The sequence below is a fragment of the Paraburkholderia sp. RL17-381-BIF-C genome (genome assembly GCF_046026435.1).
Taxonomy (GTDB): domain Bacteria; phylum Pseudomonadota; class Gammaproteobacteria; order Burkholderiales; family Burkholderiaceae; genus Paraburkholderia.
The window spans coordinates 1-56,922 of record NZ_JARESX010000044.1; the positions used below are offsets into that span (position 1 = coordinate 1).

The 56,922-nt window shown below is 61.5% G+C and carries 53 protein-coding genes (1 of these 53 only partly in view); 34 read left to right on the forward strand and 19 right to left on the reverse strand.

Annotated elements, in window-relative coordinates; genetic code table 11:
* Positions 1–9 precede the first annotated feature (9 nt).
* The 5 genes from hpnK to rpoD all read left to right on the forward strand — a co-directional run bounded on the left by hpnK (position 10) and on the right by rpoD (position 6,276).
* On the forward strand, positions 10–861 hold the full coding sequence (hpnK, locus tag P0D70_RS24140; RefSeq protein WP_408186352.1) for a hopanoid biosynthesis-associated protein HpnK: 852 nt from the start codon (positions 10–12) through the stop codon (positions 859–861).
* On the forward strand, positions 858–1,823 hold the full coding sequence (locus P0D70_RS24145) for a lysylphosphatidylglycerol synthase domain-containing protein (protein ID WP_408186308.1): 966 nt from the start codon (positions 858–860) through the stop codon (positions 1,821–1,823). Before hpnK ends, P0D70_RS24145 begins: the two co-directional genes overlap by 4 nt.
* Before the next feature lie 553 nt (positions 1,824–2,376).
* Positions 2,377–2,679 (forward strand): DUF4148 domain-containing protein, encoded by a 303-nt coding sequence (locus P0D70_RS24150; RefSeq protein WP_408186309.1) that lies wholly within the window; start codon positions 2,377–2,379, stop codon positions 2,677–2,679.
* A gap of 279 nt (positions 2,680–2,958) precedes the next feature.
* Entirely contained in the window at positions 2,959–4,119 is a 1,161-nt protein-coding gene (locus tag P0D70_RS24155) for a porin (protein ID WP_408186310.1), read from the forward strand.
* 291 nt (positions 4,120–4,410) lie between these two features.
* Positions 4,411–6,276, forward strand: coding sequence for an RNA polymerase sigma factor RpoD (rpoD, locus tag P0D70_RS24160; protein WP_408186311.1), 1,866 nt, complete (start codon positions 4,411–4,413; stop codon positions 6,274–6,276).
* Positions 6,277–6,460: 184 nt separating this feature from the next.
* Here the strand turns inward: rpoD and P0D70_RS24165 are convergent, their stop codons facing one another.
* On the reverse strand, positions 6,461–6,790 hold the full coding sequence (locus tag P0D70_RS24165; protein WP_408186312.1) for a DUF4148 domain-containing protein: 330 nt from the start codon (positions 6,788–6,790) through the stop codon (positions 6,461–6,463).
* Positions 6,791–7,105: 315 nt separating this feature from the next.
* Here P0D70_RS24165 and P0D70_RS24170 point away from each other — a divergent pair, with 315 nt between their 5' ends.
* Together P0D70_RS24170 and P0D70_RS24175 are read left to right on the forward strand one after the other, a co-directional pair.
* Positions 7,106–9,289 (forward strand): FUSC family protein, encoded by a 2,184-nt coding sequence (locus tag P0D70_RS24170; RefSeq protein WP_408186313.1) that lies wholly within the window; start codon positions 7,106–7,108, stop codon positions 9,287–9,289.
* A gap of 305 nt (positions 9,290–9,594) precedes the next feature.
* On the forward strand, positions 9,595–10,731 hold the full coding sequence (locus tag P0D70_RS24175) for a porin (RefSeq protein ID WP_408186314.1): 1,137 nt from the start codon (positions 9,595–9,597) through the stop codon (positions 10,729–10,731).
* A 49-nt stretch (positions 10,732–10,780) separates the two neighbouring features.
* Here the strand turns inward: P0D70_RS24175 and P0D70_RS24180 are convergent, their stop codons facing one another.
* Entirely contained in the window at positions 10,781–11,440 is a 660-nt protein-coding gene (locus tag P0D70_RS24180) for a LemA family protein (RefSeq protein ID WP_408186315.1), read from the reverse strand.
* A gap of 317 nt (positions 11,441–11,757) precedes the next feature.
* On the opposite strand from P0D70_RS24180, the gene P0D70_RS24185 reads away from it, so the two are divergent.
* Both P0D70_RS24185 and P0D70_RS24190 read left to right on the forward strand, forming a co-directional pair.
* Positions 11,758–13,929, forward strand: coding sequence for an EAL domain-containing protein (locus tag P0D70_RS24185; protein ID WP_408186316.1), 2,172 nt, complete (start codon positions 11,758–11,760; stop codon positions 13,927–13,929).
* 469 nt (positions 13,930–14,398) lie between these two features.
* Positions 14,399–14,842: a hypothetical protein gene (locus P0D70_RS24190; RefSeq protein ID WP_408186317.1), complete on the forward strand. Its 444-nt coding sequence runs from the start codon at positions 14,399–14,401 to the stop codon at positions 14,840–14,842.
* A gap of 71 nt (positions 14,843–14,913) precedes the next feature.
* On the opposite strand, the gene P0D70_RS24195 is transcribed toward P0D70_RS24190, so the two are convergent.
* Positions 14,914–16,014, reverse strand: a complete 1,101-nt coding sequence (locus P0D70_RS24195) for a polyamine ABC transporter substrate-binding protein (protein ID WP_408186353.1) — start codon at positions 16,012–16,014, stop codon at positions 14,914–14,916.
* A 56-nt stretch (positions 16,015–16,070) separates the two neighbouring features.
* A complete protein-coding gene (locus P0D70_RS24200; RefSeq protein WP_408186318.1) occupies positions 16,071–17,198 on the reverse strand; it encodes a DmpA family aminopeptidase in 1,128 nt (375 codons plus the stop codon).
* A 152-nt stretch (positions 17,199–17,350) separates the two neighbouring features.
* Here P0D70_RS24200 and P0D70_RS24205 point away from each other — a divergent pair, with 152 nt between their 5' ends.
* From P0D70_RS24205 to P0D70_RS24215, 3 genes are all read left to right on the forward strand, one after another.
* Complete coding sequence (locus tag P0D70_RS24205) at positions 17,351–18,154, forward strand: helix-turn-helix transcriptional regulator (protein WP_408186319.1); 804 nt, start codon at positions 17,351–17,353, stop codon at positions 18,152–18,154.
* 220 nt (positions 18,155–18,374) lie between these two features.
* The gene (locus tag P0D70_RS24210) at positions 18,375–18,809 is read left to right on the forward strand and encodes a DUF1801 domain-containing protein (protein WP_408186320.1); all 435 of its coding nucleotides are present in this window, start codon (positions 18,375–18,377) and stop codon (positions 18,807–18,809) included.
* A 183-nt stretch (positions 18,810–18,992) separates the two neighbouring features.
* Positions 18,993–19,304, forward strand: a complete 312-nt coding sequence (locus P0D70_RS24215; protein ID WP_091806046.1) for a hypothetical protein — start codon at positions 18,993–18,995, stop codon at positions 19,302–19,304.
* 51 nt (positions 19,305–19,355) lie between these two features.
* Here P0D70_RS24215 and trpS read toward each other — a convergent pair whose 3' ends face one another.
* Both trpS and P0D70_RS24225 read right to left on the reverse strand, forming a co-directional pair.
* Positions 19,356–20,384: a tryptophan--tRNA ligase gene (trpS, locus tag P0D70_RS24220; RefSeq protein ID WP_091806050.1), complete on the reverse strand. Its 1,029-nt coding sequence runs from the start codon at positions 20,382–20,384 to the stop codon at positions 19,356–19,358.
* Positions 20,385–20,691: 307 nt separating this feature from the next.
* A complete protein-coding gene (locus P0D70_RS24225) occupies positions 20,692–21,030 on the reverse strand; it encodes a hypothetical protein (RefSeq protein WP_091806055.1) in 339 nt (112 codons plus the stop codon).
* Positions 21,031–21,366: 336 nt separating this feature from the next.
* Between P0D70_RS24225 and P0D70_RS24230 the strand changes: the two genes are divergently transcribed.
* The 6 genes from P0D70_RS24230 to P0D70_RS24255 all read left to right on the forward strand — a co-directional run bounded on the left by P0D70_RS24230 (position 21,367) and on the right by P0D70_RS24255 (position 27,522).
* Positions 21,367–23,298, forward strand: coding sequence for a putative bifunctional diguanylate cyclase/phosphodiesterase (locus P0D70_RS24230; protein ID WP_408186321.1), 1,932 nt, complete (start codon positions 21,367–21,369; stop codon positions 23,296–23,298).
* A 30-nt stretch (positions 23,299–23,328) separates the two neighbouring features.
* Positions 23,329–23,748: a hypothetical protein gene (locus P0D70_RS24235; protein WP_408186322.1), complete on the forward strand. Its 420-nt coding sequence runs from the start codon at positions 23,329–23,331 to the stop codon at positions 23,746–23,748.
* A gap of 131 nt (positions 23,749–23,879) precedes the next feature.
* Complete coding sequence (locus P0D70_RS24240) at positions 23,880–24,104, forward strand: hypothetical protein (RefSeq protein ID WP_408186323.1); 225 nt, start codon at positions 23,880–23,882, stop codon at positions 24,102–24,104.
* Between the two features lie 333 nt (positions 24,105–24,437).
* Positions 24,438–26,129, forward strand: a complete 1,692-nt coding sequence (locus tag P0D70_RS24245; RefSeq protein WP_408186324.1) for a purple acid phosphatase family protein — start codon at positions 24,438–24,440, stop codon at positions 26,127–26,129.
* A gap of 176 nt (positions 26,130–26,305) precedes the next feature.
* Positions 26,306–26,746, forward strand: coding sequence for a hypothetical protein (locus P0D70_RS24250; protein WP_091806073.1), 441 nt, complete (start codon positions 26,306–26,308; stop codon positions 26,744–26,746).
* 191 nt (positions 26,747–26,937) lie between these two features.
* On the forward strand, positions 26,938–27,522 hold the full coding sequence (locus P0D70_RS24255; RefSeq protein WP_408186325.1) for a nucleoside 2-deoxyribosyltransferase: 585 nt from the start codon (positions 26,938–26,940) through the stop codon (positions 27,520–27,522).
* Between the two features lie 220 nt (positions 27,523–27,742).
* Here P0D70_RS24255 and P0D70_RS24260 read toward each other — a convergent pair whose 3' ends face one another.
* On the reverse strand, positions 27,743–27,916 hold the full coding sequence (locus P0D70_RS24260) for a hypothetical protein (RefSeq protein WP_408186326.1): 174 nt from the start codon (positions 27,914–27,916) through the stop codon (positions 27,743–27,745).
* A 19-nt stretch (positions 27,917–27,935) separates the two neighbouring features.
* Between P0D70_RS24260 and P0D70_RS24265 the strand changes: the two genes are divergently transcribed.
* Positions 27,936–29,096: a porin gene (locus tag P0D70_RS24265; RefSeq protein ID WP_408186327.1), complete on the forward strand. Its 1,161-nt coding sequence runs from the start codon at positions 27,936–27,938 to the stop codon at positions 29,094–29,096.
* 170 nt (positions 29,097–29,266) lie between these two features.
* Here P0D70_RS24265 and P0D70_RS24270 read toward each other — a convergent pair whose 3' ends face one another.
* The gene (locus P0D70_RS24270; RefSeq protein ID WP_408186328.1) at positions 29,267–29,938 is read right to left on the reverse strand and encodes a DsbA family oxidoreductase; all 672 of its coding nucleotides are present in this window, start codon (positions 29,936–29,938) and stop codon (positions 29,267–29,269) included.
* 246 nt (positions 29,939–30,184) lie between these two features.
* On the opposite strand from P0D70_RS24270, the gene P0D70_RS24275 reads away from it, so the two are divergent.
* Complete coding sequence (locus P0D70_RS24275) at positions 30,185–30,478, forward strand: DUF1330 domain-containing protein (protein WP_408186329.1); 294 nt, start codon at positions 30,185–30,187, stop codon at positions 30,476–30,478.
* 106 nt (positions 30,479–30,584) lie between these two features.
* Here P0D70_RS24275 and P0D70_RS24280 read toward each other — a convergent pair whose 3' ends face one another.
* The 3 genes from P0D70_RS24280 to P0D70_RS24290 all read right to left on the reverse strand — a co-directional run bounded on the left by P0D70_RS24280 (position 30,585) and on the right by P0D70_RS24290 (position 33,724).
* Positions 30,585–31,436 (reverse strand): carbohydrate ABC transporter permease, encoded by an 852-nt coding sequence (locus tag P0D70_RS24280; RefSeq protein ID WP_408186330.1) that lies wholly within the window; start codon positions 31,434–31,436, stop codon positions 30,585–30,587.
* Positions 31,433–32,323, reverse strand: coding sequence for a carbohydrate ABC transporter permease (locus tag P0D70_RS24285; protein ID WP_091806086.1), 891 nt, complete (start codon positions 32,321–32,323; stop codon positions 31,433–31,435). Before P0D70_RS24285 ends, P0D70_RS24280 begins: the two co-directional genes overlap by 4 nt.
* A 168-nt stretch (positions 32,324–32,491) precedes the next feature.
* A complete protein-coding gene (locus tag P0D70_RS24290; RefSeq protein ID WP_091806088.1) occupies positions 32,492–33,724 on the reverse strand; it encodes an ABC transporter substrate-binding protein in 1,233 nt (410 codons plus the stop codon).
* 334 nt (positions 33,725–34,058) lie between these two features.
* Between P0D70_RS24290 and P0D70_RS24295 the strand changes: the two genes are divergently transcribed.
* The 3 genes from P0D70_RS24295 to P0D70_RS24305 all read left to right on the forward strand — a co-directional run bounded on the left by P0D70_RS24295 (position 34,059) and on the right by P0D70_RS24305 (position 36,928).
* On the forward strand, positions 34,059–34,832 hold the full coding sequence (locus P0D70_RS24295; protein ID WP_408186331.1) for an SDR family oxidoreductase: 774 nt from the start codon (positions 34,059–34,061) through the stop codon (positions 34,830–34,832).
* 75 nt (positions 34,833–34,907) lie between these two features.
* Positions 34,908–35,990, forward strand: coding sequence for an ABC transporter ATP-binding protein (locus tag P0D70_RS24300; protein ID WP_408186332.1), 1,083 nt, complete (start codon positions 34,908–34,910; stop codon positions 35,988–35,990).
* A gap of 74 nt (positions 35,991–36,064) precedes the next feature.
* Complete coding sequence (locus P0D70_RS24305) at positions 36,065–36,928, forward strand: MurR/RpiR family transcriptional regulator (RefSeq protein WP_091806094.1); 864 nt, start codon at positions 36,065–36,067, stop codon at positions 36,926–36,928.
* 119 nt (positions 36,929–37,047) lie between these two features.
* On the opposite strand, the gene P0D70_RS24310 is transcribed toward P0D70_RS24305, so the two are convergent.
* Together P0D70_RS24310 and P0D70_RS24315 are read right to left on the reverse strand one after the other, a co-directional pair.
* Positions 37,048–37,944 (reverse strand): IclR family transcriptional regulator, encoded by an 897-nt coding sequence (locus P0D70_RS24310; protein WP_408186333.1) that lies wholly within the window; start codon positions 37,942–37,944, stop codon positions 37,048–37,050.
* The gene (locus P0D70_RS24315; RefSeq protein WP_408186334.1) at positions 37,941–38,828 is read right to left on the reverse strand and encodes an IclR family transcriptional regulator; all 888 of its coding nucleotides are present in this window, start codon (positions 38,826–38,828) and stop codon (positions 37,941–37,943) included. Before P0D70_RS24315 ends, P0D70_RS24310 begins: the two co-directional genes overlap by 4 nt.
* 240 nt (positions 38,829–39,068) lie before the next feature.
* Here P0D70_RS24315 and P0D70_RS24320 point away from each other — a divergent pair, with 240 nt between their 5' ends.
* The 5 genes from P0D70_RS24320 (at position 39,069) to P0D70_RS24340 (ending at position 44,402) form a co-directional block, all read left to right on the forward strand.
* The gene (locus P0D70_RS24320; RefSeq protein WP_091806102.1) at positions 39,069–40,028 is read left to right on the forward strand and encodes an MBL fold metallo-hydrolase; all 960 of its coding nucleotides are present in this window, start codon (positions 39,069–39,071) and stop codon (positions 40,026–40,028) included.
* Positions 40,029–40,082: 54 nt separating this feature from the next.
* Positions 40,083–41,792, forward strand: coding sequence for an FAD-dependent oxidoreductase (locus tag P0D70_RS24325; RefSeq protein ID WP_408186335.1), 1,710 nt, complete (start codon positions 40,083–40,085; stop codon positions 41,790–41,792).
* A gap of 63 nt (positions 41,793–41,855) precedes the next feature.
* Positions 41,856–42,095 (forward strand): DUF2783 domain-containing protein, encoded by a 240-nt coding sequence (locus P0D70_RS24330; protein WP_408186336.1) that lies wholly within the window; start codon positions 41,856–41,858, stop codon positions 42,093–42,095.
* Positions 42,096–42,289: 194 nt separating this feature from the next.
* On the forward strand, positions 42,290–43,618 hold the full coding sequence (locus P0D70_RS24335) for an MFS transporter (protein ID WP_408186337.1): 1,329 nt from the start codon (positions 42,290–42,292) through the stop codon (positions 43,616–43,618).
* An 85-nt stretch (positions 43,619–43,703) separates the two neighbouring features.
* A complete protein-coding gene (locus P0D70_RS24340; protein WP_408186338.1) occupies positions 43,704–44,402 on the forward strand; it encodes a 4'-phosphopantetheinyl transferase family protein in 699 nt (232 codons plus the stop codon).
* A 27-nt stretch (positions 44,403–44,429) separates the two neighbouring features.
* Here P0D70_RS24340 and P0D70_RS24345 read toward each other — a convergent pair whose 3' ends face one another.
* Together P0D70_RS24345 and P0D70_RS24350 are read right to left on the reverse strand one after the other, a co-directional pair.
* A complete protein-coding gene (locus tag P0D70_RS24345; protein WP_408186339.1) occupies positions 44,430–45,017 on the reverse strand; it encodes a 4'-phosphopantetheinyl transferase family protein in 588 nt (195 codons plus the stop codon).
* 312 nt (positions 45,018–45,329) lie between these two features.
* On the reverse strand, positions 45,330–45,809 hold the full coding sequence (locus P0D70_RS24350; RefSeq protein ID WP_408186340.1) for a hypothetical protein: 480 nt from the start codon (positions 45,807–45,809) through the stop codon (positions 45,330–45,332).
* A gap of 409 nt (positions 45,810–46,218) precedes the next feature.
* Between P0D70_RS24350 and P0D70_RS24355 the strand changes: the two genes are divergently transcribed.
* Positions 46,219–47,448, forward strand: coding sequence for a YbfB/YjiJ family MFS transporter (locus P0D70_RS24355; protein WP_091806123.1), 1,230 nt, complete (start codon positions 46,219–46,221; stop codon positions 47,446–47,448).
* Positions 47,449–47,506: 58 nt separating this feature from the next.
* Here P0D70_RS24355 and P0D70_RS24360 read toward each other — a convergent pair whose 3' ends face one another.
* The 3 genes from P0D70_RS24360 to P0D70_RS24370 all read right to left on the reverse strand — a co-directional run bounded on the left by P0D70_RS24360 (position 47,507) and on the right by P0D70_RS24370 (position 50,390).
* The gene (locus P0D70_RS24360; RefSeq protein WP_091806127.1) at positions 47,507–47,980 is read right to left on the reverse strand and encodes an Lrp/AsnC family transcriptional regulator; all 474 of its coding nucleotides are present in this window, start codon (positions 47,978–47,980) and stop codon (positions 47,507–47,509) included.
* A 522-nt stretch (positions 47,981–48,502) separates the two neighbouring features.
* Entirely contained in the window at positions 48,503–48,874 is a 372-nt protein-coding gene (locus P0D70_RS24365; RefSeq protein ID WP_408186341.1) for a hypothetical protein, read from the reverse strand.
* A gap of 460 nt (positions 48,875–49,334) precedes the next feature.
* Positions 49,335–50,390, reverse strand: a complete 1,056-nt coding sequence (locus tag P0D70_RS24370) for a LacI family DNA-binding transcriptional regulator (protein ID WP_408186342.1) — start codon at positions 50,388–50,390, stop codon at positions 49,335–49,337.
* A 197-nt stretch (positions 50,391–50,587) separates the two neighbouring features.
* Between P0D70_RS24370 and P0D70_RS24375 the strand changes: the two genes are divergently transcribed.
* The 5 genes from P0D70_RS24375 (at position 50,588) to P0D70_RS24395 (ending at position 56,879) form a co-directional block, all read left to right on the forward strand.
* The gene (locus P0D70_RS24375; RefSeq protein WP_091806136.1) at positions 50,588–51,613 is read left to right on the forward strand and encodes a TRAP transporter substrate-binding protein; all 1,026 of its coding nucleotides are present in this window, start codon (positions 50,588–50,590) and stop codon (positions 51,611–51,613) included.
* A 62-nt stretch (positions 51,614–51,675) separates the two neighbouring features.
* Positions 51,676–53,562, forward strand: a complete 1,887-nt coding sequence (locus tag P0D70_RS24380; protein ID WP_408186343.1) for a TRAP transporter large permease — start codon at positions 51,676–51,678, stop codon at positions 53,560–53,562.
* A 103-nt stretch (positions 53,563–53,665) separates the two neighbouring features.
* Entirely contained in the window at positions 53,666–54,205 is a 540-nt protein-coding gene (locus P0D70_RS24385) for a VOC family protein (protein ID WP_408186344.1), read from the forward strand.
* Positions 54,202–55,500 (forward strand): ribulose-bisphosphate carboxylase large subunit family protein, encoded by a 1,299-nt coding sequence (locus P0D70_RS24390; RefSeq protein WP_408186345.1) that lies wholly within the window; start codon positions 54,202–54,204, stop codon positions 55,498–55,500. The genes P0D70_RS24385 and P0D70_RS24390 overlap by 4 nt, the downstream gene beginning before the upstream one ends.
* 26 nt (positions 55,501–55,526) lie before the next feature.
* On the forward strand, positions 55,527–56,879 hold the full coding sequence (locus tag P0D70_RS24395; RefSeq protein WP_408186346.1) for a four-carbon acid sugar kinase family protein: 1,353 nt from the start codon (positions 55,527–55,529) through the stop codon (positions 56,877–56,879).
* Here P0D70_RS24395 and P0D70_RS24400 read toward each other — a convergent pair.
* Positions 56,876–56,922, reverse strand: partial view of an SDR family oxidoreductase gene (locus P0D70_RS24400; protein ID WP_408186347.1) — the end only. The gene runs 97 nt beyond the window's last position; only the last 47 of its 144 coding nucleotides appear in the window; its start codon lies off the right edge, out of view — the gene reads right to left on this strand; the stop codon is at positions 56,876–56,878. The genes P0D70_RS24395 and P0D70_RS24400 overlap by 4 nt on opposite strands.

Consider the following 56,922-nt stretch of genomic DNA (forward strand, 5'->3'; position numbering starts at 1 on the left):
GCACGAGGCATGAACGACACTGATCGCTTGCGTCAACGGATGCTGATTATCACGGCCGACGACTTCGGCTTGCATCCTCGCGTAAACGAAGCGGTTGAACTCGCCCACCGGCACGGCGTCTTGACCGCAGCGAGCCTGATGGTGGGCGCGCCCGCGGCCGAGGACGCAGTTGCGCGCGCTCGCTCGCTTCCCCAGCTGTGCGTCGGCTTGCATCTTGTCCTCGCCGATGGCACGGCTCTACTGCCACGCGAGGTGATTCCCGCACTGGTGAACGCAGAAGGCCGGTTCGGCAGCAACATGGTGCGCGACGGCTTCCGCTTCTATTTTCTGCCACACGTTCGCGCACAGCTTGCTCTCGAAATTCGCGCGCAGTTCGCGGCGTTCGCGAAGACGGGCTTGCCACTCGATCATGTCAACACGCACAAGCATTTTCACCTGCATCCAACTGTGCTCTCGCTGATCATCGAGATCGGGCGCGACTTTGGAATGCGCGCGATGCGACTGCCGATCGAGCGCAATGCACCCCTCTGGTTGCGGCCATGGATGAGCCTGGTGCGCAGCCGGCTCGACCGCGCCGGCATCGCACACAACGACTATGTGGTCGGACTCGCGGACACCGGGCGCATGAGCGAATCGGCCTGGCTTGCCGCGCTCGAAGGGCTGCCGGGCGGTGTCGGCGAAATCTATTGTCACCCTGCCACACCGGGCGACGCTCCATTAACGCCCGGCATGCAGTCGTACCGTCACGCGGATGAACTCGACGCGCTGCTATCCCCGTGCGTGGCACAGGCGATCGGTGCCGCGGGTGCGACGCGGGGCGGTTTTGTCGATTTGCTCGCAAGGCGCGTGCAATCGACATGAAATGGCTGCGTTGGATAGGATTGCCGCTCGGCATTGCGATACTTATCGCGCTCGTATTGCATGAAGGTGCGGGCGATGTCATGCACGTCATCACTAAAGCCGGACTCGGGCTGCTGTGGTTGCTGCCGCTACACGCGTTGCCATTGTTGCTCGACGCCTACGCGTGGTATCTGTTGCTGGGCAAGCGGGCCTCGTTGCCGTTTCTCTGGTGGGTCGCGACCGTGCGCGAGGCGGTCAGCCGATTGCTGCCGGTCGCGAGCATTGGTGGAGAATTCGTCGGAATCGGCCTCGCACGCTGGCGCATCCGGGACGCGAGCGCGGTCAGTGCGTCGGTCGTCGTCGAGGTGCTGGTCACGATGGCCGTGCAATACGCGTTTGCCGCGCTTGGGCTCGTACTGATCGCCATATCCACGCATCAAGTCAGCGCGATAAAGACGATCGGGCTCGCTTTGGCGCTCTCACTGCCGTTGCCGGTCCTGACGGCCGTACTCCTTCGTCGTGGCCGGCTATTTCACAGGATCGAACGCTTCGCAGCGAGACTGTTGGGCCACGCGCACCCCTTGCTGCGCGATATCGACGGAAAGCGGCTCGATGCGGATATCGACGCACTGATGTCGCGCACGGGCCTGCTTCTGGGCGCTTTCCTCTGGCAATTCGCCGGCTACGTTGTGGGCGCGCTCGAAACATATTGGGCGCTGTCCATGCTGGGGCATCGGGTGTCGGTGAGCGGCGCGTTGGCAATCGAAGCTTTGACCCAAGCCGTGCGTCACGCGGCGTTCATGGTGCCGGCCGGTCTTGGTGTGCAGGAAGCAGCGGTCATGCTTCTCGCGCTGGTGGTCGGCGTGGATCGGGAGACAGCGCTATCGCTGGCACTCGTCAAGCGGGCACGCGAGGTAACATTCGGCTGCATTGCGCTTGTTTCATGGCAGGCGGCAGAAATCGTGCGCGGGCGCGTGAGGTGAATCGGAGCCGATGCCTTATCGGCTTCGATGTTTGTTACGGCAAATCAAGCCGCGCCGGCAGCACAGTACACACACAATCAAGGTAGAAAAGCATAGATGACGCAAACGCCAGTTCAGCCCGCTCCTTCACGTGATATGGGCGCACGCTCCGTTCAAGGAAGCGTCCCTGCGGAATGTGTCCTATGCGACTCGCCCGATCTGACGTATGCGCACGAGGGTGACATGTGCGAATCGTTGTGCTTTTCCAGCAATGAGCAAGCGCGAACAGCGCAGATCGAGGCTGCGCTGGCGGCTATTGTCGTGTGCAAAGACTGTGGTTTTGTTTGGGCAGTGCGCTAGGTTCGGCCACCGCCTGGTCGTTGCCATGCCGCCGATACGACTTTGCATGGCACATGCAGCCACTATTGCGAACTTTGTCTGAAACAGCGCGTTTTCGGAAACAATACTTTCCAGGCGCGACGGTTACCGATTCGAGAGGACATGGATAGACTGCGGCAGCCAATAGCAACACTGGCTGTCGCTCAAACCATTACGTCCCACGAGGCCGTTCAACATGAAGTCTACGTTCCAACATGGCGTGCTCAGCGCGTTCGTCGCACTTGCCGCCGCTATTCCCGCACTCGCGTTCGCACAATCGACCACGCCTCTTACGCGTGCTCAGGTAAGAGCAGAACTGGTTGAACTGGAACTGGCAGGGTGGCACCCCGGCGCGGGCAGCGACCCGCATTACCCGGACGACATCCTTGCCGCGGAAGCAGTAGTGGCTGCGCGTCATGCTGCCGGCCGGACGAGCGCACAGGCCGGATATGGTGAAGATGACCAGGGTACGTCGGAGTCCGGAGGACCCCGAAAATAGCTGCTTGTTGCGAGCCAACGCGCAAGAACCGTGTTGTGCGTTCGGCAGCAACGACGCAAGCCGGTGGCTTGTCTCCCGATGATTCACCTCTTCAAACCAGGTTGTTGCGCAGGTTGGAAAGGACTCTTCCGCTTTCGCTGATACGCGAAGAAATTTGGATCACTTAACGTTTGGCATCGATTAATCGAATGGCTTCATGCGGTGGCGCGTGAAGGCGTTGCTGGTCGACAAAAAACGAAGGTATTCAAACCATTCAACGGAAGGGGATTAGCGGTGGTGATGAAACGAATCTGCGTGGCGATGTCCGCAATCACGCTTGCGACAGCCGCACATGCGCAAAGCAGCGTGACGCTTTACGGGAAGATTGAAGATGGTTTCAATTACACGACCAACGCGCGAGGGCATGACGCGTTCCAGATGCAAAGCGGGTATGACTACGGAAGCCGCTGGGGTCTGAAGGGAACCGAAGATCTCGGCGCTGGATATCACGCTGTGTTCCAGCTCGAAAGCGGCTTCGACGTGAACACCGGCAAGATGGGTCAAGGCGGCAGGGAGTTTGGCCGCCAGGCGTTCGTGGGCATTGCGTCGGACCAGTACGGCACGTTCACCGTGGGGCGGCAATACGACCCTAGCGTCGACATGTTTTCGCCGATGACAGCGAACGGTAACTGGACGGGATATCTCTTCGCGCACCCTTACGACAACGACAACACCGACTATTCGTTCCGCGTCAACAACTCGATCAAATACGTCACGCCGACCATTCATGGTTTCACAGCCGAAGGCATGTACGCATTCAGCAATCAGGCGGGCGGGTTTTCGAATAACCGGCTGTATGGTTTCGGTGCGCAGTACCAGAACGGCGGCCTGCAGATCGGAGCCTCGTATCTCAAGCTGAATAATGCGAGTTCCGCCGTGGTTGCGCCAGCCAATTCGTCCGGCGCGGTGACCAGCGACAATACTTTCAACGCCCGGTCACAGCAGAACATCGGCATTGGCGTCAACTACACGATCGGAAAGGCGCTCGTCGGTCTCGCGTATTCGCATGTCGATGTTTATGATCCGACGGCCAATGCGTACTTCACGGGCACCACGCAACCTCCTGGCGGCACATGGAACGCGTGGAAGTTCGATAACTTCGAAGTGAGCGGTCTGTATCACTTCACCCCCGCGCTTTATCTCGGCGCATGCTACACGTACACACAGGCGCGGCTTTCGTCGACGGTCGGGCAATTCGATCCCAAGTGGCATCAACTTAGCCTGAAGCTCAATTACGATCTGTCGTCGCGGACATCTGTCTTTGCCGAGGGAGCCTATCAACACGCGATCAGCGCGAACACGGGCACTGACTTCGACTTCGCCAATATTCCAGGTTCGGCCGACGTATCGTCTGGACGTAACCAGATGGTTTATCGCGTTGCCTTGTTGCACATGTTCTAAGCCGCCAGTGTGAATTGGCCGGACCTCAAGTCCCCACCTTCGCCGCCGCCCTGACCGGCGCCGGCGAAGGGTCTTCGTACATTGCGGTGGACCCCGGTACAGAACCATTGTTGTCCAATCTGGAACTGAGGTTCTTTCGATGTCCGATTGATCTACCCGTACAAGACTTCTAGAATTTTTGCCTGAAGCACAAAGGCGCGAGCGCTCATCTGGCGCCGCGCCAGTGCGTCGGCGCCACCCAACGCATGCGGCTACGCGCGTCGACCTTGCTTGTGGAGGCATGCAGCCAGGATGGAGAAAGCGGTGCAAGTGTCGATGGAACAGGATTCAAGGGAAATACAGCTACGCGCGCTGATGAAGCTGGGCAAGGAGCGCGGTTTCCTGACCCACACGGAGATAGTCGACCACCTTCCGGATTGCGTCGCGGAGTCAGACGCCATTGAAGGCATCGTCAAGGCGTTCGGCGACATGGGTATTGCTGTGCGCGATACCGCTCCGGCCAGCGACACGCTTTTGCTGAACGACGCCGCCCAGCAATCGGCGCCCGACGATGTCGCCGAAGACGAAACGGCCACGGCGCTGACCATCGCCATATCCGAACCCGGACCGGCGGCCGACCCGATGCGCGCCTATTTGCGTGAAATGGGCGCAACCCCTCTCTTGACGCGCGAAGGCGAAATTGCCGTCGCGCGCCGTATCGAAGCTTGCTTGCGGGAGATGCTCGAGGTAATCGCCTCGCGTCCCGCCACGATCGAGGCGATCCTCGCGCGCGCGGATCGTGTTGCATCCGGCGAACTCGATATAGACGATCTGGTCGACGGAATCTTCGAGCCATGCGCCAATGAGGCGTTCCAGACAATGGAAGCTGGCGAGTCAGGGCAGGCCGACGACGGCATTGCATCCGATGAACCAGGCGCCACGGCCGAGGCCGACGAAGCCCGCATCAATCAGTTGACGGCGAGTTGCAAGGCGATCTTTTCGCAGGCACGCGAACGGCTTGCCTTGTGGCGGGCAGCGGTAGCCGGAGGAATCAGCCAGCGCGATACGGCACAGGCCATGCTCGCGCTGATCGCATCCACAGTCGGGCAGATTCGCTTCAGTGCGCGCACAATCGGCGAGCTCAGCGCCGAAGTCCGGCAGGCGGTCGAGGAGATTCGCGGCATCGAAAGAAACGTTTTGCGGCTCGCCGTGGATCAAAGCGGCATGCCGCGCGACGTGTTCGTTAGTACGTTCGTCGGAAGCGAAACGGATCCCGGCTGGCTTGCACGCGCGGCCGCCGCGGCACCGCTTTGCAGTGCGGCGTTGATGCGCTGCGCGCCTTCGATTCAAGGCCAGCAGGAAAAGCTGACCCGGATCGAGGCGCGCGAAGGCTTGTCGCTGCAGGAACTCAAGCGGATCAGCAAACGGATGAACGTGGCGGATCGCGCGCTTCAGGAAGCGCGCCGCGCGATGATCGAAGCCAATCTGCGGCTGGTCGTTTCGGTCGCAAAGAAATACGTGCAGAGCGGCATGCCGTTGCTCGATCTGGTTCAGGAAGGCAACATCGGCTTGATGAAGGCAGTGGACCGCTTTGAGTACCGGCGTGGCTTCAAGTTCTCGACGTATGCCACCTGGTGGATTCGTCAGTCAGTTTCGCGAGCGATTGCGGACTATGGCCGCACGATACGAGTGCCGGTCCATATGGCGGACGCCATGCACCGCGTCAAGCGGGTGGCGGGCGAAATGCGTCAGGAAACGGGGCGGCAAGCCCGTTCCAGCGAACTCGCGGCGCGCCTGGGCATGAGCGAGGACAAGGTGCGCAACGTGCAGAAAGTCACGAGACAGCCGGTTTCGCTCGATATACCGATCGGCGAGGAGGCAGACACTACGCTTGGCGAAATGGTCGAAGATCCCTCCGCACTCGCCCCGCTCGACGCCCTGCTGCAAGCCGATCTGCGTGTGGCAATCGACGCGGCGCTGGGTGTGCTGACGCCGCGCGAGGCGAAGGTGATCAAGCTACGCTTCGGCGTCGATGCGGTTTCCGAACACACACTGGAAGAACTCGGCGATCAGTTCGACGTGACCCGTGAAAGGGTGCGCCAGATACAGAACAAGGCATTGCAGAAACTGCGTCACTCCGACGGGATCAACACCTTGAAAGGCTATCTGGAGCATTGAGCCGTTTGGCGGAAGATTGAGCCGCATGGTATGCGGCTCAATCGCGCTCGCTTTGGAGTATTTGTTTGGTTTTGGTGGTACGCAAATGAGCCGTTCGCCGCGAGTCGCAGTCATACGCGACCCGCAACGCTGGCGGCGCAGTGACCCTCGCGGCCCTGCGCCCTCCATTCCGCACGGTCTGTCCTTAATGCTTGGTGTAAAGCGATTGCCTGTCCAGGCTGGCCGCCGGAACCGCGGCGCGGCTCGTGCCTGTTGCCGAGGTGCCGACCGTCGCGCCGCCGTACGAGGCTGCCGAGGCCTTTTGTGCGGCGACCTTGGCTTCCGCGGCCTGGATGTCGGCGGGATACGTTGGATCTTCGCCGCGCGCCGGGTTGTAGCCGGCCTTTTCAAGTTCGACGAGTTCGGCGCGCACCTGGGCGCGCGTTACCGGCTGATCGGATTGTTGTGCAAACGAAATTGCCGGTGCCGCAAGAATGGCGCTGATAGCAACAACCGGGAAAAGCGACCTGAGCATGATTGACCTCATCTGTGTTTGATTGATATGACTCATTTTATAAAGGATGACGTAATAAATTAGCCGCCTCGGGTGCAATGGTCCCTTGGTGGATGAGGATAGATCGAGCGAGCCTGCTGATCTCTCCCGGTCCGTACGCGCGTGAATGACGTGGGCCGCACGGGCGCATTGTTACCCTGGCGACAACGGAGGTTCCCTAAGAGCCCGCTTAATACGCGTATTTGGCGGTCCTAGAATGGACATTCTTCCCTTGGCGACGGACGAAGCCATGACGCGGTTCAATTCCGTAAAGGGCAACCACCGCCGCGTTTTCCTATGGACCTCCGATATTCACGTAGTCCCTCATTGAGCCAAAGAAACGAGGTTTCGCGCTGGCTGAGGCTGGCGAGAAAGGCGTCGTCCCATTGGGCGCTCAATGACGGTCTGATCTGGTTGCACCTGTTCAAGACGGTGGCGGCAGCGCTGCTGGCGCTCGGCATCGGGATGCTGCTCGACCTCCAGCAGCCGCGCACCGCGATGACGACGGTCTTCGTTCTGATGCAGCCCGTCAGCGGAATGGTGCTCGCGAAGAGTTTTTACCGGGTAATTGGCACGGCTGTCGGCACCGTGTTTGCGATTCTGCTCGCGGGCGTCTGCGTGCAGGACCCGGAGTTGTATCTGTTCGGACTGACCTGCTGGATTGGGCTGTGCACAGCGGCGGCGGTTCGAAACCGGCACTTTCGGTGGTATGGCTTCGTGCTCGCCGGTTATACGGCGGCGCTGATCGGCGTTCCTGCGTTGATGCAGCCGAACACGATTTTTCTGGCCGCGCTGACACGCGCTGCTGAGGTATCGATCGGCATTCTGTGTTCGACCGCGGTGAGCGCGCTCGTCTTCCCAATCAAGGCGACGACCACTTTATTCCGCACGTTGAAGCGGCGAACCATCGAGTTCACGGATTTTGCAGCCGGCGTACTGTCGACGGCATCATCGGCGGATATGTTCGAGAAGCGCTTTGCCGCACTCGTCGACGAGATCGTCGGATTCGAAGCGACCCGCACCTTCGCCTCGTACGAAGACCCCGACATGCGTGCCCGGGCGGCACGGCTCGCACGACTGAATAGCGACTTCATGAATGCGTGCGCCCGCCTGCATGCGCTGCACCAACTTCTCAAACGATTGCACAGCAGCGGCGCGGCAGAAACGATCGCCGCCATTTCCCCGTTTCTCGACGAACTCTCCGTGCTGCTCGTGGATGTCGGCAAAAAGCTGCAAAAGGGGGAGGCCGACATGTCGGCGCTACTGGAGCGAATCAAGGGTTTCCAGAGCGGTCTCGCGCGGCGTGCGCGCGAAACGCAGCGGGAGATCGAACGGGTCGCGCCACGCTCCATGCTGGATTACGTCACCGCAATGGAGTTGGTTCACCGGTTCGCCGGCGAATTTCTGTCGTATTTCGACATTTACCTCTCGTTGGCCAATTCGCGCAAACATGCGCTTGACCGGTCGCGCGTACGGTACGAACCACAAACCAGTCCGTATGTTGTTGGACTCGCATTCGTTCGCACGGTATTGGCGGTCGGCGCCGCGAGCTGGTTCTGGATCGCTTCCGGCTGGCCCGGCGGCAGCTTTCTGGTGACGGGCGCGGCTATCACCTGCGCACTGAGTTCGACCTCGCCCGTGCCGCCAAAATTCACCTTGCAGATTGCAGCTGGAGCCGCGCTCTCGATTCTGTTCGGCTGCGTGTTCCTGTCTCACGTCTATCCGAACATCGATGGGTTTCCGCTCTTGTGCGCGGCGCTTCTGTTGCCGCTCGGCCTCGGTGCGTTCCTCACGGCGCGGCGGTCCACGGCGGCATACGGTGTCGGCTTCGCAGTGTTTTTCTGCTTGCTAGCCGGGCCCGACAATGTAATCGACTACGCTCCCGACGTTCTGATGAACAACGGCCTGGCAATTCTCACGTCGATGCTGCTATGCGCGATCGCGTTCGCGGTCATCTTTCCGCCTCAAATGCCCTGGCTCGTCGAGAAGATCAAGCGTCACTTGAGGGGGCAAGTCACAATGGCATGCACCGCGCCACTGCCCGGACTCGACGGGCGCTTTCAGTCGAGCACTCACGACCTGATGTCGCAACTGCGCACGCTGCTCATCACGCAATCGCATCGACATCGCGACGCGTTGCAATGGATGCTCGCCACTCTCGAAGTGGGGCACGCGGCCATCGACCTGCGTGGCGAATTGCAACAGGCGAACGAAATGAGTGGCCGGACGACGAAGCCTCGCTGGCTTGCTTCGATCGATCTTGCGGTGCGCGCGTTGCCGGTGCTGTTCGATCAACCCAATGCGAAGCATCTGAGAAGTGCGCTCGCAACCGTCAACGTGGCGATCAGTACGGCGCAGATCCGGCTGGAGGAGTTGACACCCCATACGGCGGAGCGCTATCGGATGCTGAGGATAATCGGTTGCCTGCATTTCGTTCGGACCGCACTACTGGATCGCGACGCGCCGTTTCCGCGCGACTGAGGGTGGGGACGCGTTGCGTATCGCCATTAGCGCTGTGTGGTGGAAGAGTGCTTTACACATTGGCACCTGTATGGGCGCGATAGTGCGGTGGTAAAAAGTCGAGCGCCATATTCGCTCAACAATCGAATGCCATTGAAATCAGGTCATGGAGACCACTGACCGGCATCGATACCAACCCTACGCGTCATTCAATGAACAATTACAGGCAATCGGCCAGAAGCCGAGCCATTGCGCTTTCCGCGCACTTCGGGGACAAACGCGGACACCGCCGCGGTGCGAGTCGTCACGCGCGGTTGCGAGTTGCTGTGGTTCTGGCTTTCACGTCGCCATTCGTGCATGCGCAAGCTTCGTTGCGGCTGACAGGATCGATGGACGCCGGGATTGCATACGTTAGCGATGCAGGCAACGCGTCGGGACATCGGTCGGCCTGGCAAGCGAAGAACGGCGACGTCAACATCAGCCGCTGGGCGCTGACGGGCGAAGAACCCATTACCAGCGACCTGAATGCGCTCTTTACGCTGACCAACGGCTTTTCCGTCATGACGGGTACAGCCGCGCAGCAGGGCCGGCTGTTCGGGTTCCAGTCGTTCGTCGGGCTGGCCTCGAAGCGTTCAGGGACGGTTACGTTAGGCCGTCAGTTCGACGCGGTGGTTCAATACGTCGAGCCTTTCGCACTCGGTGGGACCGCTTACGGCGGAACAGCCTTCGCGCATCCGTACGACAACGATAATCTGGATAACTATACGCGTACGAACAACTCGGTCAAATACTCGAGCCCGGAGTTTCACGGTTTGACTTTCGGTGGAACGTACGGCTTTTCAAACAAGGCCGGGGCTTTTGACGACAGCCGTGAGTACAGCCTGGGCGCCAGCTACCACTATGGCGGAATGCGCGTGGGCGCAGGTTACTTCCAGTTCAACCACGCTTCGAATCTCGCCACCGCCAACACGAATGGTGCTGAGCCGGCGGGTGCGCCTTTTAACGCCGACCGTCAACGAACGTATGCGGTGGGAGGAAACTACCGGTACGACAACGCACTCGTCGGACTCGTGCTGAGCGAGACGCGGCTCGACAACGCGACGTCGATCAACAACGTCGCCGACACGGCCATTTCGTTGCCGCACGACGACATCCGTTTCGAGAACGCCGAAATCAACTTGCGCTACTTCATTACGCCTAAGTGGCATGTCTCGGCAAATTACGTGTTTACATACGGTCGCTTCGACACGCCTACTGGCGTGCGCTATCCGAAATGGCACCAGCTTGGGCTGTTGAACACGTACTTCCTGTCACCGCGAACGGATGTGTACGCCGAAGCGTTATACCAGCGAGCGAACCAGTTGGAGGGAACGGGTATTCAGGGTGCCCAGATTTCTAATTTTTCTCGCGCCTCAGGGGCGAATCAATTCGTCGCTGCTGTCGGTTTGCGTCATCGCTTCTAACGCAACGCCGCTTGCTCATCGCCGGTGACATGTGGGGTGCCTTTGGCGGCTAGACGCGTAGAGCACCGCGCAGTTCCCGGAAATCGATGTGCGGCAGGCTCCCCGATGGTCGACGGTCTGCCACACTGAATACAGGTTTGTCGTGTTCGGCGCACAATTTTGCCGCGATGTTATGCGGGAACGTGTGCAATGCCGCATTGTAGATCTGGGCCGCTTCGTCGTAACGCGTGCGAGCGGCACCGATGCGTGTCGCCCAAAGGGCGAGGTTGCCCTGAAGCGCGCGGAACGTGGCGTCCGAATTGAGGCGCGGCTCGGATTCGGCTTCGACCATCAGCGCGGACACCGCTTCGGTAAGCTGCCTTTGCGCAACGTCGAAACGTTCGAATGCTATGGGACTATTTGCCAGCGCAGGCGTGGCCTCCACGGCGACGATCTGGGCGCGGACACTCGCCACCTCCGCGAGTACGGACGTCCCGTGTTTCAGCCTGGCCTGTGCGATTACTGTCACCTGGTCGACGAGCCGGAGCCGCTGCGAATAGAGATCCAGCACCTCGCTTAATGATGCCTTGAGTTCGGCGTCGTTCGGCGGCGCAATATAGGTGCCGCAGCCACCTGTTGCCAGAAGCGCGAAGGCAGCAGCCATGAAGCAAACCGTTTTCGTAAACGATCGGGTTGCCACATTGAACGCTGCGATCAGCGCCACTGTCATCGCGATTCCTTTCTGGTGACCAGAGGTTAAAGGAGTAGTCGCCGTGCGGCTTTGTCCCCATAACCCGCGACTTCGACCAGGTTAGACGAAGCGGCGCGGTTGAGTTTGACTACGATCAAGCGCGACGCGCTGCATCGTTGAATATGGCTGAATATGGCGTTTGTCATGAGGGAATACGCCGATGCCCTATGATAGGGTTCACGTACATCCATTCATGCGATGCTGGGAATGCGGCCGTCTCATCGAAACCGCCTTGTTGGCGCCGGTGCTCGTCGCCGGATATGCGTCGCACTACCGACAGAAGAGACTGCAAGCTTATGGCGAATCCTGCGCAAAGCAGCGGCGCAATCAATCATTTGATGGATGACGAAGCGGATCTTTACGATCCAGCGCGCCGGCTCATTTTCAGCGATCTGTTGAGCGCGATGACCGATCACGCCGCGCACATAGTGGACGCCTTTTATCTGAAACTGGCCGCACTGCCGAGGTCGAAAGCCATTCTCGAAGCGCTGTCGCCAGACGAACTGGAACACCTGAAAGCGAAGCAGCAGGACACGCTGTTGAAGATGGCGTCCCCCGATCTGACTGCACGGGAACATCGTGAAATGGCGTTGAGGGTGGGTCGCGTGCACGCGATTGTCGGCCTCGATCGCGAAGAACTGGTGCGCAGCAGGATCATCCTCTCGACTGAGATTCGTCGTTTGGTCGATACGGCGCAGCATAACGAGGCATTATCGCTGCTGGCGCGCCGGTTGACGCGCGATCTCGCCTTTCAGACCGAGGCCTATCAACAGGTCCAGGCGTCGCGGCAGCAGGTTCTCATGTCGCTCACACGTGTGGCGTGGGAGGCCGAAACTTATACCGAACTGATCGGCCTCACGGTGAATCTCCTTAGCCGGCACGAAGAAGTCGCGGGATGTTCTGTTGGCCGCCCTGACTCACAAGGCGTGTTTCGGTTCGAGTCCGCGTCGGGCGGGGCGATCCGCACGTATGTTTCGCATGTCGAGGCCGGCAGCGAGCAGCAGATCACGACAGACCCGATGCAGCCGCAAGGGCAGGGGCCGGCAGGGCGCGCATGGCGCAGCGGCGAGGTGCACCGGGTTGTCGATATTGCAACGGATCCGAGCATGGAGCCCTGGCGGGAGCGCGCCGAAACAGCGGGTTTTCGCTCCAGCATTGCCATTCCGTTGCGGCAGCCCGGCAAGACGGCGAATGCCATTCTTTCGCTCTATAGCCCCTACCCGGGAGGCTATTCGTCTGAAGATCAGAGTGCGTTCCTTGCCATGCTCCAGAGTCTGCTGGGGCTGGCGATCGACAGGATCGAGAACTTCGAAGGTCGCACGCGCACCGTTCCCTATACGCAGCGGCAGCGCTGGACCGAGCTTCTCCACTCTGACGCGTTAATGATGTATTACCAGCCTTTGCTCGACATCAGGACGGGGGAGGTCACGAAGATCGAGGCACTCGCCCGCCTGCGTGACGGCGCACATGTTCTAAGTCCGGCCGCATTTTTTCCAGTCATGTCGTCGAACGACTTTTTCGACCTCTATGTCAGCGGCCTGAACCAGGCGCTCGCGCAAAGAAATGTGTGGTTGGAGGACGGCATCGACCTTGCCGTCTCGATCAATCTGCCGCCCGCCGCACTTAGCGATGTCCGCTATTTCGCGGCGACGCAGCACGCGCTCACGCAGCACGGCTGCACACCGCATGTTCTCACGCTGGAGGTGCTGGAAACCGACGATCTGCCCGCGAGCAACGACGTTCTGCAGGCACTGAACCGCTTCAAGGCGCTGGGCGTGATTCTCGCGGAGGACGACCTGGGTTCCGGTCATAGCAGCCTGAATCGTCTGCGGCAGTTGCCGTTCGACTGGATCAAGATTGATCGCAATATCACGAACCTCGCGGACCAGGATGCCAATAGCGTATTGCGCTTTATCTATCAGTTGACGAGACTCGGCCACTCGCTCGGGAAGTCGGTGGTGGTCGAAGGTATCGAACACGTCGATCTGCTCGACGCGATCGGCATTCTAGGCGCGGATGCCGTGCAAGGCTACGCGATCGCTGAGCCGATGCCCGCCGACCAGCTGGCAAACTGGCTGGCGACGCGCCCAAGTACACCACGCACGCCACATGGCCTCGATCGCAACAGCGCATTCGTGAAGCTGGCGCAGTTGCTGATCTGGGAGGAGCGGCTGCATCTCGTGTCCGAGGACCGGCACGCATTGAGTCGGCTGGCAGACATCAGCAATACGGCGTCTGCGTCGAACGCCGGCGGCACGCTTCCGGAAGCGCCGCTCGCGTCCGCCTGTCAGATCTGCCCGTTCTCGACTTTCTTCTCCGATATGGATTCGATCTTCCCGGCCGGATTCGCCGATCAATCCGCCAAGCGCGCATTTATCGATACCGCAATCAACCATGGACCGCGCAGTGAAGCTTACCTGCTCGCTAGGGACGCGGTCGTCGAAGCGATTCTTGCGACAGCGGCGTGAGCGGCCGGTTTTCCCCGACCGCGATCAGACAGTCAGCCGCTACCGTGCTGTCCACTGCTCCCACGCAAGCAGCGCATCAGCACACTGCTTCGGCGCCAGCAGAGAAAACTCCGTGCGTTCCCGATTCATCAAGGCCGATAGACGGCTAGCGCGATGGCATGCCTTGTGCTCTTTGTCTTGACGAGAAGAGCCGGATCGCTCTGCGTTTTCGAGTCGGCGTCAGGCACTTTGCGATCAAACCCGCTATTGACAGTTTGCGGCAAGCGTCTCGCCGTTGGCGGGGCAGCGTGCAATCTCAAACGCCGGGACGGATTTCCTTTCGGTCGGGCAGCACGGGTAAGGGCCGCGCCGCCCCTTAAAAGCCCACGCCACAGTAAGAGAGAGTACCTTTCGATAATGGATTCCGCCCGGTTGCCCTCCCGCGAGCAGTCGGCTACCTTGAACCCAGTCCGTTATCGGAGGATCTGCCGTGAATACCAAGCAAAGCAAAAAGGAACACCTCGACGCTGCTGCATCGCATCATGAGCAAGCAGCGCGATTTCACCGGGAGGCGTCGCAGTATTACGAGGCGGGCAAGGATTACGATCACGCCGCCCACCAGGCGGTATTGGCGCAAGGCCATGCACTATTTGCCATCGCAGAGTCCAATCTCGCCGCCAAACATACCGGCGCGCCATTGCCGCCAGGGTCCATTGAAAGCGGTTTGACTGCCGCAAAACATCATGCCGCCGCGTCGGAACTTCACACGCAGGCCGCGCAGCACATGCGCCGCGCTGCAAAAGTTTTTGACGACGATCGCAGCGCGGTTGCCCATGAAACGCAGTTGGGGTTTTCTCTTGCCTCGCGCGCGGTCGCGCACGGCAACGAGGCAGCCAGGCAATATGTCGCGTCGCTACGGGAAAAAAGCGCGTGATTTTTATCTGTCGGCGATGCGCGTGAGCACTTCACGAACAGAGCGGCAATGCCATAGTCTTCGGGGCGGGCTCAGCGTCCTGCTTTGAGCTGTGTCCACAACCTGTTTTCCAGGCGAAGAATCTCGGTCGGCAGCGGTAACGACAGCACCAGCGATTTCATTCGCTCACCGCTCGGATAGACCGCTTCATTCGAGAGGATCTCCGCATTGACAAAAGTACGGGCCGCAGCGTTAGCGTTCGGATAAAAGACGTGATTGGTGATCGCCGCACTGACTTTAGGCTGAAGGATGTAATTGATCCATTGCATCGCGGCTTCTGGATGAGGCGCGTCTTTCGGCACACCCATCAGATCGAACCACAGCACGGCCGTGCCTTTCGGAATCACGTAGCGAACTTCGTAGGCGCGATGCGCCTCCTGCGCTCGCCGCTTGGCGATCCCGACGTCGCCCGACCATGCGAGCGCGAGGCAGACGTCGTTATTGGCCAGGTCGTTGATATAGCCGGAGGAATTGAACTGGGTGATATAAGGACGAATCGTCTTAAACAACTGATAGACGGCCTGGTAGTCAGCAGCGTTTGTGCTGTTCGGATCCTTATGCAGGTAGATCAGCCCAACCGAGAATGCGTCCTCGGGCGAGTCGAGTACAGAAACGCCGCAGGATTTGAGTTTGGATAAATACTGCGGGTTAAACAGCAAGTCCCAACTGTCATACGGCGCGTCCTTGCCGAGTAGTTGCGTCACTTTCGTTACGTTGTAGCCAAGGCCGTCCGTGCCCCACGACCACGGCACCGTGTACTGATTGCCCGGATCGGCTGACGCAAGCATTTTCATGAGCCCTTGATCCAGATTGGCCAGATTGGGAATCTTGCTCTTGTCGAGTTTCCGATAGACGCCCGCTTCGATCTGCCTGGCAGCGTATGCGGACGATGGCACCACCACGTCGTAGCCGGATGAACCGCTAAGCAGTTTCGCCTGCAAAGTGTCGTCGCCATCGTAGACGTCATAGCGCGTGTGAATGCCCGTTTCCTTTTCGAAACCGGAAACTGTGTCATCCGCGATATTGTCCGACCAGTTGTAGACGTTCAGTTCGTCTGCTTTCGCATGATGTGCGCTCATGGCCATCAAGCCTGCCGCGGTGAGAATGCTTGTGATGAGATAGCGGGGAGACATAGTGCCCTTCCGGTAGTAGTCAGGTGTTTTGCTTAACGGGGATATGGCGAAGCAGGTCAGCCCGCGAACTGATGCATGACAGGATGCGAGTCGTGGCGCCAACCGGCCTGCTTCAGCGCTTCCAGAAGCCGCGCCGCGCCGAGCGCGTGCACATGAACGCCTTGTCCATGCATATCGTCGGCCGCGAATAGCGCGTTGAGAATCGCCTCTTCAACGGCGTCCGCAGCGGCGACGAAGAGCGGTGAAATGAAATCACCGTTGACGCCCAGCACGCTCATAAGACGCTCGCCCCCCATGCCGTAATCCGCAGGCGGGATAGCATGGTTACCCACTGAAAAAGCGACGAAGATGTCACCGCTCGCATATTCAGTACCGCCGCCCACGCGAGCGAGCCCAATGCTCGCGCGTCGCGCGAGTTGGTTGCATTGATGCGGAAGCAGCGGGGCGTCGGTGGCCAGCGTCACCACGATCGATCCCATCCCCGGCACGCCTCTTTGGCGCGCGCCGAATGGCGAGGGCACTTCCCGTAACGCGTCGCCAACGGGATATCCGGCTACGCGAAGTGCCTCGCGGCGGCCGTAGTTCGCCTGGACCAACGCGCCGACCGTCCAGCCCCCTTCATGCGCTTCCAGTCTGCGAGAACTCGTTCCGATACCGCCTTTGAATTCATGACAGATCATGCCGGTACCACCGCCGACCGAGCCCTCGGCGACCGGCCCGCTCGCTGCTTGCGCCTGCGCTTCGTGAACGTGTGCCGCGGTGACATGCTGCCCCCAGATGTCGTTCAACACGCCGTCAAAAGTTTCCAGCACGACGGGCATGCACCAGTACTGGCTTTCGCCGACCGATGAGCGCTCGGCGGCGACTAGCGCATCGCGAACTACACCGACGCTGTGCGTGTTGGTGTAAGCGATCGGCGTGGACAGCAGACCTGACTCGCGAATCCATTCCAAACCGGTCGCGTCGCCGTTTCCGTTGAGTATGTGACAGCCGGCAAAGCATGGCTCGAGCCGCGCCATGCCAGGGCGTGGTTCGATGACCGTGACACCGGTTCGAATCGAGATGTCTTTCCGGTTTTCGACCAGGGTACGATGACCGACTCTGACGCCTTGCACGTCGGTGATGGCGTTGAACGGGCCAGGCGTGCCGTGACCGATCCGAACGCCGATGTTTCTGACACCCATAGGTTTGCTCCTGTATCGCTGCGAACTGCCCGTCCACGCGTATGCGTCGGGGTACTGCGATACTAGGGCGCGAGGCTGCGGGTGAACATCAGGCCGAAGGGCTAGAACGACAGTGCGATCTACCCTCATAGGGGTAGTTGGAGGAGATAGACATGCAGCTTGACGTGTCGGACGTGGCATTTCATCAACGGCTTGGACGTCTGGTTCAAAAACTCGACGACAAGCAGTTCTGGACTGCGCTCACGGATTTATTGCGTGGAGTGACCCACTTCGACAATTGGGTGGCGGTGATCTTCTGGACCGGCGACAAACCGAGATTGATAGCCGAGGCTCAGACGCGCGTGCCACACGACGAGCTATTCCACGGATATTTGAACGGCGTTTATTTGCTTGACCCGTTCTACCAGTTCAGTCTGGGTGCAATCAGCCCGGGTGTGTATTGTCTCGACGAAGTTGCGCCGGATCACTTCCGCGAGACTGAGTACTTTCGCCGCTATTTTTCGATCAACGTACTCGAAGATGAAGTTCAGTTTCTCGCGCCGCTGCCGGGCGGGGGGACATTGTCGCTATCGTTAGGCAGCAAGCGGCGCTTCAATTCCTCCGAAATCGGCACGCTCTGTCTTTACAGCGCGTGGATCATTCCATTGATGTGCCATGCCGTGACGGCGCAGGCCGGTGCGCTCGCGCCGACTGCAGGCACGACGGCGGAAAGCGACCGAAGCCTTCATTTCGAACAGGCCTTGCGCAAGCGCTCCACCGAATCGCTGACCAATCGTGAGATTGAAATCGCACTGATGATCCTTGCGGGCCATTCGACCAAGAATATGGCGCGGTTGCTTGGGGTGTCGCCTGCGACCGCGAAGGTTCACCGGCGAAACCTCTATAGGAAACTGGATATATCGTCGCAGGCAACGCTATTCCTGCTCATCCTTGACGAAGAGCCGGAAGCGCTCTGATATCAGGATGTTCTTATGCGGCGAGTGCCTCTCCGACTCTCCATTCGACAGCACAAGGGAAATCGTCGAGAATCGGTTGTAGTCACCACGCCGAACCGCCTTGCGTATAAGGTCGGCGTGTAGGACGGCGCGTCATATCCAGGCCGATACGGCGTGCCGACTCGTCTGACAATGCCGCCGCTCCAAGCATTGCGGCTCTACGAAACGGGACCAGAATTCGATGAATAAAGATCCAGCGAATCCATCGGAACGCATCGATCAGCTGATCGCAGAACTAACGGGTTGGCGCGGAAAAACATTCGCCAGTATCCGCAAGATCATTCTTGAGACCGACGCGGAGATTGTCGAGGAATGGAAGTGGATGGGCAGTCCCGTGTGGTACCGCGACGGAATGATCGCGGTCGCAAACGCCCACAAAGGCAAGGTGAAGCTCACGTTTGCAAACGGAGCGAGCCTGGCGGATCCCGACAAGCTTTTCAACGCAGGCCTCGAAGGCAACGCACGACGAGCAATCGACTTCTTCGAGGGTGACAAGGTCGACGCGCGTGCTCTGAAAAAACTCATCCGTGCCGCGATTGATTACAACCAGAGCAAATTGAAGAAGAAAGCGCCTGCGACTAAGCGGGTGAAAGCCGACAACAGCGACGAGGCCTGAAGCAATGGCTATGCTTACGTAGTATTACGCCGGCGCGATCAAGCCTCGTCGCCTCTCGCGAATACCGAACCGCATAACCCAATCCGTCACACTAGACGCCCACAATTAGACCCGTTAGTCTGAGAGCGTTGCGCGACGTAGTTTGGCTATGCTGTTCCTAACCGACAACGTGGGAGCCGAATCATGGAAGTGAGCACGGAAGCGCTTGTTGACATGCTGAGAGAGGTTGAAGCCGACGACCCGATCGACTACGCCGATCTTCCTTTCGGAGAGCAGGAGCTCAGGCGTCTTGTCATGACTTCTCTCGTCGAGCGCCACCACCAGGTGGAAGCGGGCAACCTGTCGGTGTCCGACATTCATGCGCTGTATCTTCTCAGCACCGCCAAGCTTGTGCTCGAAAACACCGTGCTTCACGCCAGGCTGCTTCTGCTTCAAGGGCAGCAGATCGATGTGCAGTCGCTGCTGGCTCCGTTCACCCTGAAAGGCAAACCCTAGGCCGGCAAGGCGAGGCGCCCGGCTACCGGGCGGCTCGCCGCCACGTGCCGCTTAGTTCTCGAAATAGTTCAGGCCGAGCGCGCCCTTCACCTCCGACACCGTCGCGCCTGCCACTTCCCGTGCGCGCAGCGTGCCGCGGCGCAGGACGTTGAGGACCTCCGCACGGTCGGTTTCGAACTCGCGGCGGCGCTCGCGAATGGGGGCGAGCATCGATTGCAGACGTTCGTTCAGCACGCGCTTGACCACGCTGTCGCCAAGGCCGCCGCGACGGTAGTGCGCCTTCAGTTCGTCGACCATTGGTACGTCGGGCTCGAACGCGTCGAGGAACGCGAACACCACGTTGCCTTCCACCTGGCCCGGGTCGCTCACGCGCAAATGGTTGGGGTCCGTGTACATGTTGTTCACGGCCTTCGTGATTTCGTCGGGAGTTGCGCCCAGCGTAATGGCGTTACCCAGCGATTTGCTCATCTTCGCTTTGCCGTCGATGCCAGGCAGCCGCGCAACGTGCGAGAGCACCGCTTCGCATTCAACCAGCACCTGTTTGTCGACCGTGTTGTTGAAACGGCGCACCAGTTCGTTGGTTTGTTCGATCATCGGCAACTGGTCGTCGCCCACGGGTACGCGCGTCGCCTTGAACGCCGTGATGTCCGCGGCCTGGCTTACCGGATACGTCAGAAAGCCGGCGGGGATGTCCCGCTCGAAACCGCGCAGCACGATTTCCGCCTTGATGGTGGGATTGCGTTCGAGGCGCGCGACCGTCACGAGATTGAGCAGATACTGGGTCAATTCCGCCAGCTCCGGCACCTGCGACTGGATGAAGATGGTCGACTTGGCCGGGTCGATGCCGACCGCGAGATAGTCGAGCGCCACCTCGATCACGTTTTCCGTGACTTTCTGGTGACGGCCCACGTTGTCGGTCATGGCCTGTGCATCGGCAAGCAGCAGGAATTGCTGCGCTTCGTGCTGAAGCTGCACGCGCGAGCGCAGCGAGCCGATGTAGTGGCCAAGGTGAAGCGGACCGGTCGTGCGGTCGCCGGTGAGAATAATGGGCGGGTTCGTCGTCTGGTTTGCGTCTGTCATGGTCTGGGTTCTGCGTTTTGTCGATACCACCAGCCGTCAGCGCGCAGAAACGAAAATGCCGCCAGGACTGGCGGCATCACGTTTCGATGGACGAGTGGAAACGGGCCGCCTAAGTCAGGCGCGCCACCAACAGCTCAGCGTGATCGGCTTCGTATCCATGAACGGAGTATAACGCGGCGGATCGCCATGCCGCCAACCACGCACCGGACGATGTCGCAGCCCGGCGCCGCGGCCGTTCTCTCAACACCCCCGCCCGGGGCATGCAGACGGCTTCCCCGCGCGAAGCCGCCGACCCGCGCGTTACCGCCTAAGCCGCGGAGAAAACGACCGCCGCGGCGTTCTCGACCTGCGTGAAAGTGCGGACAAAACGATAGGCCTGGCCGCCGATTTCCATCTCGTTGATGCCCGAGCGGGTCAGCTCCAGCATGTCATTGGCGAGCGGGATGGAGATCGTGCCGACCTTCTTCATTTCCTCGAGCAGGCCGGCCGGATCGCCGAGGTAGATGGTGCAAGCGTCGTTCGTATGGCGCGTCATGACCACGCTCGCCGCCTTGTCGAGGGAAAGCTCGAGATATTCGACCAGGGTCTGCAGCGACTCCGGCACGGGTTCGTGAGAGACGTGCATCGATGTATTTGCGACTGTCATTGTGTGGTCCCCCATCGCGCCAATGTCCGGGCAGTCCGCTGGAGATCAGCGGTGCATCCACTATACGGCATCGTACATCGATACTCGATCCGTCCAGAAGGACTTGGACGATACCGTGAATGCCGGGCTTCATCGCTCTTGCGCAGTGTCGGGTTAAAGCGCATGCCGCGAGCGCGCGCTGAATTGCCGTCAAGAAACCGCGCCATTGCGTCATTTTTTCTTCTTCCCGGCGACCGGGGCCATTTCCTCAGTCGAATAAACCTGCTACTTTATGGTTACGTAATAATTGCAATGCAAGCGGTTTTCGGCCCTTCCACCAACAAAAATGCGTAGGTCATGGCTTTCAGCGAACCAAGGTCTCCATTTTTCAAGTGGCTCGTCTCTTCCGCTCAGAACCTGAGCGCAGACAATCGGCAGATATTGCTTGCGAATCTGTTCACGCGAACCTCGTCGATTGTGTTTGCGTCCGTTTGTGAAATCAGCGTCTGCGCGACCGCATACTTCCTTCATCCCAGACCCCTCTACGCAGGCTGGGGCGCCGCTGTTGTCGCATTGCTGATCGCACGGCTCGCGTTGATCTGGTTGTGCTCCTCGCGTAGCGCCAAGGGGCGGCCAACACCGACATCCGCGTTTCTGTTCGCGAGCCTGCTCTGGAGCATGCTGTTCGGTTTCGGCGCGTTGCTTTGCAATATCAGCGGAGATCAAACACTTTTCCTGCTCGGCAACGTTTGCGCGGTGGGCGTGATTGGCGGATTGGCCGGACGCAATGCCGGTACGCCCCGGCTCGTCATGCTGCAGATTACGTGCATTCTGGCGCCCCTTGCTCTTGGCGCGGCGCTGTCTCCTGGTTCCGGCAAACTGGTGTTGCTGTTTCAGGCGCCCTTTTGCGCCGCGGGCTTCTTTACGGTCGCGCTGCGCAGCAATCGCGATACGGTCGCGTTACTCCTCGCACGGGAAAGCAGCCATCGGCTCGCCCATCACGACAGCCTGACGGGCTTACCCAATCGCACGCGTATCAGTGAGCTGCTGCTTGAGCGCACGGAGAGAGGAGCGTTGGGCAAAGGCCAATCGTTCGCTGTTCTACTGATCGATCTCGACGGATTCAAGGCGATCAACGACAGTCTTGGCCATGCCGCCGGCGACCAGATCCTTCAGGAAGCGGCGATTCGCTTGCGCGAAGTGTTGCCCGGCGGCGAGCTCGTTGGACGGCTAGCCGGCGACGAGTTCGTGGCGTTTTCCGATGGTGGCGGGCACGCCCGCGACGTCCGGATTCTGGCGGACCGCATCGTCAAGACCCTGGCGCGCCCATTCGCGCTGCGCGAGGCGCTGGTGCATATCGGCGCGAGCGTGGGGATCTCGCTCTATCCCGAGCACGCGAGAACCGGCCCGCAATTGCTGATTTGCGCCGATCGCGCCTTGTATGCCGTGAAACGCAGCGGCAAGAGTGCGTACGCCATTTTCGATGCGGGCAAGCACGCGTCGGATGAAAGCCTGAGCCTTCTGCGCAGCGACCTGGAAGGCGCGCTGCATTCGTTCAGCGGCTTGCGCATGGAGTATCAGCCCATCGTCGATCTCAGCAGCGGTGCGGTGTCAGGACGCGAGGCGCTGATGCGCTGGACCCACCCGACTCGCGGCGAACTCCCGCCGTCCTCATTCATTCCCACTGCCGAACGTACGGGGCTTATTCTGGCGTTGGGACAGTGGGCTTTGCTGCAATCGTGCAAGGAAGCGGTGACCTGGCGCGACAAGGTCACCGTCGCCGTGAACGTTTCACCGGTGCAATTGAGGGAGGAGTCGTTTGCGTCGACCGTCGCGGGGATTCTGCGCAAGACCAGACTGCCGCCGCAGCGCCTGAATATCGAGGTCACGGAAACGGTACTCTTGAACGACGATGTCGTGACCCGGCGTAATATCGCGAGGCTGCAGGCATTAGGCATTGGTCTTGCGCTGGACGATTTCGGCACCGGCTTTTCGACCATGTCGACTCTTGTGCGTTTTTCGTTCGACAAGCTCAAGATCGACAGCTCTTTCGTCAAGGAGTCCGTGCATCGCCGCGAATCGGCTGCGGTGGTGCGTGGGATCGTGGCATTGGCGCGGGAGATCGGCATGCCGACCACGGCCGAGGGCATCGAGACGCAAGAACAGCTGGATTTCGTGCGCGTGTGCGGATGCACGCATGCTCAGGGTTTTCTGCTTGGCCGGCCCGTGCAGGGGCACGAGATCGCGCGGATCGAAGAAAAGGCCGCCGCGCATTCCGCGAAGCAATGAGCGCTCATCAATTCCGGCACGGAGGCCGATATGGAGCCCACCTTGCAATACCAACTGCGGCTTACCGTTTCGCCAGAACTGGCCGACGCATTACGTGCTGACCCGGCGTGTGCATCGCATAGCGCGCTTCGTGACGTGCTGCTCAGGCATGACGCGACGTTGAAATGCCAGTTCGACGCCTTCGCCGACTACGTGCGCGAAGCGCAACAGCAGGGTACGGAAAATTATCCGCTCTATCAGTGGACTCTCGAGACGATCGAGAATCCGGAGAAGCAAGCCAGGTACTTGCGCTCGTTTACCGTCTATGTGAACGGCGGCGAGGTTTACGGCAAAGATGTCACGGATATCATGGAGAACGAACTATTGGGATTGGTCAGCGAAGATGGAGTTCAGCGCGTCTCAAGGTTCGATACCAATCCTGCTAATAATCCGCAACCGCCAAGGCGCTAGCGCTTGCCGAACCTGAAGTCCGCCGCGCCTCCGCGCAGCGTCAGCTAATCGTCATTTTCGATTTTACATTTGACGACAGCACGTTGAGTTCGTGAGACGATGCATGCTCACTTTTTCTTAAGGAGAGCGACATGGGACTCTTGGACGAAGTAGGAAAGATTGCGGGGGCGATCGCCGCCGTTGAAGCGGCGGAAAAAGTGGATCCGGAAGCGGGTTTGCTTACGAAAGGCATTGCCGCTGTTGCCGGTTTCGAAGGTGCCGGTAAGCTGGAATCAATGTTGGAAAAGAAAGACGACGACCAGCAGGACGTTGCCGACAACGCCCAACCCACAGACGACACGAATCCGCAGACGTGAGCGGAAGTCTGCTGCCGGCTGCATGATCCGCGACGGAATGCATGCGCCGGGGAATTCTCTGCGCGCTTCGCCGAGCGCCGCTAAATACCCCATTACGTTGTGCACGTTGCCACCCGCTGGTAGTCGAGCGTTCTACCGTTAGCAGCTTTAAAATCAATCAAAGATCTTTATCGATCGACCAAGCTGTCAATTGTCTGAATGGCAATGCGGAGTGGACGCATGGAGCTGTCCGCTTTGGGCGGTTTCATCCGGGTGTCATCGCCCCGCGCCTAGGATGGCTGTCGCCAGGCTCATGCGCCGGCATCCTTCCACCTCCGCACAAAAACACCAGACATGTCGAACAGAAAAATCGTAAAGACTTCGCCGACCGATCAGGGTGCTTCCATCGTCTCGCGCCGCGGGTTCCTGAAGTTCGCCGGTGCGTCCAGTCTCGCTACGGCGGCGGGCACGCTTTCATCGGCGGCGCGCGCGGCGAACAGCGCGCCTGACGGCACACCGGAGCAGGTCCACCTGACCTGGGGTAACGATCCGGCCAGTGAGGTCACGGTCTCCTGGGCGTCGCTTGCACCCGCGGTGAACCCGCAAGTCCGTGTCGGTGTCGCGGGTGCGGCGAAACATACGGTGCATGGCGTCCAGACCACTTATACGGATGGCCTGAACGGCGAGGTCGTGTTCACGTATCACGCGCATCTGCGCGATCTGAAGCCCGCTACGAGCTATGAATACCAGGTGAGCGCGGAGAACGACAGCCATGCGGCTCAGCCTTTCACGGCGAGCTTTCGCACTGCGCCGCGCGGCCGCGCGCCGTTCCGCTGGACCAGCTATGGCGATCTCGCGACGCCGAACACCGGCTGGGTGTTGTCGTCGCCGCAAAGCCGTTTCGCGGTGCAGGCAGTCGAGCGCTTTGAGCCTCTGTTCCACCTGCTCAACGGCGACCTGTGTTACGCCAATCTGAATCCGGCGCACCAGCCGGAGGTATGGCGCGACTTCGGCAACAACTGCCAGACTTCGGCGTCGAACCGGCCGTGGATGCCGTGTCCAGGCAACCACGAACTCGAATTCAATAACGGTGAGCAGGGCCTCGCCTCGTATCTCGCACGCTATAAGCTGCCGGACAATCACACGCGCTTTCAGGGCCGCTGGTACAGCTTTCGCGTGAGTTCCGTGCTCTTCATTTCGCTCGATGCGGACGACGTCGTGTATCAGGACGCAGCGGCCTTCGTCGCCGGCCCGGATCCTCTCGTGCCCGTTGCGAGCACCGGCAATCCGCCGATCCAACCCGGCACGTCGCTCTATGTGCGTGGGTATAGCGCGGGCGAGCAGACGCGTTGGCTCGAAAGGACGTTGCGCCGTGCGGCTGAAGACGACGAAGTCGACTGGATCGTCGTCCAGATGCATCAGGACGCGCTGAGTTCATCGAAGACCGGCAACGGTTCCGATAAAGGCATCCGCGAAGCCTGGTTGCCGCTGTTCGACCGCTATGGCGTCGACCTGGTGCTGTGCGGGCACGATCACGATTACGAACGCAGTTACCCCGTGCGTGGCTGCAATCACCACAAAGGCACCGACATCGCGACGGGCCAGCCGGTCGATACGCTGCAGCCGAAACCGGTGATGTCGGCAGTGTCCGCGGGCGCGTCGACGTTCGATACGAGTCACGGCACGATTCACCTGATTCTCGGCGGTGGCGGCACGAGCGCGCCGCTGGATGTCTACGGCGTGGATGCCGGCACGGGGCTGCCTCAGGCGCGTATCTTCACGCGGCCCAACCGCCCGGTTGCCGGCACCACGTCCGGGACGTTCGTGCGTGCGGGCGCGGACGCAGTGGAAGACGCGATCTGGTCGGCGCAACGCGATACTGGCACCGGTTATGGCATTGCGGTGTTCGATCATGATCCCGGGCATCCCGGCGGCGAGACCACGATTACGATGAACTACTATCACGCGCCTGGCGCAGATCAGACTCCGACGCAGAACTACGAGTTGTTCGAGACGATCGAGTTGAAGAAGACGCGACGCAGATAAGGTTCGAACACGCGGGGCTCGCCGGCATGACCTCGCGCGCGCCGCACGATACACGCCTCCTCGACCTTTCCGGATGATTTTGTTACACGTCTTACGGATGTGAAGCGACGTAGTTACAAAAGCCTTTCAAAAGCGCAGTTATACTCGGCGCCGTCCAAACATTGAAAAGGCTTTTTATGTCGAAGAGAATCCTCCGGATGGTTGCCGTCGCAGCGCTCACCGCTTCGGCATCGTTGTCGGCGCTCGCCGGCGATATGAATAACGCACTTGGCGGCGCGCTCGGCGGCGTGGCCGGCGCAGCAGTGGGCGGTGCGTTAGGCGGCAGCACGGGCGCCGTGCTTGGCGGAGCAGTCGGCGGCGGCGCGGGCGGCGCGGTGACGTCGAACCGCAGGGAGCGTACGGGCGCGATCATCGGCGGCGCGCTGGGCGGCGGTGCCGGCACCGCGGCGGGCAATGCAATGGGCGGTCGCAGCGGCGGTCTCGTCGGCGCAGCGCTGGGCGGCGGCGCCGGGTCGGCGCTCGGCGGCAACATGTCGCGCTCCAACTCGTACGCGGACGACTATTCCCGCGGCTACCGGTCGCGCAAGCATCATCACAAGCATCGGCACGACGACTGAATGGCGCGCGAACGGGCGAGTGGCAGGCAAACTGCCTGCCCGCTCGCTGAATGCTTCGCGCAACACGTGACACACTCTGCATTGACATTGGTTCGTGCGCCGTTATCGTAAAGGCTCTTCGCAGTCGACTGCCGGCACGCTCGCTGCGGGAACACTTCACGATTTCCCCATCCTCACGGAACATAAAAACGATGCTACGAGTGTATTGCGCAGGGCCGCTGTTCAACGCAGCCGAGCGATCCGAAATGGATTCGATTGCCGCCACGCTGGAGGCTGCGGGATTGTCGACGTTTCTGCCGCATCGCGACGGGCTGGAGTTCGCGAAGCTCAAGCCGGAACTCGAGAAACTCGGCGCCTCGGTCGAAGAAGCCGCGCACATGCTCGACCGCGCGATCTTCAATCTGGATACGTATCAATTGCTTACGCGTTGCGATGCGGTCGTGGCCAATCTCAACGGCCGGGTCGCCGACGAGGGCACGGTTGTCGAAGCGTCGCTTGCGTGGCACGCGGACAAGCCGCTTGTTTTATTCAAAGCTGACGCACGGACCATGCTCAGCGGGTCCGATAACCCGATGCTCACCGGGTTGGGTGATTTCAAGGTGGTCGATCAACTGGCTGCGCTGCCGCAGGCCATTCTGGAAGCTGTTGCGCGCGATCGGACCCACAGGGCCGAGCAGACGTTGGAGAGCGGCGCGCAGATCGCGGCGCTTCGCGAGGGCGGCGGCGAGTTGAGTGCGCTCGCAAAGACGCTATACAGCGCTTTCAAAAAGCCATAAGGCCGATGCCTGCGTCAGCAGGCGCACCGCAAAAATCCCGCTCCGCCGACTCCCGGATCGCGCCGGAAAACGTTAAGCTTCGCCCCCTCGTTGTTCCTTTCACGCCACGCCGTTTATTTTTTTGACGCGCCGTTTATTTTCATCGCCCTATGATTGGACTGCTCGTTTTTCCGCCGCAGTGGCTGGTACGCATTCACTGAGCGATTCGAAAACCCGGTAATCAATCAGCGCGCACGATGGCAAAACCATTTGAATTTCGTTGCGCGCAATAAAAATCAAACAACACCTCATGCTTCTCGCAGTTTGCGCAATAACGGTTGTAGAAACGTACTGCATGCACGGTCATGGCGCTGGCGGAAAGAGCAATTGATACCCTCAATGACTGCTTGATCACGATCACGGAGCCAACAAGTATGAAAAAGTCTTTACTCGCGGTCGCGCTCTTTGGCGCATTTACAATGTCGGCGCATGCGCAAAGCAGCGTGACCCTCTACGGCCTTATCGATGCTGGATTGGTTTACACGAACAATCAGCTCGGACACAGTAATTGGCAGGAAGTGAGCAGTTCAACTCAGAACACGGTCTTCGGCCTCAAGGGCTCGGAGGATCTGGGTGGCGGCTTGCACGCGATCTTCAAACTCGAGCAAGGCTTCCTGCTGAACAACGGCGCCCAGGCATTCTCCGGTGATGGCTTCGGCTCCCAGGCATGGGTCGGCCTGCAAAGCGATCCTTACGGCACGTTGACGTTCGGCCGCCAGTTCGACGTGATGAACGACCTCGTCGGACCGCTCACGGCGGAGTTCAATACGTGGGGCGGTAACATGGCTGCGCATCCGTTCGAAAACGACAACCTCGCTGCGAATTCCGTCGTGATCAACAACTCGGTGAAGTACGCGAGCCCGACCTACCGCGGCATTACGTTCGAAACGATGTATTCGTTCAGCAACAAGGCGGGCGACTTCGGCAATAACCGTTCATATGGATTCGGCGTTTCCTATGCGCAAGGTCCGATCAATCTCGCTGCGGGCTACCTGCAACTGAACAACGCGGGCAACGGCAGTGGCGCGGTCACGTCGGGCGATACGAGCGCGAACTTCCTCGCGGAACGCCAGCGTATCTGGTCGCTAGGTGGCAATTACACATTCGGGCCGGCTACCGTCGGGCTGGTGTGGAGCCATTCTCAGATCGACAACGCAGCGGGCGTGTTCTCGTTCGGCACGGGCAGCTACCTCGGTGCGGGCGACACGTCTGTCGGATCGCTGAACGGTTCACTGCGCCTCGACAACTACGAAGTGAACGCAAAGTACGCGCTCACGCCCGCGGTGACCGTATCGGGCGCCTATACGTACACGCATGGCGCATATAACGGTTCGTCGCCGGGATGGAACACGGCCATGCTGCAAACGGACTACGCGATCAGCAAGCGCACGGACTTCTATCTGGAGGGCGTCTATCAGAACGTGCACGGCGCGCCGGCGGACTCCGTCCTGTCGCATGCGATGATCAACACGTTGTCGCCGTCGGCGACCAACACGCAGGTGGCGGTCACTGTCGGTATGCGTCACGCGTTCTAAGCAGCTTCGGATCGAGTGATTGATGAATGCGTATGCCTGGCATCCGCCGGGCATACGTCATCCTTCAAGCGCGATGCTCAAGGCCTTCGGTCGATCAGAGCGGTCCGGGTCAGCCGCGCAATCGTCCCATCTCCCATCTCCCACGCAGCGTTGCACCGCATGGACAAGGTTCAGCGCGACGCGTCCTGTGAATCCTCGTTCTTCGCTTCGGCCAGAATCTGCTGGATGGCCTGCTCGAAAGTTTCCACGGGTTGTCCGCCGCTCACCAGATAGCGGCGATTGAAGATAATGGCCGGCACCGACTGGATGCCCATCGCCTCGTTGTTCCGCTCCTCCGCTCGAACTTCGGCTGTGTACGTTCCGTTTTGCAATACGTCACGGGCCTCCGTGGCGTCGAGTCCTACGGATTGCGCCGCTTCGATCAGCACTTCGTGGTCGCTCGTGTCCTTGCCTTCGGAGTGGTAAGCCCGCAGCAGCGCCAGTTTGAGCGGCAACTGCTCGCCCTTGACGCCGGCCCAATGCAGCAGACGGTGCGCGTCGAAGGTGTTGTAGACGTGTTTGCGCGGGCCGAATTCGAAACCCACGCTCGCACCGCGCTCGCGGATCGCCGCCTGCGTTTCCTCGATCTGCTCCGGCGTGCGCCCATACTTCTTGCCGAGGTAGTCGACAATATTCTCGCCGTCCGGCCCCATGTGCGGATTCAACTCGAACGGATGCACGACGATGCGAGCGTCGACCGCGTCGCCAAGGCGCGAAATCGCACGCTGGAGCGAGGAGAGGCCGATCGCGCACCACGGGCATGCGATATCGGAGACAAAATCGATGGTGAGCGCTTGTGTCATTGCGGTGTTCCTGATGGAGATGATCTAGTGCGTGGCCGGCCTGATGCGAGGGCGACAGCCGCGAACAGCGTAACCCGAATCGCGGGTATTTGCAGGAGCGCGCTCGTGACGGGGTGCGAGCCGGGGATTTACAATTCACCACCGCGGCAAGACCGATTGACCACGCGAGCAACAGGGATGCCGATAAACGTCATAATCCGTCGTCTACGGCAACAACTGCTTTTCCAACGTTGAAAGGAGTTTCAAATGAGCAAGGGATATTGGGTGTCGTCATATCGCGCGACGAAAGATGCGGCCAGGCTGGCCGCGTATGCACAACTCGCTGCGCCCGCCGTGGCGGCTGCCGGCGGCAAGTTCATCGTGCGCGGCGTGGCGGACGAGGCACGTGAGCAGGGTTTGAAGGAGCGTACGGTCGTGATCGAATTTCCGACCTACGAAGCGGCTGTCGCCGCCTATGACAGCGAGCCCTACAAGAAAGCGCTGGAGGCGTTGGGCGACGGCGTGGAGCGCGATCTGCGCATTGTGCGCGGCGCCGAGTAACAACGAGGATGGGGCGCCGCTCATACGGCGCACGCCCCGGCCGGGCGGCAACGCGGCATGATGAATGCGCGGGCAGGCCGCCACCTGCCGCGCTTACCCGCAAACTCTACTTCACCGCCCCCAACGCAAGTCCCTTCACCAGATACCGTTGTAGCCACGCGAACACAACCGAAACCGGCAGTGTCGCGCAGAGCGTGGCGGCCATCACGAGATGCCACTGTACGACGTATTTCCCCGCGACCATGTCGGTCACCTGCACGGTCAGCGTCTTGTTCTCGGGTGAGCGGATCAACGTATAAACGACCGCAAATTCGTTCCATGCATTGATGAACGTGAAGATCGCGGTGACGACGATCGCAGGCACGGCCAGCGGCAAGAACACCTTGAAGACCGCCTTGGTCCGTCCGCACCCTTCGAGCCATGCCGACTCTTCCAGATCACGCGGCACCGTCTGGAAATACGAAGACAGCATCCACACGGCAAACGCGATATTGAAGGCTGCGTAAGAAACGATCACGCCGGTCTTGGAGTCGACCAGGTTTCCATCGCCATAAGGAATCATCGCGGCGAGCCTGAACAGGCCGACCACGAGCAGGATAGGCGACAGCATCTGCGTGACGAGCAGAAACTGGCGATAGAACCCGCGGCCTCGAAACGGAAACCTTGCCAATGCATACGCCGCCGGCAGACTGACAGCCAGCGCAAGCGCGGTCGACAGCAAACTGATCACCGTGCTGTTGCGCAGCGCGACGCCGAAATTGGCTGCCACCCACATGTCGGAGAAATTGCTCCACTGCCAATGCACCGGCAGCCACCGCGCCGGATAGACAAAAATCTCGGAAGCCGGCTTCAACGCGGTGAACAGCATGACGGCAAATGGAAACAGCACGATCACGACCAGTGGCGACAGCGCGAGCCAGCACCACAGCGAACGCTTCATCTTGACGCTCAGACTCATGACGGATCTCCTTCTTTCGCGGGCTGCAGGCGCAGATAGGCGATCGAGAATACGAACAGCATGACGAGCATGATCAGCGACACGGCTGCCGCTTCGCCGGGACGCCCGAGCCGGAAGCCAAGTTCGTAGAGATAGGTGACGAGAATATGCGTGCTGTTGTCGGGGCCGCCCTGCGTCATCACCCAGATGATCGGAAACGAGTTGAACACGTAAATCACATTCAACAGAATCGTCATGTTGATGAACGGCCGCAACAGCGGCATGGTGAGTTTGCGAAACTGCTGCCAGGCGCTCGCGCCGTCCATGCGCGCGGCCTCATAAATATCGCCTGGCACGGACGACAATCCGCCGAGCAGAATCGTCACTGTAAACGGGATCGAGACCAGTATGCCGACCGCGATTTCGACAGGAAACGCGAGTTCCGGTGTAGCCAGCCAATGAATCGGACCGCTGATCAATCCCAGCCTTTGCAGCGTGACGTTGACCATGCCGTAGTCGTCGTTGAAAGCCCAGCGCCAGACCACGGCGGTCATGGTCAGCGAGACGGACCACGGCAGCATCACAATCGTGCGCGCCACGCCGCGTCCATAGAAATCCTGATTCAGCACCAGTGCGACCGGCACCGAGATCAGCACCGTGCCACCGACCACGCATACGGTCCAGACGAGGGTTCGTTTGGCGGCGGCAAGAAACGCGGGGTCGCCGAAGATCGTATAGAAATTCTGCAGACCGGTGAAATCGCGAATGGCGCCGAAGCGCGAGACCTCGTGAAGCGATTGCCACACGATGTTGAAGATCGGATAGCTGATGATGAAAAGCGCCAATATCAGACTCGGCGCTATCAGCAACCAGGGCGCTTGCAGGCGCGTAGAAGCGGAACGGCTCATGCGTGCTCGATCGTAAGACGCGTCCGCGGGAATAAGCAGGCGCGACGGGATGGGCCGGATAGTGCGTGATGGCCGGAACGCGCACCGCCTGCTCGGTGGCGGCGCGCGTTCCGGGTTCAGCAGATCAAGACGAGATCAATGCAAGATCAGTACCGGATCGCTACGGAATCAATGGCCGAGCGACTTGTTCGCCTGCGTGGCCGCCGCGTTCAATGCATCAGCCGGCTTCGCCTTGCCCAGGTAAATCGACTGCATTGCGTCGGTCACGGCCTTCGCGGTGTCTTCCCAACCCGTCACCGTGGGTGCGAAGCGGGCCGTCGGCAGCAAGGCGACGAACGCCTTCGTGTCCGGATCGTTGAACGCCGGATCTGTCGATTCAGCCTTGGTGGTCGGCAGGAAGCCCTCGGTCGTCGTGAACTCCACACGCGGTTCCTTCGTGAACAGATAGTCGAGGAACTTCCACGCCGACTTCTTCACCTTCGAGTTCTTGAACATCACGATCGAGTCGGTGACGGCGTACGTAGCGTGCGTCGTGCCCATCGGAATCGGATCGATGCCGTACTTCAGATTCGGGGCTTCCTTCTTGATCTGTTTCGACAGGAACGGCGCCGAAATTACCATCGCAACGCGACCCTGCTTGAAGAGGTTCTGCACGTCTTCGCGGCTATAGCCGGTCACACCCGGTTGCGTCAGACCTTGATCGATCATTGACTTGTACAACGTGGCCGCCTTGATGCCGGCCGCCGAATTGAACGCCGCCTTGTTGTCCTTGCCGACCACGTCGCCGCCATTGGTCCACAGGGCGTAGTAATAGTAGACGTCCGTTTCGATTTCCTTGCCTTGCAAGCCGAATCCGGCAATCCCTTGCGCCTTCAGTTTCTTCGAGGCTTCGATCACGTCGTTCCAGGTCTTCGGGCCGTCCGGATAGCCGACCTTGGCGAGCAGGTCCTTGTTGTAGTACAGCGCGCGCGCCGAAGCGGCGATCGGCAGGCCGTAGACCTTGCCATTGATTTCACCCGGTGCGAGGAACGGACCGATGAAGCGGCCCTTGAAGCTCGCATCCATGTAGCCGTCGAGCGGTTCCGCGACGTCGTCCTTTACGAAGTCGAGCAGCCAGCGCGTGCCGACGATCGCGAGGTCGGCGTTGGCGTTGCCGGAAATGTCTGTTTGCAGCTTCTGTTGCAGCGTGTCCCAGTTCACGTCTTCGATCTTGATGGTCGTGCCGGGATTGGCCTTCTCGAAGTTGCGGGCCATTTTTTCGAAGTACGGCGCGGTCGCGTCGCTGTAGTGCGCGACGGTCACGCGGACCGTGTCGGCGTGAGCCGCGACGGCGATACCTGCGAACGCGAGCGCCACGGCAACTTTGCCGAGCGCGAGGGAAGCACGGGCATGCAACGACATTTCTCTCTCCTGTGTCGAACGGAGTGAGCGCGCTGGCGCTGACTCCGGTCCCATCCAACGATGGTGGGGTGGTTGGCTGCCGTCGCCGGCCGCTTTGGGTTAAATTGTTTGAAAAAATCCTACATGACGAAAAATGGCTTGTCACGTAGGGTCTGCCATATTTTTTCCGAGCCGGTTTTGTGCATAAGATGCTGTAAAGCAGGGATATTCTGCATGGCGTGATGTCATGGATACCCAATCTTCGGGATGACTAGACGATCGCGCAAAGCCGGGCTTGTAAGAAATTTACAGGCTAATCCAGGCCTGGCGGCGCGATTGACGAGCGAGGCGGACAATGAATCGTGTGGTGTTGGTAACGGGCGCTTGCGGCGGCATCGGCAGCGTGTTGTGCAAACGCTTCGTGGAACAGGGCGATACGGTGCTGGCGCTCGACATCGACGCCGCCGCGCTCGGCGCGTTGACCGCACAGCTCGGCGAGGCGCATGTCACGCCGATTGCGGTCGACCTCGGCGAGGCCGCCGCAGTGCAGCAGGCGGTGGCCGCCGCGGTCAAGGTGCGGGGTCCGGTGGACGTGCTGGTCGCCAACGCGGGCGCGGCACAAGGTCCTACGCTTGCCACGACGGACGTTGCGAGCTGGCAGCGCGACATCCATCTGAATCTGAACGGCACGTATCACACGGTCGAAGCCGTGCGTGCGTCGATGATCGAGCGGCAGCGCGGCGCGCTGGTACTGATCGGTTCGGTGAACGGCATGGCCGCGCTCGGTCATCCGGCTTACAGCGCGGCGAAGGCCGGGCTCATCAGCTATACGAAGGCGCTTGCGCTCGAACTCGGCCGTTACGGTATTCGCGCCAACATCGTGTGTCCGGGCACGGTGAAGACGCAGGCGTGGCAGGCGCGCGTCGACAAGAATCCGCAGGTATTCGAGGATCTGAAAAAGTGGTACCCGTTGCGTGACTTCGCGACGCCCGACGACATTGCCGACGCGGTGCTGTTTCTCGCCTCGCCGATGGCGCGCGTGATTACCGGCGTCGCGTTGCCGGTGGACGGCGGCCTGATGGCCGGCAACCGTTTGATGGCGGAAGAACTGACGCTCGAATCACTGTGAAATCACCGTGAACCGCCTGAAGCAACATGCGGGCGGCGTGAATTCGAGTCAACGAAAGAAGACGATGAGGACAGCATGGCAGCAGTGCAACTGAGCGGCATCTTCAAACGCTACGGCGACACGCAGGTGGTGCACGGCATCGATCTGGACATCGACGACGGCGAGTTCGTCGTGCTGGTTGGGCCGTCGGGCTGCGGCAAGAGCACGTTGATGCGCATGGTGGCGGGACTCGAAGAGATCAGTGGCGGCGATCTGATGATCGGCGGCACGCGCGCGAACAGCCTTGCGCCGCAGCAGCGCAATATCTCGATGGTGTTTCAGAGCTACGCGCTATATCCGCATCTGTCCGTCTACGAAAACATCGCGTTCGGGCCGCGGATTCGCAAGGAGTCGGCGGCGAGCTTCAAGCCGCGGATCGAGGCCGCTGCAAAAATGCTGAACCTGGGCAGTTATCTGGACCGTTTGCCGCGCGCGCTGTCGGGCGGCCAGCGGCAACGCGTGGCAATGGGCCGCGCCGTGGTGCGCGAGCCGTCGCTGTTTCTGTTCGACGAGCCGCTGTCCAATCTCGACGCCAAGCTGCGCGTGCAGATGCGCACGGAAATCAAGGCGCTGCATCAACGGCTGAAGAATACGGTGATCTACGTCACGCACGATCAGATCGAAGCGATGACCATGGCAGACCGCATCGTCGTGATGAACGCGGGGCGTATCGAGCAGATCGGCCGTCCGCTGGAGCTATACGATCATCCGGCGAATCTGTTCGTGGCGAGCTTTCTCGGTTCGCCGTCGATGAATTTTGCCGAAGGTGTGATCGCGAACCGCACGCAAGGCCAGGGTCTCGCGCTGAAACTCACGGACGGCGGCGAGATCGTGCTGGAGGGCGCTCCCGCTTCGGCCGTGCTCGGCGCGAAGGTCACGCTCGGCGTGCGGCCCGAACACATCGAGACGATGGCGCCGGCACCCGACGCAACGATGGAAGTTGAAGTGGTCGAGCCGACTGGCGCGGAAACGCACTTGTACGGGAAAATAGGCGGTAGCACGTGGTGCGTGACGACTCGTCAGCGCTCGAAAGTCGAGCCCGGCGAGCGCGTTGCGCTACGCCTGCCGGCCGAACATATTCACCTGTTCGATACGGAAAGTGGACGCAGGCTGGTCTGAACCGCGTGTTGTCGTTCGAGGTCGATCCAGGCTCGCCTCACGCATGATTGATGCTGCCACGTAAGGAACACCGGGTGTCCGCACCGAACTTGATTCCCCACATTCGCAGCGCACTCGCCAGTTTGCGGCCCGCCGAGCGCAAGGTCGCCGAGATGGTGTTGAACGACGTCGACTTCGCGATGCGCGCGAGCATTACCGAACTTGCGCAGCGCGCCGAGGTGTCCGAGCCATCTGTCACGCGTTTTTGCCGCGCGATCGGTGCGCATGGCCTGCGCGACTTCAAGATGCAATTGGCGCAGAGCGTAGCGGGCGGCGTGCCGTACGCATCCACGGCGGTGGCGCGCGACGACGATGTGCAAACGCTCATGGAGAAGGTGGGCGAAGCGGCGATCGACGGTATCGCCCATGCGCGCGGCGCGCTGGATCCAGCAGTGGTCGAGAGCGCGATTGCAGCGTTGTCGAGCGCACGGCGGGTGTTTTTCTTCGGCGTCGGTTCGGGCTCAGGGCTGGTCGCGCAAGATGCGGCGTTGCGATTTCTGCGGCTCGACATTGCGTCCACTGCGTTTACGGATGGTCATCTCCAGCGTCTTTACGCGGGCCTCATGGAACCGGGTGATGTGGCCTTTGCGATTTCACATTCGGGCCGCAGCGTCGAAGTGAACGAGAGCATTCAGATCGCCAAGGAACGTGGGGCGACGACGATTGCACTGACTAATGTCGGTTCGCGCCTCGCGTGGCTGGTCGATATTCCGCTGCTGCTGCGCGTGCCGAGTCCGATCGATCCGAATACGCCGGGCGTGTCGCGGCTCGTGCATCTTTGCATCATGGACGCGCTGGCGATCGGCGTCGCGCTCAAAGCAGGGCCGAATACGCTCGAAAAGATGCGGCATGCGAAGGCGAGGTTGGCCTCGCATGAGCCGGAGGCGGCGGGGGATTGATTGGAGGCGCGGTGGTGAGCCGCGCGCGGAACGCCGATGCAGGTTCAATCTTCTGCAGTTTCGATTACCCGGCTCCCCAAACGCGTACAAACTGACCTTTCTTCAATTCAAAAAAACGATTACTCGGTCGTTGCCACCATCCATCCAAAGCGCCGTGACAACCGCATGGTCGCGGCGCGCAGCGTCTGCGCCGGCCCGCCCGCCAATTCGCTGTCGAAGCTGCCGCTCGGTCCCATCAATGCCAGTACCAGGCAGATGCTGCCCGTATGATCCAGCACCGGCGCGGCCAGCGTGTCGATGCCCGGCACAGGCCGGCTCAGCGCCGTATCGATTCCATGCGCGCGGATTTGCGCGAGGCGCTGCGCGTAGGGTTGAGTCAGTGGAGGCGGCGCAGACGTTGCCTCCGTGCCGCCGCGGACCTTAGCTCCACCCTCTGACGCCGCTTTCCCCGCAAAAACCTGCGCCGCATCCGTCCCCGCCAACCGCAGATGATCCTGCTTCAGCAAACCGGCGCGCACGTCGTCCGCGACGTAGGCGGCAAACACGCGGCCTATCGCCGTGTTCACCAGCGACATCACTGTCCCGACCCGCAGGCTCACATGCAGTGGCCGCGCCGATTCCTCCAGGCGCACGACCGTCGGCCCGAGCGGTCCCAGCACCGCCATCGCGACGCTCATGCCCGTGGACGACGCCAGTTCGACCACCTCGGGTTCCGCTTCGCGCGTTGGCGATAAGCGCTGCAAACCGATCAGCCCAAGCTCCAGCGCGAGCGGCCCGGCTTCATAACAGCCGGACGCATCGCGATTGAGCAAACCGATTTTCAGCAGACTCACCAGATGCGGAAACGCCTTCGCTGGCGGCATGCCGGCGGCGGCCGCGAGATCGCGCAGGTTCAACGGCCGCGCCGCTGCGACCAGCGCCGCCAGCAACTCGCCGGTGCTGTCGAGCGACTGGATGCCGCGCTGCGGTTTCGCATCGGCGGATGGGGCGTGAGGGGTGTCGAGAGAATCGGTCACGATGCGAAAGACGCTGACAAGGAAGGTTCTGCTGCCAGTTGGGCGCCGATGTCGCGCGCCGTGGCAAGCAGCGCACGCGCGATCGGCCCGTCGCCGGCGACGTCGATCGCGCCGGTCGAGCCGATCACGGTGAGCGCGAGCGACAGGCGGCCATCGGCGTCCAGCACCGGCGCGCTAAGACTGCTGATGCCCGGACTCGGCGCATCCACGCTGCTTTCCAGGCCGCGCACGCGGATCGCGTCGAGGGCGGTCTCGAAGGCGGCGTTTTCGTCAGGCGGCGTCATGGCCCGATTCGCCGGGCCGGACTGATTCGCCCACATCGCATCGCGCACCTCGCGCGGCAGAAACGCGCAAAACACGCGTCCCGTCGATGTTGCCGGCAGCGACATCACCGTGCCCACATGCAAGTTGACGTGCAGCGGAAAGCCCGCGTGCTCATAGCGAACGATGGTCGGCCCTTGCGGCCCGGCAATACAGATCGCGACGCTAAAGCCGATCGCCTCGGCCAAGGCGGCCACGCGCGGCACGGCGGCGCGAAACGCCGGCTGGTTCTCCAGGTGTAGCAACCCGAGCCGCAGCGACAGCGGACCGGGTTCATAGCGGCCCGACAGTTCGTCACGCTTGATCAGACCCAGCCGGCTCAAGCTCACCAGATAAGCATGCGCCTGCCCCGGCGCGATCTGCGCGGCGGTGGCGAGGTCGGACAAGGCGAGCGGAGCGCGCGCCTGCGCGAGCGCCAGCAACACGCGGCCGCCCACTTCGACGCTCTGAATGCCACGCTGCGTCTTGCCGCCGTCCGCTGTCTCGCGGCCGTCCGCGCCTTTGCCCGTGGCCGGTTTCGCTGCTTTGCTCACACCTGCGCTCGTCCGTAAAAAAGGGTTCATGTTAACCGAAGGGCCGCGTCTCGCTGTGCTGATCTTAGGCTGTTTGAGATTTGCGTATAGCGATACATTTCGCTATTGACAAATAATTGCCTGCCGTCCTAAGATGCATTCACCCCGACACACCGGCGCAGTCACAGAGTCAAAACGGGGCGAGACAATCCTCCAATACCGTCAGCCCGCGCGGCATTCGCGCAGCCGGCCGTCTCGCCTCACGTCCAACTTTTGAGGGAGACACGCATCATGGCAAAGGCATTCGCATCCCAGGCCGACCTGGAAGTCAAAAAAGTCACGTGGACCAAGTTGTCCGAGAACGCCTACGCCTACACGGCTGAAGGCGATCCGAATTCGGGCGTGATCATCGGCGACGACGGCGTGCTGATCGTCGACACCACCGCCACGCCGGCCATGGCGCAAGACCTCATCGCGAAGATTCGCAGCGTGACGGATAAGCCGATCAAATACGTCGTGCTGTCGCATTACCACGCGGTGCGCGTGCTCGGCGCATCGGCGTATTTCGAGGAAGGCGCGCAGGAGGTGATCGCGAGCCGCGGCACGTACGAAATGATCGTCGAGCGCGGCGAAGCGGACATGAAGTCGGAAATCGAGCGCTTTCCTCGCCTGTTCGCCGGTGTCGAAACGGTGCCGGGTTTGACGTGGCCCACGCTCGTCTTCGAAAAGGAAATGACGCTGTTCCTCGGCAAGCTCGAAGTGCGCATCGCGCATCTCGGCGCGGGTCACACCAAGGGCGACACGGTGGTGTGGCTGCCGTCGCAGAAGGTGCTGTTCTCCGGCGACCTGGTCGAATACGACGCGGCCTGCTACTGCGGCGATGCCCAACTCGAACAATGGCCGGCCACGCTGGAAGCATTGCGCGCGCTGAAGGCCGACAAGCTCGTGCCGGGCCGCGGCCCCGCGCTGACCACGCCGGAAGACGTCAACAAAGGTCTGGATTACACGAAGGACTTTGTCACCACGCTGCTGCAGCAGGGCCGCGAAGCCGTCGAACAGCAACTCGACCTGAAGGCCGCGATGGCGCACACGCGCAAGGCGATGGACCCGAAGTTCGGCCATGTCTTTATCTACGAGCACTGCCTGCCGTTCGACGTGTCGCGTGCTTTCGACGAAGCGAGCGGTATCACGCATCCGCGCATCTGGACCGCGCAACGCGACAAGGAAATGTGGGACGCGCTGCAAGCCTGACCGAGACAGACGCACAGCAAGACAAAGCAGAGCGGAGAAGGACGGAGACACAAGATGAGCACCAACTACCAGACGCTGTCGTTCGAATACCAGCCGTGCCGTGAACAGAGCGCGTCAGGCGGCGCGGAGCAGGCGGTCTATCCCGTGATCGTGGTCGGCGCGGGCCCGGTGGGCCTCGCTACCGCGATCGATATCGCGCAGCAGGGCGTGCCGGTCGTGCTGGTCGACGACGATTGTTCGCTGTCCACCGGTTCGCGCGCGATCTGCTTTTCGAAGCGCTCGCTCGATATTTTCGATCGCTTGGGGTGTGGCCAGCGAATGGTGGACAAGGGCATCAGCTGGAACGTCGGCAAGGTGTTCCTGAAAGACGAACTGGTGTACACGTTCAATCTGCAACCGGAAGCGGGCCACAACCGGCCCGCCTTCATCAACCTGCAGCAATACTACGTTGAAGGCTTCCTGCTCGAACGCGCGCAGGAGATGCCCAATCTCGAGATCCGCTGGAAAAGCAAAGTGGTCGGCGTGCAGCAAAGCGGTACGCCCGGCACTCACGACGCCGGCGTGACGCTGAGCGTTGATACGCCCAACGGTCAATATGCGTTGCGCGGCCGCTATGTGGTTGCCGCCGACGGCTCGCGCAGTCCGATCCGCAACCTGATGGGACTCGACAGTAAAGGCGTGACGTTCAAGGATCGCTTCCTGATCGCCGACGTCAAGATGGAAGCCGAGTTTCCAACCGAACGCTGGTTCTGGTTCGATCCGCCGTTTCATCCGAATCAGTCGGTGCTGCTGCATCGTCAGCCGGATAACGTGTGGCGGATCGATTTCCAGTTGGGTTGGGACGCCGATCCGGTGCTGGAAAAGACGCCGGAGCGCGTGATCCCGCGCGTGCGTGCGTTGCTCGGGCCAGACGCGAAGTTCGAGCTGGAATGGGTCAGCGTCTATACGTTTTCGTGTTTGCGCATGGACCGCTTTCGCCACGGCAACGTGCTGTTCGCCGGCGACTCGGCGCATGGCGTGTCGCCGTTCGGCGCACGCGGTGCGAACAGCGGCGTGCAGGATGCGGAAAACCTCGCATGGAAACTGGCCATGGTGCTCGAAGGCAAGGCCTCCGACGCTTTGCTCGACACCTATGCGAGCGAACGCGAATTCGCCGCGGACGAAAACATTCGCAACTCCACCCGCTCCACCGATTTCATTACGCCGAAGAGCCCCGTGAGCCGTGTGTTCCGCGACGCGGTGCTGAAGCTCGCGCGCCATCATCCGTTCGCGCGGCAATTGACCAACAGCGGCCGCCTCTCGGTGCCGGCGGTGCTGCGCGATTCTCCGCTGAATACAGCGGACAGCGAGCCCTTCGAAGGCGCAATGGTGCCGGGCGCTTCGTGCGTGGATGCGCCGATGCAGGTGGCGGGACAGCCCGCGTGGTTCTTGCAGCACCTCGGCCAGCAATTCACCGGCGTGCTGTTCTGTGGCGAGCCAGGTGTCGATCAGGCCACTCAGGCCGCGTTGGACGCGTTGCGCAGCGGACCGATTCCGTTGAAGCTCGTGGTGGTGACGCGTGACTCCGAACAGCGCGGCGCGTTAGCAGGCGCTCAGGTCGCGCACGATATCGAAGGGCTGGCCCACTCGCGTTATGACGCAACGCCCGGCACGTTCTATCTGATTCGTCCGGACCAGCATGTTTGCGCGCGCTGGCGGCAGCTTGCTGCGGCTGATGTCGAGGCCGCATTGAAACGCGCGCTGTACGTGGAAGGCACGGCTTGAACGTCCGGCAAAAGCGGCTCGCGTAGCACGCGCCGCATCAGCAAAAAATAGCAGGAGACAGACATGACACTGAACACGCAACCGAATCTCGCCCGTCCCGACGATTTCTACGAGGCGTTGATCGATATGCATCGGGATCTGGACGATGCGCAGAGCCAATCGGCCAATGCGCAACTGATCCTGCTGCTCGCCAACCATATCGGCGATCACGCCACGCTGCTCGAAGCGATGCAGCATGCGCGCGAGGGGGTGATCGACGTTTCTTTGGGGCGCGGCGCGCAGTCGCATCCGTTGGCGGCCTGACCCGGCTCTCGTAGAACCCTGGACCCGTACCGGTAACGAAAACCCGCGCGTGGCCGTTCGAGCCACGCGCAATCCACGACGGCAACGCGGCGTGTCGACCACCTCGCCTGCCGTTTCAGTAGCAGACAACAACGCGGCGCAGCAAGACGCCGGACCCAACGGGTCCGTTGGACCCTCACGTTTGGAGATAACCGATGAGCCAACCCCTCGCCCCCGCGCTCGAGCCGGGCGCATCCGCTGCCGCGCACGACGACCTGCTGTATCGCAAGGTTTCGCTACGGATCATTCCGTTTCTGTTTCTCTGTTATGTGGTGTCGTTTCTCGATCGCATCAATATCGGCTTTGCGCAATTGCAGATGAAGCACGATCTCGGCTTCAGCGACGCAATGTACGGGCTTGGCGCTGCGGTCTTCTATGTGGGATACGTGTTGTGCGAAGTGCCGAGCAACATGCTGCTCGCACGCTTCGGCGCACGCCGCACGTTCACGCGGATCATGCTGCTGTGGGGGATTGCGTCGGTCGGCATGATGCTGGTGTCGAAACCCACGCATTTCTATGTGTTGCGCTTCATGCTTGGCGTGTTCGAGGCGGGGTTCTTTCCCGGCATCGTGCTGTATCTCACCTACTGGTATCCGGCGCGGCGGCGCGCGGCCGTGCTGTCGATCTTCTTCGCGGGCGTGGCGGTGGCAGGGGTGCTCGGTGGCCTCGTGTCCGGCTGGATCATGCGTGACATGGGCGGCGTGCTGGGCCTGTTCGGCTGGCAATGGATGTTCGTGATCGAAGGCGCGCCCGCCATCGTGCTCGGCCTGCTTGCCGCGTTCTATCTGGTGGACGGCCCGCAACATGCCGCGTGGCTCACCGCCGCGGAGAAAGCGCAATTGATCGCGCAACGCGACGAAGACCGCCGGCCTGCGGCTGACGCGCATTCGTCCCGCTCGTTCACGCAGGCGTTGCGTAATCCGCGGGTCTATCTGTTCGCGTTCGTCTACTTTTCGCTGACCTGCGCCTCGCTCACGCTGAACTTCTGGATGCCGCTGATGATTCGCGACTTCGGGATGCACGACGTCCTCGCCATCAGCCTGTACACGGTGATTCCCAACGCCATCGGCGCGGTGGGCCTGATTCTGATCGCGCGTCATTCGGATCGCCGTGGTGAACGTCGCCGGCATTTCGCGGTGTGCACGATTGGCGGCGGCGTGGCGCTCTCGTTGCTGACGCTTCATTTGAGCAGCTTTCCCGCGATGCTCGCGATTCTTTCTCTGGCTGCAGTGTTGATCTTTGCGGCCCTGCCGATCTTCTGGACGGTGCCGTCGGGGCATTTGTCCGGCACGGCGGCGGCGGCCGGGATCGCGCTGATCAGCAGCATCGGCATTACGAGCGGTATTGTCAGTCCGTGGGTGATCGGGTTGATCAAGACGCACACCGGCAGCATGGACAACGCCTTGTATGTGCTGACCGCGTTGCTGTTCGTCAGCGGCGTGGCAATGCTGCTCGGCGTGCCGAAGGACGGCAAACGCGCGTGAAGACGCTTACCGGTCCGGACCGGATTATCGGGTAGAGTCGCGAGTATTCTGTTGCGACAGCCCGTAGACCGTCCGAACCTTTGCGATGCATTTCATCGACCCTGTTCCGCTGCCGCACGACGGCCCGTCCGACATTGCAGTGTGGCGGATCGATATCGACTTCGCCGAGTCGCTGAACGCCCCGGCTTTCGCGTCCCTTAGCGACGAAGAACTCACGCGCGCCCGTCACTTTCGCCGTCATGAAGACGCGTTGCGTTTCGCCACCGTGCGTGCCGCGTTGCGTGAGCAACTCGCGCGGGGCCTTGGCATCGCGGCACACGCCGTGCGCTTTGCAGCCGATGCCAACCACCGTCCTCATCTCGCGGAGTCGGATCGCTTCGATTTCAACGTGTCGCATGCGGGCGAGCATGGCCTGATCGCGATCTCGCCGATGCGGCGCGTCGGTGTCGATATCGAGCAGCACAGCGACACATTCGATTGGCATTCGATCGCGACGCTGACGCTCGATCCGAAAGAAGCCGTATGGATCGAAGGTCTCGACGCGGCTCGGCAAACTGCTGCGTTTTACGATGCATGGGTTGCCAAGGAAGCGCTCGTCAAAACGACGGGCGCGGGCATCACGCGCGGGTTGCAACATCTGACGGTGCTGCCGCGTGAGAGCATGCGCGTGACGCTGCGCAATCAGATTCCCGACGACATGCGTGAAGTCGACGCGCGCTGGCTTGCCGCGCCGGACGGCTACGCCGCGTGCGTCGCCTGGTCGGCGACAGCGTTCTGGCGCTAGAGGCCATAGAGCGGCCCATGCAGCGCGTTACGCGTTTGCTTCCCCAAATACCAATGACTTCGGCCAGCCAAACGTATGTACCTGTGTGAGCGGCTGCGCTAGCGCGACCGCCGCACGAATCTTGCCGGCCATCGGCACATCGAGCACATGCCAGCGGCCATATTCCGCGAGATCGAACGCGCCGGTCGCGGTGGGACTGAACAGCAGTTCGAGATCGATATCGACAGGCGCGTAACGCAACGCACTGCAAAGGCTGCTATAGCGAGCGTGCCGGCGCGATGCTTCCGTCGTCTGATCCGGCGCCGCGCCGGGCGCGGGCACGACGACACTCAATCCGAGCGTTGTCGATGCAACACCGATCATGATCCAGATGCCGCCGTACGCGATATCGATTGTGATGCCGCGACCGTCGCGCGGATGGCGCGCGCGCAGTTTCTCGTTGCCGTCGTCGTGTAGATCGACGGCGTGCGGCTCGCAGTCGAACAGGTGACCGACGATCCACCGCACCACCACGCGCGCGCTGATGAAGCGTTTGCGCAATGCGGCGTTGGGATGCAGTCGCGCGCGCTCGCGCTCGGTCTTGGAAAGCCAGCTATCGCCTTCCTGCACGGGCACCGGTAGCCATTCGCAGCGGAATCGCCACAGATGTAATTCGCCTGCGCGTGGTGCGACGACATTGTGTGGACGGCTACGTGTCAGTGGATGGCACTGGAATGCCGTTGTCGTGGCGATCTCGCGTGCGAGTCGGGCGGCGTGCGCTCTAGGTGCGCCAGCGGCGCCCTCAGCGGTGCGCTTACCTGCGCTTGCAACTGAGCCTTCAATTGCGCCTTCAACGCCGCCCTCGACTGCGCGTGACGCACCGCTGTCGGGCCCACGCGAGGCCGTCAGACAAACCTGGTCCGAGTCTAATGACATACGCGGGCTTCCTCAATGCATGTAGGTGACGCGCCTTGCTTGCACGTCGAGTTCCACACCGGCGTCGAGCAGATCGATGGCGAACCAGCGAATCAACTTCAGAACGCCGCTTACGGCGGGCGCCGGCAGCCAGTCGTTCAGCATGCGCAATGCGGCGCCGCTGTGCGTTTTTTGCAGCAGCGCGATGGTTTGCAAAACCACTGCTTCGTCTTTGCCGAGATCGCTGGCGCAGCGGCAGCGCATGTCGAGCGGACGATACGACACGTGCATTAGCGAACGCATCAGCAGATCGAAGTGTTCGATGCCGTCCTGGCGCAAGCCGGCGCCGCTGAGTATGTCGCGCCAGTGCGCACCGCCGCTCGCCGTCTCGCAAGAGGGGCGCAGCCAGGTGCGCACGGCGCTCAGGACGGTGCGATCGGGGGCGTCGGCGGAATCGGCCGGATGGTCGTCGATCAGTTCCGGACGGCCGGTGTGTTGAGAGCGAAAGTTCATCGATGCTCCTGGGGGGACACGGTCCAACGAATCGCGCCGGCCAGATGGGACAGACGCCGCGTCGCAGGCCAGCGCATGTCGTGCGACGGATGGGCGATGACGCAGAACCTGCGTCGGAGGTTATGTCGGGTGCCGGCATCAGCTGCTTGGTTCACCTTGAGCCGGCTGGGTTGGATGATGAGCCAAAACACTTCTAAATGCAAATCATTCGCATTTAGAAGTGTTGTCACAGTGATGCACGTCCGGCGCCTGTCGGAACACGTGCGCGGCCATGGCGCAGAGGGTCGATGCCACAACGCAACTAACGGTCAACCCCGCCAGGCGTCCGCGGATATGATGGCGAAGTGCCGAATTCAGCCTTTCCGGCACAAACGGCTTGCAGTCTCCTTGCCCACTTCCCGCTAGCCAAATGCCGATAAAAACACTCGACGCCGCCTCGACTTCCAAGCCTGCCCAGACGGCGCAGCGCCTCCCCACGCTGATGCTTGCCGCCACGCTGTCGCTAGGAAGCGCGATTGCGCTCGGGCTTGCGCGTTTCGCCTACGCGCTGCTGTTGCCGTCGATGAAACTCGACCTCGGCTGGAGCTTCGCGCAAGCCGGCGCGATGAACACGGCTAATGCGTTGGGTTATCTGCTCGGTGCGCTGGCTTTTCCGCGCCTTGCACGCCGCTGGTCAGCCGGCGCGCTGTTTGGCGGCGGTTGCGTGGCGACGGCGCTTCTAATGGCCGGCAGCGGCCTGGTTGCCGACACGCACTCACTGCTCGCGCTGCGCGTGGTCACCGGCGCGAGCAGTGCGGGGATTTTTATCAGCGGCGGCGTGTTGGCGGCACGGCTTGCGTCGGCGAGACCGCACGACGCGGGGCTTGTCCTCGGCTTGTATTACGGCGGCACGGGGTGGGGCATCGTGGCGTCGTCGGTGCTGGTGCCGCTGACCATTGTCAACGTCGCGCACGGTTGGCAGTTCGCGTGGTTCGCACTCGCGCTCGCGTGCGCGGTGCTCGCCGCGGTGGCCGTCGGTGCGGCGCGAAAAATCGAGAGCGTGCATCCGACGCTGTCGTCAGCTGCGCAGTCACACACGGCCGCCAACGCGCCCCGTTGGCCGCGATTCAGTCTGGCGCTGACGGGATACGGATTGTTCGGCGTCGGCTATATCGGCTACATGACGTTCATCGTCGCGTTGCTGCGCAATGCGGGCATGAGCGCGGCTGTCGTCACGGGCTTCTATCTGCTGCTCGGCGTGGCGACCGTGGTGTCGGCGCGCGTGTGGTCGAGTCTGCTCGACCGTATGCGCGGCGGCCAGGCGCTTGCGGTCCTCAACACATTGCTCGCAGTGGCGACGCTGCTACCCGCGCTGTTCACGCAGCCTTGGGTGGCGTTCGTATCCGGCGCGCTGTTCGGCGCGACATTCCTTTCGGCCGTGGCGTCGACTACGGCCTTTGTGCGCCACAATCTGCCCGCGAGTCACTGGGCCAAAGGCATCAGCGCGTTCACGATCGTATTCGCGTTCGGGCAGATCGTCGGGCCGATGGTGATCGGCTGGGTCTCGGACGGCGCGGGCCTCGCGCGCGGGCTGGTCTATTCCGCGCTGTTGCTCGCGGCAGGCGCGGTGCTGGCGGCGTGTCAGAAGCCGCTGCGTTGATTGTGGGTCCGCGCATGCAGGCAAGTGCGCCGCGCGCCCACGTTTCGCTCCTCACACGTCACACCTGCACGGACGGGATGCTCTTCATGCAACGCAAGGCGAACATCGAACGGCTATGACGGATGCCGGCGATCTTGTAGAGCTTCTCGCGCAGAAAACGCTCGTAGCCCGCCGTACCGTCGACCGCCACCTTCACCAGATAGTCGTAGTCGCCCGACACGAGATAAGCCTCGAGCACCTCGGTGAGCGTAGCCAGTTCGGCGCCGAAGCGGGCGAGGGCGTCGTCGTCGTGACGGTCTAAAGTGACTTCGAGCAGGACGACGTCCGCGAAGCCGAGCTTCTGCTGATCGAGCAGGGCGACGTAGCCGCGGATATACCCATCGGTTTCCAATTGACGCGTGCGGTTCCAGCACGCGGTGGTCGACATGCCAACCAGCTCGGCCAGTTCGGCGTTGCTCAGGCGCGCGTTTTTCTGCAACTCGCGCAGGATCTTGCGATCCTGGTTGTCGAGCGGGCGATTTCGGGTGCTCATGGGCGATGGCGGAAGATTGTTCTTTAAATTTGTATTCTAGCTGAATATTGTCCCGACTCTGACCATAAGCTTCATTGCTTTAAGAAGCCTATCCAGACTGTCTCCGGATATATTTTCAGGGTGCATTCATGCCCGGGACAACCGTCCGGGCCGCGGGCCTCGCGCCCACGGTCTCATGCGGCCAAAAGCCGCCATCCGGGTCTCGCTGTCTTTCACAGGAAGGCGGCACGCGGGCGATTTCCGGCGTTACCCACGTCGGAGGGCGCGCTCGCCGGGCATGAACGCATGTTCCCAGCCGACATGCATTGGCTCTCGTGTTTGCACGGAGCGTGGCATCGACGGCAATTTCTTCTCATCGTCTATGCACGGTTTTACATAGGCCGATGCGGCAATGTGCGGCGAATCATTGGTGCAGCGTGTGCTGGTTAGCATGGGCGCCGCTCTGCACTGAGCGCATCCACTACAGCGCAGCGCAGCGGCCATCATGGATCGCTTGGAAAATAGCCACACGTTCTCGCTTGGTTAGCCCGCTTTGACGGGCCCCTTTACCGCGCTCTGTACCGCAACATTGCGATAGACGTCGCGACAAAATTGCATGCCGTGCTCATGCGTACCGTTCACGGCCGCCGCAATATGCACCGTTCCTTCCACACGCTGGGGCGCCGGCGGATTGACCAATGCGGCGTCGATCGCGAACGGATCGGCCGGCGACGCGCGCGTGATGCCGATGCCCCTGATCGTCACCTCAAGGCATGGATCGGATGTTTGCGCGCCGTGCCCGGCTGCAACGTCGAAATTGACGTTGAGCGTCCAGAAGCCCTCATGAATACCCTGATGAATAATGACGGCCTTCACCACGTCCTGGTGTGACAGCGTGTACTCGTTGCTTGCCATCGGTCCCTCCGTGCTCGCACGCTTTCCGGGCATACGTATGCAGATATGGCATCGTGCGTGGACCAGCGAAGATTAGTTTTACGCGCCATTCGCTGCAGTGCAAGCGGAAAGATATGCACGCGCTTGCTCCCGCAAGCGAGCATCGAGCGGACGCACGAAAGGCGACAGCCGAACACCGGCGTCGCCTTTCGTGTCGCAGCCTCAGAGAGGCCGCGCCGCAGTGAAACGAAGCAATGAAACGAAGTTCAGTTCAACTGCGCAAGTGGTGAACTCTCACCAGGGAGTTAATGGAAAATGAGGTACAGGATGACCAGTACGATCAACGGAACGCCAAGCAGCCAGCCGAGAAGATAAGGCATGGTGTGATCTCCTTTCGTATCGAGGTTTGAATACGAAAGTGATTGAGCATCCGGCGTGCCTGACGTGCGACGTTCTCTTACGTGACGCTCTCGCGGTCATCTCAGGGCAAATTTTCCCGCAGAACAATGCTGAATTGCACAGGCTTCACGTCGCTCAATGCATCGCGCTTCTCGCGCACGTTGCGGAAAATGCGCAGACAATTCCCCACCATGGCCTGCGGCGTTTGCGTGATCAACGCGTCCATGGTGCCGTCGATCAACAAGGCTCGCGTGTCGGGCGTCAAGCCATGACCGACGAACAGAATCTTCTGTTCCGAACGCGCTTCGACAATCGCGCGCGCCACGCCATCCGATCCGCCGCCGCTGTTGTAAATGCCGGCCAGATCCGGATGCTGCTCCAGTAGCTTGCGCGTCTGCATATAGTTGCGCTCGCTATCATCGTGTCCTTCACGCAATCCAATTACGCGCACTTGTGGGAACGTCGATTCGATCAAATGGAGAAAGCCGATCTCGCGTTCCTCATGTCCACGATAGTTGAGGCTGCCCGCGAGCATCGCGATCTTTCCGCTCGGCCGCGGACCCATGAAGCGTCCGAGCAGTAGCGCAGCCGTCCGCCCGGCCGCACGATTGTCGATACCCACATAAGCCAGCCGCCGCGCATTCGATAAATCCGAAATCAACGTGATGGCCGGCACGCCCTGGTCGGCCAATGCATTCACGGCATCGCGCACAACGGGATGTTCGAGCGCCATGAACATAACGCCGTCCGCACGCTGTCCGTAATGCAACAGACGGTCGGCCAGTTCCTTCGGGTTGAAACTCTCGACGTAGTGCACGCGGCACTTCATATCCAACGCGTTCCACTGATCGTGAGCGAAGTCGATGTAGTCGCCGAGCATGCGCAAATAGCGATTGGTGCCGGCGGGCAGCAGGAACGCAATGCGCATCGGCTTCGAGGCGGACGCGGTAGGCGCCTGAGGGGTGAGCAGATAGCCGAGTTGGGCGGCCGCTTGCAGCACGCGTTGCGCCGTCACGGCACGCACGCCTTCGCGGCCATTGAGCACGCGATCCACTGTGGCGGTCGAAACGCCGGCGGCGCGCGCAATGTCGGGAATGCGCGCGCGCGCAGCGGCGCTGAGGTGAACCGTTTCGGACATAGCAGTCCTTCACAGAAAGGAAGTCCATCAAAAACCATCAAGTTCGCGGTTTGACAGCGCTTGCCGCGCACGCCTAGTCTTGCAGCTATCACGCGACGACTCAACACCGGCGACTGGAAATCAAGGCGTAAGAGCGGGCGATGATGGTTTTTGATGGATTCGATGTTCACATCAATTATAAGCAAGGAGACGCTCAAATGACCAACCTCGCGAGACGCACCCTGCTGCGTGCGGCGGCCGCCGTGCCGGTAGCCGGCGCCCTGGGCTTTCCGGCGATCGTGCGCGCGGCGTCCGGCCCGGAGTTCGTGTTCAAGTACGGCAACAACCTGCCGCTCACGCATCCGTTGAACGTGCGCTCGCAGGAAGCGGCCAACCAGATCAAAGAGGCGTCGAAAGGGCGCATGGAGATCCGGATATTCCCTAACAACCAGTTGGGCGGCGACACCGACATGCTCGCGCAGGTGCGCAGCGGCGGCATCGAAATGTTCACGCCGTCGGCGCTGGTGGTATCGACGCTTGCGCCATCGGTTGCGATCAACGCGGTCGGCTTCGCGTTCAGCGACTACAACCAGGTGTGGGGCGCCATGGACGGCAAGCTCGGCGCGTACGTGCGCGCGGCGATGCAGAAGGCCGGCCTCGAATCGTTCGAAAAGATGTGGGACAACGGTTTTCGTCAGACCACTACCAGCAATGGCCCGATCACGAGCGCGCAGACCATGCGCGGTCTGAAGATTCGCGTGCCGGTGAGTCCGCTCAGCATCGATATGTTCAAAGGACTCGGCGCCGCGCCGACGAGCCTGCAATTCAGCGAGGTCTATTCGTCGCTGCAAACGCATATTGTCGATGCCCAGGAGAATCCGCTGCCGATCGTGCAGGTCGCCAAGCTCTACGAGGTGCAGAAGTACTGTTCGCTGACCAATCACATGTGGGACGGCTACTGGTTCGTGCTGAACCCGCGCGCGTGGCAACGCTTGCCCAAGGATCTGCAGGGCATTGCCAGCGACGCGTTCAACCAGTCGGCGCTCAGGCAGCGTGAGGACGTGCGCAAGCTGAACGACGCGGCAGTCGCGGATCTGCAAAGCAAGGGGCTCTCGATCAACCGTCCTGCGCCGGATACGTTTCGCGCGGCGTTGCGCCAGGCGGGTTTCTACGCGGAATGGAAAAGCAAGTTCGGCAATCAGGCGTGGGACCTGCTCGAACAGTCAGTCGGCAAGCTGGCCTGACCGTGCTGCATACGGGTGAGGCTGAGACGAAGCGCGGCGAGCCGCCGCGAGGAGGCAGCAGGATGTCGAATCACGCATTGAATCCGGCGGAAGCGGGAGTGCCGTTGCACACCGCGAGCATGCCGCGCCGCTGGCTGAGGAGTTTCGATCGCGGTCTGATCGCGCTCGTCGAAGCGTGCGCGGCGGCGCTGCTCGCCATGGAGATCGTCGTGATGCTGGCGGGCGTGGTGTGTCGTTATGCGCTGCACCAGCCGCTCGTATGGTCCGATGAACTGGCGGGCATTCTGTTCCTGTGGCTCGCCATGCTCGGCGCGGTGCTCGCGTTGCGGCGCGGCGAGCATATGCGCATGACCGCGCTGGTCAGCCGGCTGTCGGCGCCGCGTCGCGCGTTGGTCGATACGCTGGCGATCGCCGCATCGATCGCGTTGCTCGCGCTGTTGATCGCTCCTGCGTACGACTATGCCTCCGGCGAGGCGGCGATCGTGACGCCCGCCTTGCAGATCAGCAATGCGTGGCGGGCGCTCGCGTTGCCGATCGGCGCCGCGCTCATGCTGCTGGTCGGGCTGATTCGGCTGGCCCAGGTGAGCCGCGTGCGCGACGTCGTGATCGCGCTCGGGATCACCGCCGTACTTGGCGCAGTGGTCGTGTTCGCCGGGCCGTGGTTTCAAACGCTCGGCAAGACCAATCTCGTGATCTTTTTCGTCGGCGTCGTGGCGGTCGGGATTTTTTCGGGCGTGCCGATCGGGTTTTCGTTTGCGCTCGCCACGTTCGGTTATCTGGGCCTCTCGACCTTTACGCCGCTCGAAGTCGTGGTCGGGCGCATGGACGAAGGCATGTCGCATCTCGTGCTGTTGGCTGTGCCGCTCTTCGTCTTTCTCGGCCTGCTGATCGAGATGACCGGCATGGCGCGCGCGATGATCGAGTTTCTCGCGAGCCTCGTCGGCCATGTGCATGGCGGCCTGTCGTTCGTGCTGATCGGCGCCATGTACCTGGTGTCGGGCATCTCCGGTTCGAAAGTGGCGGACATGGCGGCGATTGCGCCGGTGCTGTTCCCGGAGATGAAAAAACGCGGCGCTTCCGAAGGCGATCTGGTTGCGCTGCTCGCCACGACCGGCGCACAAAGCGAAACCATTCCGCCGAGCATTGTGCTGATCACGATCGGTTCGGTGACGGGCCTGTCGATCTCCGCGCTCTTCACGGCGGGCATGCTGCCAGGCGCTGTGCTCGCGCTGATTCTATGTGCGGTGGTGTGGTGGCGCTATCGCAAGGAAGACCTGAGCGGCGCGCAACGTTTCAGCAAGCGGCAAATCGGGCGTCTGTTCATCGTGTCGCTGCCCGCGCTCGCGCTGCCGTTTGTGATTCGCATGGCCGTGGTCGAAGGCGTGGCGACGGCGACCGAGGTGTCGACCATCGGCATTGCGTATTCGATGCTGATCGGGCTGCTGGTGTATCGCCGCTTCGACTGGCGGCGGCTTGGCCGCATGCTGGTGGATGCGGCGACGTTGTCGGGTGCGATTCTTTTCATCATCGGCTGTGCCACTGCCATGGCGTGGGCGCTTACGCAGTCCGGCTTTTCGCAGGATCTCGCGCAAGTCATGGGCTCGATGCCTGGCGGCGCATACGGTTTTCTCGCGGTGTCGATCGTCGTGTTCGTGATGCTCGGCAGCGTGCTCGAAGGGATTCCGGCGATTGTGCTGTTCGGACCGCTGCTGTTTCCGATCGCGCGGCTCGCGGGTGTGCATGAAGTGCATTACGCGATCGTCGTGATTCTCTCGATGGGTGTGGGCCTCTTTTCGCCACCGTTCGGCGTCGGCTACTACTCGGCGTGCGCGATCAGCAAGGTCAATCCCGACGCTGGCATTCGTCCGATTGTCGGCTATATGGGCGCGTTGCTCGTCGGCCTGATCGTGGTCGCGGCAATTCCCTGGATTTCGATCGGGTTTCTCTAAGCGGGTCTCTCAGGTTTCTTAACAGGTTCGACCTTCGGGCGCCGCGCTTTCGCCGCGCCGGGGCGTCGCTCGTCTTTCAACCCCGCAGCATCGGGAGAGTTTCATGAGTCGTTTCTTTGGCGAAATCCGGCAGGCAGGTTACGTGGTGCGGGATATCGAAGCCGCGATGGATTATTGGAGCCGCGTGCTCGGCGTCGGTCCGTGGTTTTATAACGAACGCGTGCCGATCGAAAACTATACGTACCGTGGGCAAATGTACGAGGTGCATAACTCGGTTGCGCTGGCGAACTCGGGACCGTTGCAGGTCGAATTGATCCAGACGCGTAACGACGCACCGTCGATGTATCGCGACTTTCTCGCCGCGGGCCATACGGGCTTGCAGCACAACGCGTACTGGACCACCTCGTTCGACGCCGATCTCGCGCGCCTGCAGGCGCAAGGTTTCAAAGTCGCGATGAGCGGCGAAGTGGGGCGCAACGGGCGCTTTGTCTACTTCGACACGGAGAATCATCCCGGTACGGTGATCGAGTTGTCCGAGATCGCCGGGCCGAAAGGCAAGCTCTTCGACATGATCTACAAGGCGTCGCTCGACTGGGACGGCCGCGAGCCGGTGCGCCGCTTTCCTGATCTGGGCACGCTATGAGCGCGGCGCCGCAAGCACAGACCGTCGACGAAGACACGCTCGAAGCCGACTATCTGATCGAGACGCCGCTCGACCCTCGCCGCGTCGCGGACGTCATGGCGGGCGAACAGTCGAGCGGCACGTTCGTGCGCGTCGCCAACGAATCGGATGCGCTGCGCGCACGCAGCCGCGCGAGCGTGCTGCGCGTCGAAGAACTCGAGGCGGCGGCGCAGCCCAGCTTGCCGAATGCATGGCTCGCGCGCCAGGGCACGCCGGGGCCGTGGCGGCGCGCGCGCATCACGCTGTCGTTTCCGCTCGCCAATATCGACGCGAATCTGCCCACGTTGGCGGCGACTGTGGCCGGCAATCTATACGACCTCGGCGAGGTGACGGGCATGCGGCTGCTCTCGCTACGTTTGCCGGCTTCGTATCGCGCGCGTTTCGAATGGCCACGGCATGGCGTGGCGGGCACGCGTGCGCTGACGCAAGTGAAGGACCGGCCGATGATCGGCACCATCATCAAGCCTAATGTCGGCCTGAGCGCGGCGGAAACGGCGGCGCTGGTGCGCGATCTGTGCGAGGCGGGCGTCGATTTCATCAAGGACGACGAGGTGTGCGCAAATCCCGCGCATGCGCCGCTTGCGGAGCGCGTGCGGGCAGTGATGTCCGAAGTGCGCCGCTACCGTGAACGCAGCGGCCGGCCCGTGATGGTCGCGTTCAATATCACCGACGACCTCGACGCCATGCGTCGCCACGCGGAACTGGTCGAACGCGAAGGCGGCAGTTGCGTGATGGCGAGCATCAACTGGTGCGGCTTTTCCGCGATCCAGACACTGCGCCGCGCGACCCCGCTGGTGCTTCACGCGCACCGCAACGGCTACGGCATGATGTCGCGCGATCCGGCGCTCGGCATGTCGTTTCAGGCTTATCAGACGCTGTGGCGCTTGAGCGGCGTCGATCACATGCACGTGCACGGTCTGGCCGGCAAATTCGCCCAGAGCGACGCCGAAGTGATCGAGTCGGCGCGCGATTGCGCGACACCGCTCGCCGCCGGTCGCGACGATGCGGTGCTGCCGGCGTTTTCGTCAGGGCAGTGGGCCGGCACCGTTCAGGCGACCTTCGACGCGGTGCGCTCGACCGACTTGTTGTTCATGTCGGGCGGCGGCATTCTCGCGCATCCGGACGGCCCCGCTGCGGGCGTCACGAGCGTGCGCCAGGCGTGGGCGGCGGTGCAGGCCGGCACGCCGCTGCCGGAGTACGCCGAGCATATGCCTGAACTGCGGCGCGCGCTGGCGTTTTTCGGCAGCCGCACGTGACCACTGCACGCGACACGGAACGAACGATGAGCACTGTGCGCGAGAGATCCAGCGACGCTCCCGCCTACGCCTTCTACGGCGACGACTTCACCGGCGCGACCGACACGCTGGCTCATCTCGCGCGCGCGGGTTTGCGCACCATGCTGTTCTTCGCGCCGCCGGATGCCGCGCGTCTTTCGACGCTCGGCCGGCTCGATGCGATTGGCGTGGCGGGCGCCGCTCGGAGCATGGCACCCGCTGCACAGCGGCAGGAGCTCGAGCAAGTCGGCGCCGCTTTTGCTGAACTCGGCGTGCGGGTGATGCACTACAAAGTGTGTTCGACGTTCGATAGCGCGCCGGAGACCGGCAGCATCGGCGTGGCGCTGCGCACGCTGCGCGCGTATTGTGCGAACGAACTCGTCGCGGTGATCGGCGGTCAGCCGAATTTGCGCCGCTATTGCGTGTTCGGCGAACTATTCGCGGCAGCCGGTGCGAACGATAGCGCGCAGACGGTCTATCGTATCGACCGTCATCCGACTATGAGCCGGCACCCCGTCACGCCGATGAACGAAGCGGACTTGCGCGTGCATCTTCAGCGTCAGGGTGTGGACAATGTGCAATTGATCGACTGGCGCTGCTATGCCGGCGACGACGCCGGGCTCGAAGCGCAAGTCCAGCGCCGGCTCGATTCGAAACCCGACGCGTTGCTGTTCGACGTGCTCGATGATTCGCATCTGCAAGCGCTTGGCCGGCTCATCGCGCGTCATGCCGCGCGATCGGCGCCCGTGCTCGCGATCGGCGCGAGCAGCGTCGCGCAGGCGTACGCGTTAGCGCGCGAGACCGGCGCCGAACTTGCCGCGGCGCAAACCCGAAGCGCGCCGCTGTTGACCCGTGCGCGCGGACCCGTTTTCGTGCTTGCGGGCAGTCTGTCGCCGTTGACCGAGGTGCAGATCCGCGCGGCGCAATCCTATCTGCGCGTGGAACTGGACCCCTTGCAAATGACGGGCGACGCGGCGAGCGACTATCTGGCCGGCCGGTTGGCGGCGATCACCGGCCCGTTGCGTGACGGGCGCAACGTACTTGCGTTCACGAGGCGCCAACCGTCGGGTGAAGGCGGCGCGCTGCCGGCACTCGCGCACGCGTGCGCGTCACTGTTGCAACAGGTGCTCGGTGCCGTGCGCTTGCACCGCATCGGCATTGCGGGCGGCGACACGTCGAGTCTTGCCGTGCGCGCGCTCGGCGCATGGGGACTGTCGTATATCGCGCCGTTATCGGCGGGCGTCACGGTGTGCCGTCTTCACGCCGATCGCGCGGAACTCGATGGCATGGAGATCATGCTCAAGGGCGGGCAGATGGGCGATACGGATCTCTTCGAACAACTGCTCACGGGCAACGGCTAACCGTTGTCTCCGAAGCCGGGATACAGCGTCATGCCGCCGTCGA

Coding starts and splice junctions, on each gene's coding strand:
- P0D70_RS24295 (WP_408186331.1), top strand. CDS start 34,059: ATGAATCGTGTGGTGTTGGTAACGGGCGCTTGCGGCGGCATCGGCAGC.
- P0D70_RS24210 (WP_408186320.1), top strand. CDS start 18,375: ATGAATAAAGATCCAGCGAATCCATCGGAACGCATCGATCAGCTGATC.
- P0D70_RS24320 (WP_091806102.1), top strand. CDS start 39,069: ATGGCAAAGGCATTCGCATCCCAGGCCGACCTGGAAGTCAAAAAAGTC.
- P0D70_RS24380 (WP_408186343.1), top strand. CDS start 51,676: ATGTCGAATCACGCATTGAATCCGGCGGAAGCGGGAGTGCCGTTGCAC.
- trpS (WP_091806050.1), bottom strand. CDS start 20,384: ATGACAGACGCAAACCAGACGACGAACCCGCCCATTATTCTCACCGGC.
- P0D70_RS24230 (WP_408186321.1), top strand. CDS start 21,367: ATGGCTTTCAGCGAACCAAGGTCTCCATTTTTCAAGTGGCTCGTCTCT.
- P0D70_RS24340 (WP_408186338.1), top strand. CDS start 43,704: ATGCATTTCATCGACCCTGTTCCGCTGCCGCACGACGGCCCGTCCGAC.
- P0D70_RS24225 (WP_091806055.1), bottom strand. CDS start 21,030: ATGACAGTCGCAAATACATCGATGCACGTCTCTCACGAACCCGTGCCG.
- P0D70_RS24185 (WP_408186316.1), top strand. CDS start 11,758: ATGGCGAATCCTGCGCAAAGCAGCGGCGCAATCAATCATTTGATGGAT.
- P0D70_RS24180 (WP_408186315.1), bottom strand. CDS start 11,440: ATGACAGTGGCGCTGATCGCAGCGTTCAATGTGGCAACCCGATCGTTT.
- P0D70_RS24280 (WP_408186330.1), bottom strand. CDS start 31,436: ATGAGTCTGAGCGTCAAGATGAAGCGTTCGCTGTGGTGCTGGCTCGCG.
- P0D70_RS24315 (WP_408186334.1), bottom strand. CDS start 38,828: ATGAACCCTTTTTTACGGACGAGCGCAGGTGTGAGCAAAGCAGCGAAA.
- P0D70_RS24325 (WP_408186335.1), top strand. CDS start 40,083: ATGAGCACCAACTACCAGACGCTGTCGTTCGAATACCAGCCGTGCCGT.
- P0D70_RS24165 (WP_408186312.1), bottom strand. CDS start 6,790: ATGCTCAGGTCGCTTTTCCCGGTTGTTGCTATCAGCGCCATTCTTGCG.
- P0D70_RS24240 (WP_408186323.1), top strand. CDS start 23,880: ATGGGACTCTTGGACGAAGTAGGAAAGATTGCGGGGGCGATCGCCGCC.
- P0D70_RS24300 (WP_408186332.1), top strand. CDS start 34,908: ATGGCAGCAGTGCAACTGAGCGGCATCTTCAAACGCTACGGCGACACG.
- P0D70_RS24195 (WP_408186353.1), bottom strand. CDS start 16,014: ATGTCTCCCCGCTATCTCATCACAAGCATTCTCACCGCGGCAGGCTTG.
- rpoD (WP_408186311.1), top strand. CDS start 4,411: ATGGAGAAAGCGGTGCAAGTGTCGATGGAACAGGATTCAAGGGAAATA.
- P0D70_RS24285 (WP_091806086.1), bottom strand. CDS start 32,323: ATGAGCCGTTCCGCTTCTACGCGCCTGCAAGCGCCCTGGTTGCTGATA.
- P0D70_RS24205 (WP_408186319.1), top strand. CDS start 17,351: ATGCAGCTTGACGTGTCGGACGTGGCATTTCATCAACGGCTTGGACGT.
- P0D70_RS24360 (WP_091806127.1), bottom strand. CDS start 47,980: ATGAGCACCCGAAATCGCCCGCTCGACAACCAGGATCGCAAGATCCTG.
- P0D70_RS24395 (WP_408186346.1), top strand. CDS start 55,527: ATGAGCACTGTGCGCGAGAGATCCAGCGACGCTCCCGCCTACGCCTTC.
- hpnK (WP_408186352.1), top strand. CDS start 10: ATGAACGACACTGATCGCTTGCGTCAACGGATGCTGATTATCACGGCC.
- P0D70_RS24375 (WP_091806136.1), top strand. CDS start 50,588: ATGACCAACCTCGCGAGACGCACCCTGCTGCGTGCGGCGGCCGCCGTG.
- P0D70_RS24255 (WP_408186325.1), top strand. CDS start 26,938: ATGCTACGAGTGTATTGCGCAGGGCCGCTGTTCAACGCAGCCGAGCGA.
- P0D70_RS24275 (WP_408186329.1), top strand. CDS start 30,185: ATGAGCAAGGGATATTGGGTGTCGTCATATCGCGCGACGAAAGATGCG.
- P0D70_RS24365 (WP_408186341.1), bottom strand. CDS start 48,874: ATGGCAAGCAACGAGTACACGCTGTCACACCAGGACGTGGTGAAGGCC.
- P0D70_RS24270 (WP_408186328.1), bottom strand. CDS start 29,938: ATGACACAAGCGCTCACCATCGATTTTGTCTCCGATATCGCATGCCCG.
- P0D70_RS24145 (WP_408186308.1), top strand. CDS start 858: ATGAAATGGCTGCGTTGGATAGGATTGCCGCTCGGCATTGCGATACTT.
- P0D70_RS24170 (WP_408186313.1), top strand. CDS start 7,106: ATGGACCTCCGATATTCACGTAGTCCCTCATTGAGCCAAAGAAACGAG.
- P0D70_RS24265 (WP_408186327.1), top strand. CDS start 27,936: ATGAAAAAGTCTTTACTCGCGGTCGCGCTCTTTGGCGCATTTACAATG.
- P0D70_RS24330 (WP_408186336.1), top strand. CDS start 41,856: ATGACACTGAACACGCAACCGAATCTCGCCCGTCCCGACGATTTCTAC.
- P0D70_RS24155 (WP_408186310.1), top strand. CDS start 2,959: ATGAAACGAATCTGCGTGGCGATGTCCGCAATCACGCTTGCGACAGCC.
- P0D70_RS24335 (WP_408186337.1), top strand. CDS start 42,290: ATGAGCCAACCCCTCGCCCCCGCGCTCGAGCCGGGCGCATCCGCTGCC.
- P0D70_RS24150 (WP_408186309.1), top strand. CDS start 2,377: ATGAAGTCTACGTTCCAACATGGCGTGCTCAGCGCGTTCGTCGCACTT.
- P0D70_RS24385 (WP_408186344.1), top strand. CDS start 53,666: ATGAGTCGTTTCTTTGGCGAAATCCGGCAGGCAGGTTACGTGGTGCGG.
- P0D70_RS24215 (WP_091806046.1), top strand. CDS start 18,993: ATGGAAGTGAGCACGGAAGCGCTTGTTGACATGCTGAGAGAGGTTGAA.
- P0D70_RS24200 (WP_408186318.1), bottom strand. CDS start 17,198: ATGGGTGTCAGAAACATCGGCGTTCGGATCGGTCACGGCACGCCTGGC.
- P0D70_RS24355 (WP_091806123.1), top strand. CDS start 46,219: ATGCCGATAAAAACACTCGACGCCGCCTCGACTTCCAAGCCTGCCCAG.
- P0D70_RS24290 (WP_091806088.1), bottom strand. CDS start 33,724: ATGTCGTTGCATGCCCGTGCTTCCCTCGCGCTCGGCAAAGTTGCCGTG.
- P0D70_RS24235 (WP_408186322.1), top strand. CDS start 23,329: ATGGAGCCCACCTTGCAATACCAACTGCGGCTTACCGTTTCGCCAGAA.
- P0D70_RS24245 (WP_408186324.1), top strand. CDS start 24,438: ATGTCGAACAGAAAAATCGTAAAGACTTCGCCGACCGATCAGGGTGCT.
- P0D70_RS24350 (WP_408186340.1), bottom strand. CDS start 45,809: ATGAACTTTCGCTCTCAACACACCGGCCGTCCGGAACTGATCGACGAC.
- P0D70_RS24370 (WP_408186342.1), bottom strand. CDS start 50,390: ATGTCCGAAACGGTTCACCTCAGCGCCGCTGCGCGCGCGCGCATTCCC.
- P0D70_RS24250 (WP_091806073.1), top strand. CDS start 26,306: ATGTCGAAGAGAATCCTCCGGATGGTTGCCGTCGCAGCGCTCACCGCT.
- P0D70_RS24390 (WP_408186345.1), top strand. CDS start 54,202: ATGAGCGCGGCGCCGCAAGCACAGACCGTCGACGAAGACACGCTCGAA.